Here is a 57,671-nt window from a genome sequence, read left to right on the forward strand (position 1 = left end):
TAGTAAGCTTAGATGGGAGACTTATACCTTTTTGTCTTTATAATATTACAGATGCACAGGGAAACTATATATACAGGGGAATGTGATATGAAGATTACACCTATGGAAAAATGGATGGTAGATAAAATTGGAATTAAGGAAGGCAATAATAAAGAATTAGAACAATATCAATTAAATAAAATAAAGGAGGTTATTGCTTATTCAAAGAAATACAGCAGATTTTATAAGGAACACCTGAAGTGTTTTAATGAATTAGATATAAATTCTTTTAAGGACTTTGAAAGTATACCATTTACGCTGCCGCAGCATATAAAAAATAATCCCCTTGATTTTTTATGTGTCTCCCCAAAAGACATTGATAGAGTAGTAACCTTAAGAACTTCTGGTACAAGCAGTGAAGAAAAAAGAATATATTTTACAGAGAAAGATTTGCAGCTTACAATTGACTTTTTTAAACATGGAATGAGTTCTTTAGTTGATAGAAAAGATAAAGTATTAGTGCTCTTACCAGGAGAATCTTATGGAAGCATTGGTGACTTGCTACAAAAAGCATTAAAAGAAATAGACATAGAATGTTATGTAAAAGGAGTATCGGTTAAACCAAAAGATGCAGCAAAGTTCATACAGGATAAGAATATAAATTGTATCGTAGGAATTCCGATACAGTTACTTCAATTAAGTAGAATAGAGAGCGAAGTATTTAAAAAGAATATAGAAAAGATACTCCTAAGCACTGATTATGTACCAAAAACTTTAATAAAAGAAATTACAGAAAAGTTTAATTGCAAGGTTTTTACCCATTATGGAATGACTGAAATGGGATATGGTGGAGGAGTTGAGTGTGAAGCATTAAATGGGTATCATATGAGGGATATAGACTTATATTTTGAGATAATAGATCCGGTTACAGGGAAAACAGTAGAAAATGGTCAGTATGGAGAAATAGTATTTACAACACTTGCAAGAGAGGGGATGCCTTTAATAAGATATAGAACTGGAGATATAACAGCCTTTAGTTCACAACCCTGTCCTTGTGGAACTTTCTTAAAAACAATGAGCCCAGTTCTTGGAAGGATAGATAATAGAATTAAGGTAGATGAAGATAAGTTTATTTATATGAGAGATTTAGATGAAATTATTCTATCCTTTAAAGCTATAATAGACTATAAAGTTTACATTGAGGAAGGCAACATAATATTTATAGACTTAATTACATTAAATGAGCGTGACTTTCATAAAGTATCAAAGGAAATGATGAGCTATACTAAAGAGATACCAGTAATTAAAGAAGCATTAGTTGAAAATATTATTGAAATTGTATTAATACATTCATTAGAGCCTAGCATAATTAAAAATAGCATGACAAAGAGAAGGATATATGATTACAGAAAGAGGGGTTAATTATGAGAGATATATATGAAGTAATGACTGAATGTTTGGATAATAAAGAAAGCTTCGTGCTAGCTACTATTTTAGAGAAATCCGGTTCCGCTCCCAGAGAAGAAGGAACAAAGATGATTATAAAAAATGACTTTTCAATTGAAGGTACTATAGGTGGAGGTATATTTGAAGCTATGGCTATAAAGTTATCTTCACAGATTTTTGAAAATAAAGAGTTTATAATTAAGAAATTCGCCTTATCTAATAATGGTGCTTCAGCCCTAGGCATGGTCTGTGGTGGAGAACTTAAATTGCTCTTAGAATATATAGATTGTAATGATGATGAGATGGTATTAATGTACAAAAAGGCAGCAGAACTTAAAAGAAAAGCAGTTAATTTTGCATTTATAACAAAAATAGAAGAAAAGCAAAAAAACATAAAAGGAACAGAAAAATGGATTTGTACAGAAACAGGATTTTTCGGAGAAGAAAACGATATAGCTCAATGTATATTTAGAAAAGTAAGAGAAAATTTTAAAAATATAACTTTTCAAAATTTAGTTGCTGAGGGAAAGAAATATTTAGTAGAACCTGTTTTGAATCATGAGGCTGTATATATAATAGGTGCTGGACATGTGTCACAAAAAATTGCAGAAATAACTAAAATGTTAGATTTTAAAACAATTATTATAGATGATAGAGAAGAATTCGCTAATAGAGAAAGATTTAAAACCGCTGATGAAGTAAAAGCAATTCCTTCTTTTGAAAATATATTTAATTATATAAATATTGATAGTAGAAGCTATATTATTATAGTTACAAGAGGGCATGCCTATGATAAAGAAGTACTAGCACGAATGCTTAAAACCGATGCAAGATATATAGGTATGATAGGAAGTAAGACAAAGAGAGATTTTGTTTACAACTGCCTCTTAAATGAAGGATATACTTCAAAGGACATGGAAAGAGTATACTGTCCCATAGGTCTTTCTATATCTGCACAAACTCCTGAAGAAATAGCAGTAAGTATTGCAGCTGAGTTAGTTCTAGTTAGGAGATCACATATTAGTGAATAAAGATAACTTTGCAGCTGTAATTCTCGCGGCAGGATATTCTTCAAGAATGGGAGACTTTAAACCTCTTCTGAAATTTGGCGAATATACTGCATTAGAAAGCATTATTAATACTTTTACAACTTCAGGAATTTGTAATATTATAGTAGTAGTGGGGCATAGAGGAAAAGAGGTAATAGATGTATTAAAAGGCTCGCAAGCTAAATGTATAGAAAATAAAAACTACTCTCAGGGAATGTATTCTTCAGTATTAAAAGGTATAGAGGCCTTAAATGAGAATGTTAGCGCATTTTTTATGCTTCCAGTAGATATCCCTCTTGTGAAAATACACACTATAGAAACGTTAAAAAGCCAATATTTATGCTGTGATAAGGGAATAATTTATCCAACTTTTAATGGTAAAAGGGGACACCCGCCTCTAATAGATTGCAAATACAAAGATATAATATTAAAAAATAATGAATATGGAGGATTGAAAAATATACTTTCCAAGTTTGACGATGATTCTATAAATGTTCCTGTACTTGATAAATTTACAATAATGGATATGGATACTAAAGCAGATTATATAGAACTGCTCAAATATTTTAGTTTGAAGGTTCCAAATAGAGAGGAATGTTATAGTATTTTAAAAATGCATGACGTATCAGATAATGTAATAAAGCACTGCGTTAAAGTGTCAGAGATAGCCACATATATTTTAAATATATTAAATGAAAAAGGATATAATTTTGATGAAGATCTGCTGTCAGCTGCAGCACTATTACATGACATAGATAGAAAATCTACAAACCATGCCAAAAAAGGAGAGGAAACTTTAAAGAAATTAGGATATGAACATATAGGTAACATAATATCTACACATATGGATATAAAAGTAAGTGAAAAAGAAAATATCACAGAGAATGAAATACTGTATTTGGCAGATAAACTTGTGAAAGAAGATAAAGTTATACCTCTTGAGTGTAGGTTTGATCGTTGCTTATTGAAACACAAAAATGATTTTGCGGCTGAGGATAAAATAAAACAGAGATATATAGAGGCTAAAAAAGTTGTTAGCAAAATTGAAGCCGTAATAGGTAAGAGTTTTGATTATGAATAGAAGTATTTACTTAGTAAGGCATGGAAATATAGATGCTGGGCAAGAGAAACGTTATATAGGGGTCACAGATTTGCCTTTAAGTGAAGAGGGAATTATGCAAGCTCAAAGGCTTAAAAAATTTTTTTATAGTATAAATATTGAGAAAGCATATGTAAGCCCTTTAATGAGATGTATACAGACAGCAGATATAATTTTTGAAAATAGAGACATTAAAAGAGTAGTAGTGAAAGAGTTTACTGAAATAAATATGGGGCAATGGGAAGGGAAAACATTTAAACATATAAAAAATTTTTTTCCTAAACAATTTAAAAAAAGAGGAGAGAATATAGATACTTTTGTACCTACAGGAGGGGAGAGTTTTCAACAGCTTAAAGATAGAGTTATTCCTATTTATGAAAGTATTGTTAAAAATAGCTTAGGTAATATAATTATAATTTCACATGCAGGTGTAAATAGAATCATATTGAGCAACCTTCTAGCAATACCTATAAAAAACATATTTCAAATTGATCAGCAGTACGGTTGCGTAGATGAAATTTATTATGATGATGAATACCAAAACTACCAATTGAAAATGTTGAGATAAAGGGGTGTTAGCATGTCTATAGTTGAATATAAATCCGAAGTTGAGTGTAAATCTGATATAGATCTGTCCCATGAAAGGTGTAGACGCTTTAAAATAAACCCTAATCAAGTTTCAAGTAAAAAAATTATATATGACGATACGGAATTACAGAAAAGATTTGCAGTTAATAGAGATTTAATATTGACAGCTACACCGTATATGGAGCAACTAACTAATTTTGTAAAGGATTTAACTTTTTCGTATTGCTTACCGATGGAGAAGGCTGTATATTGAATGCAATAGGGGAAGAAAAGATACTCTCAGAAGCATTTTCTATGAAGATGATACCAGGAGCTTTTATGAATGAAGAGAATATAGGCACAAATGCCATGAGCATGGTTATAGAAATTCAAAGTCCTATACAAGTTTCTGGCAGGGAACATTTTATCAAAGCATATCATAAATGGACTTGTTCCGCAGCGCCTATAAAAGATAATGAAGGAAGGCTTATAGGTGTTCTTAATCTCACTGGGTACATTGATTTTGTACACCCTCATACATTAGGAATGGTTATAGCTGCATCTAATGCTATAGAAGAAATGCTAAAAGTAAAAAATTACAACAAAGCTCAAAATACGAATGATAGACATATAAAGAATGTATTTAACTCCATTCCCATCGCAATAATAACTTCCGATATAAATGGCAAAATAAAAATTTGTAATGAATGTGCGCTGAAAATGTTTGGTAGCAAGGACAAGCAACTGAGAATATCAGAAATAAGAGACCTTATAGAAGATTGGGATAAGGTGAAAAATGACGCATGCCTAGGGAAAAGCATTTCTCAAGAAGTAAATATAATGGCGTTAAGAAACAAATTTAGATGTCACTTAACTGCCAATCCAATATATAATTCTTCAGAAGAAACTATTGAAATAGTATATGCTTTTGAGGAAATAAAGAAAGTAAAGAAAAAAGACAATGGGCAGGCTTATTATACTTTTAATAAAATAATTGGGGAAGATGAAAACTTTATAAAGGTAATCCAATATGCTAAAAAAATTGCAGATAGTAAATCTACCATCCTCATAATGGGTGAGAGTGGTACTGGGAAAGAAGTATTTGCACAATCTATTCATAACTACAGCAGTAGAATAGACGGTCCTTTTATAGCTTTAAACTGTGGTGCTATTCCTAAACAGCTTATAGAATCTGAACTTTTTGGGTATGAAGAAGGATCTTTTACAGGAGCTAAAAAAGGTGGCAATATTGGAAAGTTTGAATTAGCTGATGGCGGGACTATTATGCTGGATGAGATTGGAGAAATGCCTCTTGATATGCAAACAAGACTTTTAAGAGTTGTACAAGAAGGAACAATAACAAGAATAGGAAGTTCTCAATCTATACCAGTCAATGTACGAATAATTGCTGCCACCAATAAGGATTTAAAGAAAGAAGTTGAACTAGGTAGGTTTAGAAAAGACTTGTATTATAGGCTTAATGTACTGCCTATATATCTACCGCCTCTAAGAGAAAGAAAAAAGGATATACCAATTCTTATAGAATATTTTTGAAAAATATTTCTGAAAGACTTAATAAAAAGGATATGATTATACCTAATGAATATTCAAAAAAGATGTTAAGTCATAGTTGGCCGGGAAACATAAGAGAATTAGAAAATTTTATTGAATTAATTATAAATACTGAATGTATACCATCCGGTTATTTTGGGGAAGATGACTGTGAAAATGAAGCTTTTATTGACATTAATAGTGAATGCCTAAAATTAGAGTATGCGGAAAAAGAGCATCTGACAAAGGTGATAAGAAGATTTAAAGGAAACATTACGCGGTCTGCAGAAGCTCTTGGTATTAGAAGAAACACTTTATATAGTAAAATTAAAAAGTATGAAATACAAATATAAAGTGATATTCATATAGAGTGCAACTTTAATTTACGTTGCAAAATTTATTAAATAGAGTTATTATAAATATAAGAATATTGTAAATTTATGTAATTATGCTGTATAATTATAATAAGTTTATAAAATCTAATATAATAATTCTGGTTATTTTAGTTGTAAGAACGTCAGAATAGCCAAAGAATTTTATAACTTAAATCTTATTACTAATGGAGGTTTGGCGATGATAAAGACAGCAATTTTAACTATAAGTGATAAAGGATCACGAGGAGAGAGAGTAGATGGAACAGGAGAAGCTATAAAAAATACCTTAGATTCAAAGGTATATACTATAGAATATTATAAAATAATACCAGATGATATGGATAAAATACAAGAAGAACTTATACAGCTTTGTGATAAGCTTAAGGTAAATCTAATTTTAACAAACGGAGGCACAGGCTTTTCAAAAAGAGATGTAACTCCAGAAGCTACAATGAAAGTAGTAGAAAAAAATGTGCCAGGCATTGCTGAAGCTATGAGGAGTGCATCCTTAAAAATAACTCCAAAGGCTATGCTTTCAAGAGCGGTTTCTGGCATTAGGGGTGAAACGTTAATTGTTAACTTACCAGGCAGTCCTAAAGGAGCTGTAGAAAACCTGCAAGTAGTTCTTCCTGCGCTTCCACATGGAATAGAGATACTCACAGGAAAAGCCTCTGAGTGTGCAAGATAGAATGCTAAAAGCTATTTATGCCTTTTCTGCACAGTACTGCGATATATATAACGTGGTAGCAATGTCGATGATTGTATCATTAATATCTACTGCTTTAGCATCTGTGATATCTTTAACTCTAGCAATTCCTGCGTCTCTAAAGAATTTCAAAGGAAAGAAGCTTATTTTGAGAGTAGCTAATACTCTTATGAGCTTGCCACCAGTACTTATGGGATTAGTTGTATATTTAATGCTTTCTAAGGAAGGTCCTTTGGGCAATCTTCAACTTTTATTTACGCCAACAGCTATGATCATCTCGCAAACATTATTAGTGTTGCCAATCATATTTGGAGTGGCTGTGTCAGGAGTATCTAAAACATCAAAGGAAATAGAGAATACTTGTGTTTCCTTAGGAGCAAATAAAAAAGATGTATATATCACTATAATAAAGGAAAGTAAAATTCAAATGCTTTCTGCAATAACTGTTGGCTTTGGACGAGCTATCTCCGAAGTTGGAGCAGTAATGATGGTAGGTGGAAATATACAGGGCGAGACAAGGGTTATGACAACATATATAGCTCTAGAAACAGGAAAGGGAAACTTTAAAGAATCTTTGATTATAGGTGCGATACTACTTATAATTTCATTTTTAGTGAACTTCATTTTATATAGATTTCAAGAGGATAATTAAATATAGGCAAATTGTACAAGAAGGGATATATAATGCAAATAGATATAAAAAATGCATGTAAAGCTTATGAAGGAAAAGTTGTATTAAATGTAGCTGAATTTACCTTTAAACCGGGAAAAATATATGCTATACTAGGCCTTAATGGCAGTGGTAAAAGTACTTTATTAAATTGTATTGCAGGCATTTGTAATTTAAGTTCTGGTGACATTGTTTATAACGAAAAATTTAAATTAAAGGACATAAGAAAAAGTATTTCCATAGTAAGCCAAAAACCATATTTGTTTAATTCCTCAGTACGTGATAATATAGTTAGTGGATTAAGATTCAGAAAAATGAGTGTTGATAATATAAATAAGAGATTGACAAAATACACAAACTACTTCTCAATAGATAAGCTTTTAAATAAAAATTGTAAAAAGCTATCTGGAGGAGAGGGAGCAAAAGCCGCAATGTTGAGAACAATAGTACTTGAAACAGATGTTATACTATTAGATGAGCCTACTGCAGCTATGGATGTGGAAAGCACCTTAGAAGCAGAAAAGCTTATAAAATCTATAGTAAGCGGCAATAAAACTGTAATAATGATTACGCATGATTTATATCAGGCTGAAAGAGTAGCAGACTATGTGATCTTTATGGATAAAGGAAAAATAATCGAGTACGGGACAAAGGAGAAGGTATTTAAGTATCCTGAGCATCCACTTGTAAGGACAATTTTAAATAGGGGGAATTGACAATGGGCCTAACTCACATAAACGAACAAGGAAGAGCTAAAATGGTAGATGTAAGTGAAAAAGAAGACACTGCAAGAGAGGCGATTGCGGTAGGATCTATATACATGAAAAAGGAAACTCTTGAGAGAATAAAAGAAGGTGGCATAAAAAAGGGTGATGTATTATCTGTTGCACAGGTTGGAGGAATTATGGGAGCGAAAAATACCTCTAATATTATACCAATGTGCCATCCTATAAATATATCTGGATGTAATATAAGCTTCAAGTTAGATTTTGAAAATTTCAAAATTGATATAGAAGCTTCAGCAAAAACAGTAGGAAAAACAGGAATAGAGATGGAGGCTCTTACAGCTGTTTCTATCGCTGCCCTTACAATTTATGATATGTGTAAGGCTATCGATAGAGAAATGACTATATCTAATATAATGCTTATTAAAAAGAGCGGTGGAAAGTCTGGATTATTTCAACGCTAAAATATAACAAAAACTTGAGGAGATTAAAGTCCTAAATGGACTTTAACGGGTAATTTGGCTAGCAAAATTACCCAGTGGTCAGACTAAAAGGAGGAGTAAATATGGCAAAGGTTGTAGCAGTAAATATAAGCGAAAAAAAAGGTGAAATAAAAATTCCTATAGAGAAGGGTTATTTTAAAGTGAATCATGGACTTGAGGGAGATGCACATGCAGGGGACTGGCATAGACAAGTAAGCCTGCTTGCACAGGAAAGTATAGATAAGATGAATTCTTTGGGAATTATGAATTTGGATAGCGGAAAATTTGCAGAAAACATTACTACTGAGGGCTTAGTGCTATATGAGCTTCCTGTTGGGACAAAGCTTAGAATAGGAGAAACACTGATGGAGGTAACTCAGATAGGAAAAGAGTGTCACAAAGGATGCGCTATAAGAAGTCAGGTAGGCGATTGTATTATGCCAAGAGAAGGTATATTTACAAAGGTATTAGAAGGCGGCTTTGTTAAAGCTGGTGATGAAATCGAATTAATTAAATAAGAAATGCAAAGTAAAGCTTCAAATGTAGAAGTCATTGAAATTATCAATTTCAGGACAAATATCTTTGGAGCTTTTATTTATGTATAGAAAATTAATCTTGATAGGTATTGATAGAAATAGTTTTTTATGTTAATAATTAAATAAAAAAATTAGTGGAATTAAAAATAAAGGTAAACAACTATGGTACGATAATATAATATAGTATAATAAAATTGAGTGACTTTAGTGTTGTATTTTACTTTAAGCTAAAAGTAAAATATAATAGACAACTGGATAAGATAAGAGGATCTATATTATCTGGCTGCAGAAAGGAAGTGTTTAAATGCGATATGTTCCTATTTACTGCTTGCGCGACGGAATGAGACTTGGCAGAAATATTTATTCAAGCGATGGTGTAACATTATTATCAAAGGATGTAAGACTAACAGATGAGTATATTAAAAGCCTTGAAAAATTAGGAGTTAATGGCGTTTATATAGAGGATACCGTGTCCCATGATATAGCGATAAAAAGTGTAATTTCAGATGAATTAAGAGTGCAAGCTGTAAAGTCTATAAAAGGAATTTATAACGATCCAACAAATGTTTCTAATAGCATAACTACTGTTGAAAATTTGGCCAAAAGCATTATTTGTGAAATATTAAATAATAAAAATATAATGGTCAATATGGTTGATATTAAGACCTTCGATGATTACATTTACAGTCATAGCGTAAATGTAGCAGTATTGTCCAGTGTAATTGGAATGGCAATGCACTTAGACAGTACAAAAATAGAAAAGCTTACTGCATCTGCACTTTTGCATGATATTGGGAAGGTTTTTATGCCTAAAGATATAGTAAATAAGGTTGAAAAACTTACAAAAGAAGAAGAAAAATTATATAGGAGCCATCCCGAAAAAGGATATAGATATATAAAACAACATTACACTGTGCCTGTAACAACTTATGTAGGAATTTTACAGCATCATGAAAGATATGATGGTTATGGCTATCCGGATGGAAAAAGAGGAGAAGAGATTTCAAAATTTGGAAGAGTACTATGCCTTTGTGATGCATATGATAATTTGGTATCAGAAAGGCCGAATAAAAAGGCATATCTGCCTTCTGATGCGGTAGAATATATAATGGCTAATAATGGACAAATCTTTGATCCAAAACTTGTAAAGATATTTTTAAGAAGAATTGCTCCCTATCCTTTAGGAACTATTTTAAAATTAAGCAATGGAGAGAGGACAATAGTTATTGGAAATAATGAAGAATGCTCCACGCGTCCAACGGTAAGAAATCTAGAAAATAACACAGTATATGATTTAACTTATGATAAAAAATTAAAGAATGTAACGATTATAGGCGTAGAAAATATCTAAAACTAAAAGTTACAATAAATAGATAACCATCTTAAATAGAATGTTAAAAAGGACAGATGTACATCTGTCCTTTATTTATCATGTAATTTAACCTCAAGTAGGTCTAATATAAACATAAATAGTGGAATTCCAATAAGCAATCCCCATACTCCCATGAAATGTTCTGATGCAATAAGTATTATAAAAGTAAAGAATATAGGCAGCTCAATTTTTGATGACATAAGTTTTGGGTTTAAAACATAACTTTCAAGTGCATGAATTACAGCAATCATTATTAAAACATAAATGACTTTAGTAAGGCCGCCTATCTTAAAAGCTATAAGAGTTAAAGGTATGAGAGAAACTATAACCCCTGCTACAGGAATTAGACTCAATACAAATATCATAAAGCCTAAAGTAATTAGCTGTGGGAAATGAAGCACTGAAAGCATAATTACTGAAAGTATGGTATTAAAGGATGCTATAAGTATTTGCGCTTGAACGACTTTACCAAAAGAGTTTAAGAAATTATTGCCAAAGAAACTTAAATACCTATATAACCCTGAAATTTTGCTGTTTTCAAACTTCCTTAAAAAACATATAACCTTTCTTTTTTCAAGCATAAAGAATAGGCTTAACATTATGGCAATAAATACATTAACACTCCATTTTCCTATATTCGCAGCGAATTGGAAGGTTATATCAAATCCTGATTTTAAGTAACTTTTTAGATCTACCTGCTGGAACATTGACATCAAATACTTTTGAACAATGTCAGAATCTGAATCAGGAGTAAGATCAAGGTCTATTGCTTGATTTATTATATATTTGCTTTGTGTAATGAGTAAAGGTATATATTGGGCTATAATTAATACTATAGAAGCAAATAGTAATGAATAAAGTATTACTGTAATAAGTTTCTCCTTTACAGGTGTAATTCGTTTGAGTTGTTTAATTATTAAGTTTTGTAAGCTGTTCATCAGATAGGTAAAAACAAATGTTAGCAAAAATAGATTCAGCATTGATTTACCTGCATAAAACAGCAGTATAATAAATATAAAGGTTAAGAATTTCTTAACGCTATCCTTAGAAAAAAACTCTCTTAAAAAATTCATATAAAATCTCCTCGAAAAATTAGTTTGATCTCTCAAAACAAGTATAATAATAACATAATTTATATAAATTTGCTAATATATAATAAAAAATGTTTTGTAAACTATTTTTTTATTATTATTCATGTATTATAATGTTTTTAACAGTTTAAGGAGTTGTTGGCAAAATGAAAATAAGTAAATTCTTTCAACACAAAAAAAGCACGAATTTATGGCATTAGACTTTTTAAAGTATATAGGTCCGGGTTTTCTTGTAACAGTAGGTTTTATAGACCCAGGCAATTGGGCAGCTAATATTGCTGCAGGTGCTGATTATGGATATAAGCTCTTGTGGATGGTTACATTGGGTACAATAATGCTTATAGTTCTTCAGCATAATGTTGCACATTTAGGAATCACAACCGGATACTGCCTATCTGAGGCAGCTTCAATATACTTAAAGCCTGTTTTTTCTAAGCTTATACTTTTTTCTGCAATAGTAGCTTCCATATCAACAGCTTTGGCAGAAGTTTTAGGAGGAGCAATAGCCCTAAATATGTTGTTTAAGATACCAATTAAAATTGGAACTCTTATGATATGCATTTTAGTCATTATTATGATTTTTACTAATTCCTATAAAAGAATGGAGAAATTGATTATAGGTTTTGTGTCCTTAATTGGCATATCATTTATATTTGAGCTTACTCTTGTTAAAATAAATTGGATGGAAGCTGTAACAAGCTGGTTTGTTCCCACTATACCTCAAGGTTCTATTGTAATTATAATGAGTGTATTAGGTGCTGTAGTTATGCCCCATAACTTGTATTTACATTCAGAAATAATACAAAGTAGGCAGTGGAATTTAGAAAATGAAGAGGTAATAAAGCATCAATTAAAATATGAATTTATAGATACACTATTTTCTATGATTATTGGATGGGCTATAAATAGTGCTATGATACTAGTAGCAGCCTCTACATTTTTTACTAAAAATATTAAGGTAACAGAACTTAGTCAAGCTCAATCTATGCTTACACCTATACTTGGAAGTACAGCTGCCATAATATTTGCCGTGGCTCTGCTTTTTTCTGGTATATCTTCAAGTGTGACAGCAGGAATGGCTGGTGGAAGTATATTTGCTGGATTATATAAAGAGCCTTATGATATACACGACAGACATACTGGAATAGGTGTACTAGTAACGATTGTATGTGGTGCAGCTATTGTATTTTTTATAAAGGATCCTTTTAAGGGACTTATTATATCTCAGATGTTACTAAGTATTCAACTGCCTATTACAATAATGCTGCAAATATACTTAACATCTTCTAAAAAGGTTATGGGAAAATACGCTAACAGTAGATTGTCAAAGATAATTTTGAGTATAATTACCTTTACAGTAATCATTCTAAACATATTATTACTAATTTTATCCTAAACCATATTATAATATAACAGTATATCTTTAAGCAGGCATATAAAATCTTAAGCAGGCATCCAAAATCTATGACTTTGAGATGATCGCTTACATAGAGTGTTGATTTTGTATGCCTGCTTACTCATTCGACGACAGGAGAAGGAGTTTCATATATTTAAATTAAGAATTCTAAGTTAAATAGCATATCTAAATTAAGGTTAAAATTTCTTGGTTTATTAAAGGTTATGTGGAAATGTCATGGAGTTATTTGAATATTATGACACCAATTGGTTATAATACTTATTGTAAAAAATCTTGAATAATTTAACATACAGCATATAAAGATTGAATGCGCTATAAGGGTTATAGTGCCCAATACTTATTTGATGCTTTGATATGTTATATCTACAGCCTAGGTATTTTATAATGTTCTTGTATAAGGAATTCCATATAAGTGTTTTAATATATAGACTGTAGTGAAATATTCAATGTTTTTTTATATTCCTATAGGATAAGCAGGTGTTGATCACACCTGCTTTTTATTTTTCTTATCAAGCTAACATTTAAGCAGGCATCCAAAATCTATGATTTTGAGATGATCGCTTAAGCAGAGAACTCAAATCGCTGATTTGAAGTGAGTCGCTTACTCAGCGAGTACTCATTCGACAGTAGAAGAGAGAAGGAGTTTCATATTTTATCTTACTGAAAATTATTAATTTTAATTAGAACAAATTAGTTAGGACAATTTCATATTTTTATGGTAAACTTATCTACAAGAATAGCTAGGCAATTTTTCTGAAGGGGTTGAGTTGTGTTATGGATATTAGCGATATGAAAAATGAAGTCTATACTTTTATGAATAATCTTTACAATAACTTAAAAGAAGAACTCTATTTATGCGGGAATTTAGAAGAGGTTAATGAAACCTTTGAAGAAGAGTATATAAACATTATCGATTATAAAAAAGTATTAAAGTCTAGCCTTTTGATTAGAAGCCAAAATGAGTTAATGGACAAAGACCATGATGAAGATAAGATGAAAATTGTGGGAAAAATAGAAGATATGATTGGCGATGTACATATTGCTCATATGGAAATTGATGAAAGTAAGCTTTATGATAAAGAGGAAGATAAACCGATTGCTATAGAGAAAAAAAATAGCGAAAAAAAGCCAACTAAAACTATTGTTGTAATAGCTGGTACATTAATTGGTTTTATTTGTGGAATCATACTAAAAAGAGACATAATAAATGGAATAGTCATGGGATTTATCGGAGCTGCATTTGGTTTTGCCGCATATGAGATGTATTTCGCTGAAGATAACAAGAATTATGAAAAGGTAATTAGAAAGAACAGACTAATAAATAAAAGACTGGACAAAAAGTATTTAGATACATTGGTAGAGGAAAGAAAAAGAAATATAGAAAGTAGTTTAATAAACTATATAGATAATTTTAATGATGTTCTAGAGAAGAAAATAAAAAAGAATGTTTAATAAAAAATCGATAAAGTATACTGAAAACTTAATTTTTATAAAAGTACAGTATATTTTATCAATTTTTTTATCCGTAAATAGGATTCCAAGCATCAGATGGAATTTTAATTTCACCTAATGCTTGGAATGCATTATTATTTCATTAAGTTTAAAATAAGTTGATAAAAGATTGGTATAAAAACAGCTGGAAGTAAATTTGCAACTTTTATTTTTGATATACCAAGCGTATTAAAACCTATACCCATAATCAAAAGACTCCCTATTGCTGTCATATCTGTAATAACAGATTGGATTAAGATGGTTTTTAATCCTGAAGCAGCAATAGTTATAATTCCTTGGTAAAGCAATACTGAAACAGAAGAAAGCATTACACCAACCCCTAGTGTAGATGAAAAAATTATAGAGGCTACGCCATCAAGCATTGATTTAGCGAAAAGTATTTTGTTATTGCCCTGAAGACCACTTTCAAGAGAACCTACTATTGCCATTGAACCAACACAAAATAAAAGGCTGGCAGTTACAAAGCCCTCTGAAATTTTTATGCCTTTGCCTTTAAATTTATTTTCAATTTTATCACCTAACTTCTTTAGTAGATTATCTATGTCTATTAGCTCACCGATAAAACCACCTATTACAGATGAAATTATAATGAGCATGACATTAGACCCCTTAATTGCCCCTGATATACCTATGTAGATAACACAAAGTGCGAGGCCCTGCATGATGGTATTGCTAATTTTTTCGGGCACACCACCTTTGACTAAGAGCCCAATCAAGCTTCCAACTATAATAGCTGAAAAGTTTACAATAGTACCTAAAAGCATAAATATCCCCCCAATATTTCTTTAGCAACAATATAGACATCCAACCTAAGTGTTTGACTTATTATCGGTATTCGAAGGGATACCTTAGTTAAGTCAATTATCGAAGTAGGATATCTATATTATGACTTTTTTATCTTATATAATTTTATCAAATAAATTATGTTAGTGGAGAAAAATTTAGTAAATTTCATCAAGAAATATGTTCAGATTTTATTTTGTGAGCATATTTTTTTTATTGTGAACATATTTATAGGTATGGGGTAAGAAATAAAACTTGACTATCGAACATGTGTTCGATATAATAAAAATATAAATTACCCAAACAAATGATCGGGGGTATACAAATGGACGAGTATAATCTTTTTATTAGAATCAATTATAAAGCATCAGAAGATGGTGGAGTAATAAGTAGTAATACAAGGGTAAATAACAGTAAGGTTAACTCCAACAAATACTTAATTGGTGGAGGAGTATTAAATAGAAAAGGCGGTACAGTTGTATTCACAGCTAAGAGTTTAGAAGAAGTAAAACAGGTGACTCAGGATAAACCATTGTTAAAAAATATAGCTATGAATTATAATGTAGCAGTTATTCCAAAAGGAGTTTAATAAAACTAGCAGTCTAGCTGCTAGTTTTTTTATAGGGGAATATATGAATAAATATATATGTATCCAATGTTCATTTTATGACTAAGTTTGCATTATTATTAATATTAATGCAAACTTAGTCTTTTGTTTTTAGTGTTTTAAGAGAGAATATGCCTTAAAATTAATGGGGCATTTTCTAAAGAGGTGTAAGCATAATAATAAAATTATATGAAATTTTATTAGAAATTTTCATTAAAAAATATTGCATAATAATAAAATTAATTGTATAATTATAAATATAGAAAATAATTAAGGGGGCACAAAATTATGAAGAAAATTTCAGCTTTGATCATAACTGCAGTAATGTCTGTATCATTATTTGCAGGATGCGGAACTAATAATAGTTCAAATAGCAATAATTCACAAAAGGTAGACTCGTTACAAAGAGTTAAAAATGCAGGTAAGTTAACTATCGGACTTGATGATTCTTATCCACCAATGGAATTCAGGGATGATAAAAATAACTTGGTAGGTTTTGATATAGATTTAGGAAACGAATTAGCAAAAAAACTAGGCGTAAAATTAGAAGTAACAACTACAGATTTCAATGGAATTTTGTTAGCACTTAAATCAGGAAAATTCGATGTAATACTTTCAGCTTTAAGCATAACAGATAAGAGAAAACAAGAGATAGATTTTGTTGGACCATACATAGACGGTGGTCAAATAATGGTAACTAAAAAGGATAATGATAAAATAAACACTAAGGAAGACTTGAAAGGTAAAGTAGTAGGAGCTCAACTTGGTTCAACTGGTGAGCAAGCAGCTATGAAGGTAGAAGGAACTAAGGAAGTTAAGAGATATGATAAGATTACAGAAGCTTTCCATGATTTATCCATAGGAAGAATAGATTCATTAATAGTTGACGGTCAAGTTGGAGGATACTACATTAAGAAGGATGGTGGAAACTACAAAATACTAAGTGAAAAATTAACAAAAGAACCAGAAGGAATAGGTATAAAGAAAGAGGATAAAGAATTAAAAGAGGCTTTACAAAAAGCTCTAGATGAACTTAAAGCAGATGGTACTTTATCTAAGCTTTCAATGAAGTGGTTTGGATATGATATTTATAAACAATAATTAAAAATAGATTAATATTATTAGAGACCTTGGCAATCTGATTGTTGAGGTCTTTTTGCATGCTTTTGATAGATTTTAGCTGTATATATATGTATTCATAATAAGGATGACTGCAGTATAATGTACGAATATATTTGAACTTTTTAGGTAAATATAAAAGCAAAAAGGAATATTAGAGTTTATGCAGGGGGTGCTGTATAACATGAATTCTCTTACAAATAACCTAGATGATAATATAAACACAATTTTAGCTAATTCTCCAGCAAACTTCAATGTTGTAAAAAGAGAGATAATAATTAAAGATAATATTAGATGTTTTATACTATATATTAGTAACCTTGCGAAACAAGAATTTATAGAAAATAGTATAATATTTCCTCTATTATTTCATGTTCATTGTGCAATAAACAACGTTGAGTGTAAGACAGACTATATAGCGAAAAGATATATAGCATCAAGTGATGTCAAGGTTACGTCAGACCTAAATTTAATATCTATGGAGTTGAAGCGTGGAAAATGTATAATTTTAATAGAAAATGAGAATAGCGTTATAGTCTGTAAAACCATAGGAGCAGCACATAGAGCTGTTACAGAGTCAAATGTTGAAAAAGTAATAAGAGGTGGAAGAGAAGCCTTTATTGAAAGTTTAGAAACTAATATATCATTGGTTCAGCAAGGAATTAAAAATGATAACTTAAAAATGGAGACTTTTATATTTGGGGAAGAAAACAAGATGGATTCAGTTCTTATTTATTTGGATAATGCAATTGATCCTGAGGTGTTAAATAATATTCGAAACAGTATAAATCTTATAAAAGCTAAGCAAATATTAGGGCCAGGAATGTTAAGTCAATTAATGAAAATTTCCGATTGGTCAATTTTTCCTCAAGTTAAAACCAGTGAAAAACCGACTAAGGTAATTTCGGACATTCTTCAAGGTAAGGCAGCCATATTAGCTGAGGGGGCTCCATATGCAATGATACTTCCTGTTTGTTTTGTAGAATTTTTTCAGGATATTGAGGATTATGCAAATAGAGTCTTGCTTGGAACTTTCGACAGACTTATCAGGTTTTTAGCTTTAATAATAGTCCTAGTTTTACCTTCTTTATATCTTATACTCTTAAACTATAATAGTGAGCTTACACCTTTGAATTTAATAAAAATAATTATAAGTACAAGGCAAAATATTCCACTGCCACCCTTTTTAGAGATACTTTTTATGGAGATTTTAGTAGAAATCCTTAGAGAGGGAGGACTTAGACTTCCAAACCCAGTAGGGCAAACACTGTCAATAGTTGGAGGTATTGTATTAGGTCAGGCAGCTACTTTAGCCGGACTGGTAAGCCCAACTACACTAGTGGTTGTGGCTATTACTGTTATATGCACTTTTCTTATTCCTAATTATGATATGGCACTTTCTATTAGATTATTGCGCTTTGGAGTTCTTTTAATGACTAATTTCTTTGCCTTTTTAGGACTTTTGGTTGCAATTCAATTAATAATTGTAACATTAATAAGAATGGATTCTTTTGGTGTTCCATATTTTACACCATATGCTCCGCTAAGATTTAAAGGATTAAGGGATACTTTTACAAGATCTAAAATAGAAAATTTAAATACTAGAGCTTCTGGCTTTGAGATAAGTAAGAATAAAAAAAATAAATAACCTTTAAAATAAAGAATGACAAATTGTAAGAGGAACTGCAATGAATATAAATAATAAAATAACTGAACACCAGTATATAGCCCTTGTACATAGCGCAATGATAGCAGTAGGAATTTTATCTCTTGCCCAGAATGTTGCTAATGATGCTCATCAGCAGGGATGGATATCTGTAATAATTGGTGGTATATATCCTATTGTTGTTGTGTTAATGGCTGCTTATATAGATAAAAAAATGAAACATATTGACTTCAAGGAACTAAACAATAAAATATATGGCAAGTTTTTAACTAATATAATAATTTTTATTTTTTTTGCAATCTTTCTTTTTTTGAACTGGCAATCTTATCTGGTTTCGCTAATGTATTATACTTAACTATTGTTAATTATATACCCCGTTATATAATACTAATATTAGTTATGTTATTAACTATATATTCAGCTATATATGGACTCACTAATGTAGGAAGGCTATGCGAACTGTTTTTTTATCTGATGATAGGATTTATAGCCTTAATGATATTTTTTATTCCAAGAGGAGAGATAAGAAATATAAAACCTATTATTACTTCCTATAAGGATATAATTAAAGCAATACCTGCTACTTTGTATTCATACACAGGTGTGGAAATAAGCTATATTTCCATATCATTTATAACTAATAGAAAAAGTACCCCAAAAGCAGGTATGATTGCGGTTTTTACAATAATATTTATATATACATTAAATATATTTATGACTATTTATTCACTTGGATGGGAACTAACTTCGAAGGTTTCTTATCCTCTTCTTTATTTAGTATCTACCATACATCTACCATTAATTGAAAACTTTATAACATTACTAATGCTTTTATGGAGCAGTATTATATTTAGAATTTTAGTCTGTTATCTTTTTGCATCCTCCTACTGTTTGTCAAAAGTTATAAAAATAAATTATAGAGGATGCTGCATTTTATGTTCAATTTTTACTTTGGGTCTAAGTTATTTTTTTATACCGGAATATAATAGAACAAAAATTCTAGACGTTATTACTCCATATGTAGTGATATTTGGAGTACTTTGGGGAGTTGTAACTGCAGTATTAGTTTATTTTAAAACAAGATAATATACAATATTTTATATAAACTAAAGATGAAATAATTATCTACTAGGAAGTGATAATAATGCAAGTAATAAAAATACTATCGTTTGTTATTATAATTCCTATTATATTTTCGGGGTGTTATAACATGCGAGCTCAGGAAGAATTGGGAATAGCAATAGGATTAGGATACGATATAGAAAATCAGGGAGTTGGATATAAATATAGAGACACATTAGAAACTTTTACTTTTAAAGGTGAAAGAAAAATAGAACACGAAGTTTTTAGTGGTAGAAGTAAATCTATATATAGTACTGCAAATGAACTCCAGATGAAGTCCAATAGGAAATTGATATTGGGAACAGAAATAGTTTATTTAATTGGAGAAGAAAGAGCAAGGTATGGAATTAAAGATATATTAGATGGACAGATAAGGGATCCTATGAGAAGAGTAGTAGCATCTATAGCAGTAAGTGGAGAACCAGCAAAAGATGTATATAAAATGAATCCAACATCGGCATCCACCATGGCAGAACAAATTCGTGGAATTTTAAACTTTATTTGTATGGATAACTTCTTTCCTACCAATAATGAAGTATCAGAAGTTTTAAAAATGTATTATCAGGAAGGGAGAAAGATTGTTATACCTTATATGGAAGCAAAGGAAAAACGATTTCAAGTTTCAGGGCTTGCATTATTTAAGGAAGATAAAATAATTAAAAAGGTTTCTTTGGATGAAGCTAGATTAATAAATATTTTGAGAAATAATGATGGATTAGGATATCTAGCTATTAACAAGCCAGAAAGAAATGAATACTATGAAGCTTATTTTAAAAATAAAAATAAACTTAAGGTGAAGGTTTCAAAAGAGAGTAATCATTTAAAGTATGACATTTTTGTTACCCTTATTGGAGATTTAAAGGTAGATACTATAGATAAAAATCTGATAACTAAAGAAGAGGTTAAAGATATAGAAAAAGTATTTGCAGAAGATTTGCAGAAAAAATTAGAGATCGAATTGGAGAAAATGCAAAAAGAATATCAAACAGATTGGATTGATCTTGGAAAATATGCAGCAGCTAAATATGGAAGACAAGGAAACTATGATAGTGATAAGGCATTCTGTGATGCTATAATAGATACACATGTAAATGTCAAAATATCTACTATAGGACAAAAGAAAAAATAAATGCTATACTATTTTTAAATAAAAATAGTATTTTAAATTAGAACTAAGGAAGAATGGGGGAAGGACCTTTGATACATCTTATTAAAGATGAGCTGCAAGGTATCGCTGAAACAATTAAAGCGATAGTGGGTATTGACGTAACAATTATGGACAGAAATCTCCTTAGAATAGCAGCAACAGGAAGACTTAGGGAGAAAATAGGAGCATACGGTCCTAAGAACTCAGTATTTGAAAGGTGCGTAAGAACAGGAGAACCTTATCTCATTGAGGATCCTACAATTTGCAGTGAATGTACTACTTGTGATATAAGAGGAGTTTGCGATGAAAAAGCAGAAGTCTGTTTTCCTATAATTATAGATGACAGAGTTGAAGGCGTTATTGGAATGATTATTTTTGATGAAAGGCAAAAGAAGACCTTTCTGGAGAAAAAAGATAGCTATACAGATTTTGATAAGAGATTAAGTGAATTTATTTCTTCAAGAATCAGAGAGAAAAGCATCAATAATAAACTAGAGTATAAATCAAAAGAATTACTAACGGTAATTGACTCTGTAAATGAAGGTATTATAATCATAGATGATGAAAATAAAATACTTAGTATAAATAAATATATCAAAGAAAAATTTAGACTAAAAGATTTTGGAATAGTAGGTAAAAACATAAATGAAATACTTCATGACAAAATAATTGATAAGTTTAAGAAGACAAACTATTGCATAGAAGAAGAGCAAGTATCTATTAGTTATAATAATTATAGATATGTGTTTCTCTTATCAATAAAAGCTATTGAAGTTAATGAAAAGATTTCCGGTGCAGTTATAACCTTTAAGGATTTTAATAAATTACAGCAGTCTGTTTTGAAAGCAAGTGAAAAACATTCACTATTTACTTTTGAAAACATTATAGGAGACAGTCCTGCATTTTCTCAAGTTAAAGAACAGGTGAGACTTATTTCAAAGCAAAATGTGCCAGTTTTATTATTAGGGGAAAGTGGTACAGGTAAGGAGCTTTTTGCTAGGGCGATTCATTTTGAAAGTGATAGAAAAAATGAAATCTTTATGCCAATAAACTGCGGTGCAATACCAGATAGCCTTGTGGAAAGTGAGCTTTTTGGATATGAAAAAGGTGCATTTACAGGTGCCAGCAGCAGCGGTAAGATGGGTAAATTTGAAATCGCAAAGGATGGAACTATCTTTTTAGATGAGATAGGTGACTTGCCTCTTCATATGCAGGTTAAGTTACTTAGAGTGCTTGAGGAAAAAGAAATTGTAAGAGTGGGAGGGTTAAATACTATTAAGGTTAACCCAAGAATTGTTGCAGCTACAAATAAGAATTTATACAAAATGGTAGAGACGGGAGAGTTCAGACAGGACTTATTCTACAGATTAAATGTAATTCCTATTACTATACCTTCGTTAAGAGAAAGAGGATATGATGTATTAGAACTCTCAATGTATTTTTTAAATAGGTACAACAGAATATATGAAAAAAACATCGAAGGCTTTACTGACGGCGCTAAAAATGCTTTAATGTCTTATTCTTGGCCAGGTAATGTAAGAGAATTACAGAATTTAATAGAATATGCTATCAACTTTGAAAAAGAAAAATATATTACGCTGGACACCATAATTAAAAGAATGACTAGCGATGAAGATATCCCTTTAATTGAAAAAGGATTAAAAGAGATGGTGGCAGAATACGAAAAGCAGATAATCAGTAAATTAATTGATCGTTATGGTGCTGATACTGATGCAAAAAAAATAATCGCTAAAAAATTAGGAATAAGTCCAGCTACACTATATCGTAAGCTTGAGGAATAAGAGTATACATGCATTTTTCTCAAAAATAATAATTAATTATCATTTTTGAGAAAAGCGTTGAAGTAGGGTGTAAACGGTTATAAAGTGGAATTCCAATGTTTTCATAAATATAATTCTTATTTTTGAGAAAAATAAGAAGGTAATCTACGTAGTTAGGCCGTAAAATCATTGGCATGATATTTGCTTATTAATAATTATAGATAAAATCTAGGAGGTAATAACAGATGAAAAACAATGAATTATTAGTAAGCATATTAAAGGATCAGGTTGTTCCAGCACTTGGATGTACAGAACCAACTGCAGTTGCATATGCAGTTGCAAAGGCTAAAGAATTATTAGAAGAAGAAGTGGAAACATTAGATATATTAGTTGACCGTAATGTATTAAAGAATGGTAAAGAAGTAGGCATACCAGGAACGAATGAGAAGGGAATAGTAGTTGCTGCAGCTTTAGCATTAGTCGTAGGAAAATCAGAATATAAGCTTGAAGTGTTAAAAGAGGTGACAAATGAAAGCTTAGAAGAAGCCCTTAAGCTAATGGGAAAAAATATGATAAATCTAGATTTAAAAAAGGATGTTACAGGTCTTTATATTGAAGTAATTACAAAAGGTAAAAACAATACTTCAAGAGTAATTATTAAAAAGACTCACTTAAATGTAGTGCTGCTTGAGCAAAATGGACAATGTATCTCAGCCCAAGATGATAAAGAGGAAGCTGCAAAACCATCTTTAAGAGATAGAATTAGAGAATTTACTATTGCTGATTTAAAAGAATTTGTTGATACTATAGAGTTTGAGAAAATTAAGTTCATAAACGAAGGAATTGTTATGAACAAAAGAATTGCTGATGACGACTTAAAATACAATCTAGGTATCGGACTTGGAAATATGTTAAAAAGTGAAAAAGAGGATTTAGAGCAGAATGCTAAGGCAATTACTTCAGCTGCTTCAGAAGCAAGAATGGCAGGACACCCATTACCAGTAATGAGCAGTGCAGGTAGCGGAAATCACGGATTAGTTGCTATATTACCTATAGCTATTATTGGAGAAGGAATGAATATAGACAATGAAAAAATAGTTAGAGCGGTAACCTTAAGCCATTTAGTTACTGTATATATAAAAAGCTACACAGGATCATTATCACCAGTTTGTGGATGTGGAGTTGCTGCTGGAGTAGGGGCTAGTGCAGGACTATCATATCTTTTAGGTGGAACTCTTGAGCAAATAGGCGGAGCTATTAAAAACATGATAGCTGGTATAAGCGGAATGATATGTGATGGAGCTAAAATCGGATGTTCCTATAAGTTAGCTATATCAGTAAATGCAGCAGTGGATGCAGCTAAAATGGCAAATAAAAATGTATTTATACCTTCAAGAGATGGTATACTTGATGATTCAGTAGAAAAGACAATACAAAACTTAGGAAGAGTATCAAATGAAGGTATGGCAAATACTGACGATATAATTCTAGATGTAATGTTACAAGGCTGTAAATAAGCAAAATTAAGCTCATAAGCTAAGGAAAAAATCTTTAGCTTATGAGCTTTTTATCTATATTTGTCTATTTAGAATCATATATAATTCAGGATTAGATATAGCATAAAAGCCATATTTTTTATAAAGTCCATGTGCAGTGCTAGTTGCTAGCATTGTTCTTTTAACACCTTTAATTTCATCATGATTTACAATGCATTCCATCATCCATTTTCCAAGTCCTAGGCCTCTATAATTTTCATCAATATATACATCACATAAATATGCAAAGGTTGCATAATCTGTAACAATTCTTGCAAAACCAACCTGAGTATTTTCCTTGAATAGACTAAAGCATAATGAATTTTCTATTGAGCGTAAAATAGTGTCTTTATCTCTAGTATTTGCCCAGTAAGATTTTGATAGAAAGGAACACACGGCTTCTGTATTAACCTTCTTTCTATCTGTGTATATTGTAAATTGATCACATTTATATTCCTTAAACATGAAGGCACCTCCTCAAAATAATAGATTGATTTTGCTAAGTTTTATGGTACAGTTATAGTATATTTGTAATTTTTAGTTTAAACAATAATAAGAATATTAAAGTGTACCAGTACAGAATGAGGTGATATGTTTTGGCTAAATACAAATTAATATTGGACTTTATAAATAATCAGATACTTGATGGAAAAATAAAACCTGGTGAAAAGCTGCCTTCTATAAGGGAATTATGCAAATTTTTTGCTTGCAGCAAGGCAACAGTAATTAGAGCTTATGATGAACTTGAAGAAAATCATATGATATATGCTGTACCACAAAGTGGCTATTATTTAGTGCCCAATAATATGAATGCTGATAGTAATTATAACAATAATATAATAAACTTTTCAGAAGCATCACCAGATAGCAATGCATTACCTTATATAGAGTTTCAGCATTGTTTAAATCAAGCGATAAATATATATAAAGATAGTCTTTTTAATTATTCTAATCCTCAAGGTTTGCAGCCATTATTAAAAGTTTTATCAAAGGAATTTCAAAAATATCAAGTATTCACCGATGAAGATAAAATATTTATAACCAGTGGTTCACAACAGGCGATTAATATATTGAGTACATTGCCATTTCCTAATGGTAAGAAAAATGTACTTGTAGAACAACCTACCTACTATGGTGTATTAAAATCTCTTGAATATAATGGAGTCACGGCAATTGGGATTAGAAGGACCTATAAAGGATTAGACTTTAGTGATCTAGAAAGGATTTTTAAGAATGGAAATATAAAGTTTTTTTACACAATTCCTAGATTTCATAATCCTACAGGAGGATCCTATTCATCAGAAGAAAAGAAGCAAATATTAAAACTAGCTGAAAGATATGATGTTTATATAGTAGAAGATGATTATTTAGGAGATTTAGATATTAATAGCAAAGTAGATCCTATTTACTCTTATGATGACAATTGCAGAGTTATATATTTAAAAAGTTATTCTAAAGTATTTTTGCCTGGACTTAGGATTGCAGCTTTGGTATTGCCTAAAATGTTAACTAACATATTTTCTAAGTACAAATCCTGCGCAGATATAAGTACATCAGTACTTTCACAAGGAGCATTAGAAATATATATTAAAAGTGGAATGTTTGACATGCATATAAGAAAGATAAAAAAACTCTACACAGAAAGAATGAATTGTTTAAAAGATGTAATACTATCTATAGATAAAAATAGTGGAACATGGAACATACCGTCATCAGGCTTCTTTGCAAGTGTTGATATAGATAACAATATAAGTTTAGAAAACTTAGTTAATAACTTACGAATGAGAAATGTTAGGATTAAAAACATCAAGGATAACTATCTATTTAATTTTAATGGTGACAAACTGATAAGAATAGGTATAGCTACAGTTAATGAAGAAAAGATAAAAAAAGGAATACCTATATTAGTGGAGGAGATAATAAAAGAAAAGAATAACCTTTGGAAAGCTTCGAATGATATTTTTAGTTTATAAAAATATCATTCGAAGCTAAACATGATTACATAGAGATAAAAGCTGAAATTTTGAACTAATAAGGTTTTATAAACATTTGAGTCCAGTAGCAAACTCCACTAGGGCTTTTTGCAAGTCCTACACCTATTTCGCTGTATGCAGGGCTTAGTATATTACTTCTGTGTCCTGGTGAATTCATCCATGCTGTCATAACCTGTTCAGGTGTTTGTTGACCCATTGCGATGTTTTCACCTGCAGCAGAGAAGTTTAATCCAAAGGATTGTATCATTGTAAATGGTGAACCATAAGTAGGAGATGTATGTGAAAAATATCCTTTATCTATCATATCCTGTGATTTATATCTGGCAATTCTAGAAAGCTGCCAATTTGCTTTTAAAGGTGAAAGTCCAGCTTTAGCTCTTTCGGCATTTACTAAAGTAATTACTCTGTTTTCGGCGGTTTTAACATCCTGTATGTTTGGAACTGTTATTTTTTGTCCTGGATAGATTAAGTCGGGATTGCTAATTTGAGGATTAGCAGATATAATTTCACTTATTCCAATTTCATATTTTACTGCAATTTTCCACATGGAATCTCCAGGAGCTACTGTATAGGATATAGGTTGAGCATGAACTTTGCTGCCAAATAACATTAAGCATAAAAATGAACTTGCGAGTATTGTTTTTCTCTTCAAATAAATCACCTCGTTAAATATTGTGTGAAGGTTAGGTGAGATTTATGTTATGTATATTGTGTAATTCATACAATAAAATATAGAAAATATATAGATATTTCAATAAGAAATAAATAGATATGAAGTTATTTATGTTGAATGTAAACAAGCATTATTATTTAAATTTAACTAGAAATAAAATTAAAATTTATATATAATATACATATAAGTATAATTATTCTATTATTTCACAAATAAAACAATAATAACTGCAAGAATTTATTGTATTTAATTAGAGGATAAGGAGAAATACGGAGGATATATGGTTAAAATAGCTATTTGTGATGATGAAAAAATAATTTTGGAATGTATGTATAATAAGATAAAAAAAATAGCTCATAAATTATATGAAGATATAGATATAAAAAAGTTTATTAATGGGAATGAATTGTTAGTAGAAATTACAAATGCTGAACATTTTGATATATTATTTTTAGACATAGATATGCCAGAAATAAATGGATTTGAAATAGCTAACTTAGTAAGAAAATATAATAAGGAAATTATTATAATATTCTTAACATCTATGGATGAATTGGTTTATGAATCTTTTAAGTATAACCCATTTAGATTTTTAAGAAAGCAAAAGGTGGACGAAGAACTAGTTGAGGTGTTTACTTCTGCTGTTAATTCCATTGAAAAAGTTAAAGAAAAACAGTATGTCTTTAATACTGATTTTGGAAAAGTTAAATTATATTTAAATGATATTATATATATTGAGTGCATAAATAGAAAAGTATATTTAAAAACTTTTAATGTAAAATACAAATTATTAAATACTCAATTTAATAGTTTAATCAATGAATTTGATGGCAAAAGTTTTATTCTAGTACATAGATCTTGTATGGTTAATCTTAAATATGTATTTAGCATCAACAAATTAGATATAATGCTAGATAATAAAGAAAAATTACCAATAAGTAGATATAGAGTAAATGACATAAAAAGAGCATTTACATTATATGCAGAGTAAAGATTATGGATATTTTAGTAAGTAAATTAATGGAGTTCTCATTTGGATTATGTGAAAGTATTATATTTTTTAATTTCTTTTCTAATATCTTTAATAAAAAAATAGCTAATAAATGCATATATACAGGAATAATTATTTTATATTCTATGGTTATATATTATTCAACTAATATGACATACTTTTCTATTAGTAAACTAATTTTATCTATTAGTGTTTTAATACTTTTGGTTGTAATTTTATATGAAGGAACTTTAAAAAATAAAATAATATTTACAATAATTGCAGTTATAGTAATGATTTTAAGTGATATAGTTGTAGCCAATATATTAATGATAGTTATGAAAATAGACTTACAAAAAATGCTTTTTGAAGAAAATTGGTCTAGAGTATTTTTAGTATGTCTTTGCAAAATGTTAGTGTTTATTATATTAAAAATGATTTGTTATTTTGTTGATAAAGCCAATTTAGATATTCCATTAGAATATTGGTATATGGTTTTAACTATATTTTCTATACTATTCATTATTTTGACATTAATAGGTAAAATTGGAGCTATGTCGCAATATTATTTTGATAAATCTATATATTTTATAGTATGCTCTGTTGGAATTTTAATTATAACTATTTTTATTAATTATATTTTTCTTAAATTAGGTAAGTATTATGAAAAAGAACAAGAATATAAAATAATTGAATTGAAAAGTGAAATAATGGAAAAACACTACTTAGAAAAAGAGGAATTATATAATGAAACTCGTAAGCTTAGACATGATTTTAAAAATCATATTATTTGTACTTTATCTTTAATTAAAAATAATAAAATACAGGAAGGAATAGAATATATAGAAAGTATAAATAATGTTGTAGTTTTAGATTCAATTCTAATAAGAAGTGGAAATGATATAGTTGATGCTATATTAAATCAAAAAAGTATTTTAGCAGAAGAATATAATATTAATATAGATGTAAAAGCCAACATACCAAAGGAAATAAAGATAAAATCTATAGATCTATTATCTGTATTAAGCAATATTATTGATAATGCAATAGAAGCTTCTAGAGAGATTAATAATGAAGATAAAAAAAGAATAGATGTAAGAATAAATCCATATAAAGACTATTTGCTCATTTCAATTTCTAATTCAGCTAAGACAAACCCTATAAGTACAATGAAAAAATTTCAAAGTACTAAAAAAGATAAAAAGAATCATGGATTGGGAGTTAAGATAATAAATAATATAGCAGAAAAATATGATGGCTTTGTAGAATATTTTTATAAAGATAATATATTTACAATAAAAATATTGATGAAATTGATCTAAACAATAGAAGTGTATTAAATTTATTTTAATTATATAAAAGAAGACATTTAAAACGAGGTAAAATTCGTTTTGAATTGTCTTCTTTTATATTTTATGTAAATTAATATCAAAAAATACTATTCGGTAGCAAAATTACGCTATTGAGTAAGGAAAGGAATAAAATTGAAAAAAATATGCTATAATTTTGTCCAAAAGAGGTGAATAAATTTGCTAGAACATTTTGCTGAAGACATAACTTTCATTTTAGTAAAAAATAAAATAATAGAGATAGAAGATAGAGATATTTATATATATGGATTTCAGATTATTATATCAACATTAATTATTACAATGCTCTTATTAATTTTGGGAATTATGTTGAACAAAGTCATTTTAACTTTATTGTTTATTTCAACTTTTATAATTTTAAGATCATGTACAGGAGGATATCATGCTGAAAGCTTCGGCGGATGCTTGATAATAACTATATTAATATATTTAAGTGAACTTTTAATAAATTACTTACTACTCGATAAGTATAAAACAATTTTAGGAATGATTTTTGTAATAGTTTCAACATTAGTTATTTATAGAGTATCACCAGTAGAACATAAAAATAATCCATTATCATTAGATGAAAAGAAAAAATTTAAAAAAATGAGCAGAATAATAATTTCAGTAATAGATGTACTTATAAGTATAGGATTTTACACTAATTACATTTCAATAGATATAACATTTGTAATTAGTTTAACAATATTAGCAATATCAATTCTTACAATAATACCAGCATTAAAGGAAGGGAAAGAAAGTTATGATCAAAGAAAAAATTTTAAGATCAATAGCTAATGCTACAAGAAAGATTGCAAAATTAGCAAATTCTAATGCATCATTTTATTATTCTTATCAACCTAAAGTACCTGAAATTTTAAAGAAAAATTAATAAAAATGTAATTTTAAAAATTATAATTTTATAAAAAATAAAACAAATATAATTTGAAATACAATATTTTTAGGAGGGGTTAGAAAAGTGGATGTTATTCAACAAACTAACAGAACAATTTTATTTGAGGAAATAAATCCGGAAAGGTTAGATTTAATTTCAGTTGTAGGAGATACAAAGGATTTAAATAGTTTAAATGATGACAAAATAAAGGAAATTAACGAACTTCTTTTAGTTAATAGCTTTGATGAATTTTTAGAGAAATTTGCCCCAGTTGTGTATTCCTTCTACAATGCAAATAACCAAAAGGTTATGTATACATTAAAAAAACCAGAAAATATTCCAGATGGACATGTAACAGAAATTCCGATTAATCAATCAAATGATTTCTTAAAGATGCTGTTCACTTTAATTGATACAAAAAGAGCACAAGGAATAGCAAATGTAGATTTTAAATTTGAAAATTTATTAGATATGATATCACCAAAAAAAGTTATGGACGATATAAAACAATCTAGAAAAGAAATTCAATATAATTACAGTAAGTATGAAGCTTTAGATGATGAAGATCCAAGTAAATTGGATTTAGGGGACAAGCTTAATGATATGTTTGAAGAAGCTAGTGGAAATTACAACAATATTATGGCAATGCTTCCATTAGCAATTGAAGATATAAAGACAAGACTTCTTCTTGGAGCAGATAGTGAAAAAAATACTGATGTACCATTGCAAATAGGTGTTTTAAGCATGGGAGAAAATGGAGAACTAAAAGTTTTAGAAGCTCCAAAGCCAGAAGAAACTTCCTTAGTTGCGATAGATGACAATGCAAATTTAGGATTAATAGAAGCTTTTGAAGATGACTATGATGCTCTTAATGAAGTTAAATCTGATTATGTAAAGAGTTTAGTTGTAAGAACATTTTGTCCTTTAACTTCAACTATGGAAAGCTCAATTGATCTAGCTGTAGAAGTAGAAAATTATAATACTTATCTAGAATTTTATAAGAACTCTAAAGATGATTTTATTAAAACAGTTAAACCTTTAATTGAGAAGATTTTAGGAGTAAAGATGTTCTTTGATCAATATCAGACAAAGAATAAAGGGATGAAACCTTCTTTATTAGTTACAAATACAAAGCTTAATAGATTAGTTAGTTCTAATAATTTGCCAAGATTAAAAACTTATTTAAGTTCAGTAAATGATAAAAATGATTTTACCAATGCAATTTGGTTTGGTATTGTGCCATCTATTGAACTTGAAGCACAAGCAAAGAATAAAGTTAAAAGAGAAAGATTTAAAGCAAATAAGAAAGTTGAAAAGACAGATTCAAATACTATGGAAGATTTATCAATGCTTTTAGATGTAGTTCAGAAATATCGTATGCAAATCTTTTTTAGTTTTGAACCAAGAGAAGATACCACATTTAATCATGTGGCAACAGCTGGGATTGATAAATTTATGGATAAATGTGCGCCTTTATTACGTAACACTTATAGTGAATTTGCAATTCCATGTATACCTAATTTTACAGTTATTCCAAAAGAAAAATCAGGAGTAATTTTAGATAAGAGAATGATCTTTTCAGAAAATGGCTCTGCAGAATTATCTAAAGAAAAAGAAGATATTCTTAAACTTTGGATAGAAGGGGTTTATATTGGAAGTTCATATATAGCAGCAGGAATTACAGCTGCATACCAATGTCCAGATTTCTTAAGAGAATATTATGGTGACGTGTTTAGTGAATATCCAGGAGTTAGATTTGATATAGAATCCTCTGACAATGCACTAAGAGTCACAACAACGCTAGCAAAAGAAATATCAGGCTTTACTAATGAAATTAAAAATTCAATAAACAGAAAAAACTTTGGATTTGTTTTTTCATCAGAAAATGCGCAATTACAAGGAAAAGAGATAAAGCAAATAACCGTATACAAAGCGAGAAGTTTGCAAGCCACAGAAAATGATTTTGAATCAATCTATAAAACATTAGTAACAACTTATATAGAAAGAATGCTAAGATTCTATACTAATGATTTTAAAGAGGATAATATTGTTAAATTCTTTAGTAATAATCCAAATAGTGTCAAGAGCAAATGGATGGCACATAAAGAGCATATAAATGCCATTATACAAGATGGGGATGATATTAACTTTATAATAAACGATAAGAATGGAACATGTAATATTGACCTTGTATTTAATGGTAATGTTAAGAACTTAGAAGTGGAAATTACACGCAGCGATGCTAGTTAATTTTAATAGGTATCAATAATATCTATTTTAATTATAAATAAAAATTAAAGGGAGGACAAAAAAATGGGATTTAGAGTAAAAGTTGAAGGTGCAGAAAGTATCAATTTAAATATTGAAAGTGTTTTAACTGTAGAATTTAAAACAGATACTCCAGATGATTCTAATGCGCGTTCAACAGATTTAGGAACATCATTAGCTATTACTGGTAAAATATTAACACCAGTAGGCGGAGAGGCAGCAGATGGGACTATTAAATTAGCACAATGGTCACTTGTACCTGCTGAAAAAGCAGATTGTTATAGAAATGTACAAGTAGATGTTATTTCTGCTTCACAGGTAGTAAGACAACTTACTTTACCTAATGCCTTTGTAGTTAACTACGAAGAGCATTATGGTGATGGAGAAGGTGTAGGTACATTTAAACTATATGTTAAACAAAAGAAAGACAAAACTGCTAAAGTTAAATTTGAAGGTGGATTCGGAGAATAAAAAATAAGATAGGGAGGACATGAAAAAATGGGATTTAAAGTTAAAATTGAAGGTGCAGAAACAATTGATCTTAGTATAGAAAGCGTTCAAAATGTAAAGCTTATAACAGACACTCCAGAAGATACAAATGCTCGTTCAAAAGATGTAGGAAGCACAATGATTATAAGCGGTAAAATATTAACTGCTGTTGATGGAGATCCATTTGATAGTACAAGAAAAATGGGAACTTGGTCATTAGTACCAGCAGAAAAAGCAGATTGTTACAGAAAGCTTACTGTAGAAGTAATTTCTGCTGATCAGGTAATAAGAAAAATAACTTATCCAAATGCTTTTGTAGTAGATTATAAAGAACATTTTGGAGATACTGAAGGTATCGGTACATTTGAACTTATAGTAAGACAAAAGAAGGACAAGTTAAGCTTAGTGACTATAGAAGGTGGATATAGCGCTTAATATTAAAAGACTATAATTGATTTTTCTCTTGAAAATAAATTAGATTTTTTCAAGAGAAAAATCTTTTGCTATCAAAAATAAAAAACTGAGGTGTAATATGAAAGACTATTACAAAGTATTGGAAATACAAGTAACTGCAACTAAAGATGAAATCAAAAAGGCTTTTAGAACTTTAGCTAAAAAGTATCATCCAGATAAAAATAGAGGCGATGAGAATGCTTTAAGAAAATTTCAAGATATAAATGAAGCATATCAGGTTTTAAGCGATGAAGATTCAAGGAAAGAATATGACAAAAAGTTATCTAACTTTAATCAAAATAACAGTAAAAAAACAAGCAATAATAATGATAATAAATCAAAAAATGATAAAAAAACATATAGAGACAAAAGTGATGGTATAGAGAATTTAAATAAATATTTTGAAAGCTTTTTTGGCTTCGATGCAAATACAAATGATATCGATAAAGACAAGCTAAATCAAAAAAGAATCCAATAGATACAAGCAATATGTTTGATAGTTTTTTTAGCATAAAAAAGAAGTAATGGAGTGAGTTACTTTGAATCGAAATAATAACAATATAAATTTTAATAACAAATTAACAGTAACCGTGCAGCTAATTAATATGTTCATAGGTGCCATAACTGCACTAATATGTGTAATTGGCTATATTACAATAGAATCTATATATTTAAAAGGAATAATTATAGTTATTGCTATAACTTTGGGGGTATTGTGTTTTGTAAATTTATACAATAGATTACATAGAACAGAAGTGATAGAGGATGAAAATAAAATAAGCACTATTGAACTAGTTAATGAAGAAAATGAGATTGTAAGAAGATGGGATATAGGTGAAAGAGTTTCATTTCTCATAGGGAAAAATACAGTAGATAATGATGTTTTTATAGACTTGAATTTATCCATATATTCAACATTAATTGAGGATAAACATGCTGTTTTAAACTATGCTGCTGGCAGATGGTACATAGAAGATTTATCGACTACAAGTGAAGTCAGCATCCAAAAAGTAGATGATGGGAAAAAATATAGAATTGTAAAGGATACTCCCTGTGAATTAAAAAAAGGAGATATTCTATTCATTTTTAAAGTTAAACTTTTGCTTAAATAATATAGCAGCAGTTAATATTAGTTAAACTTTAAATTAAAGGAAATGGAGTGAGATATATGGGGCTTATTAGATGTCAAAATGGTCATATGTTTAGCGAAAGACGTTATGGTAATATATGCCCATATTGCAACATAGATACTGCAAAAAAGAAAATAAACAAGAAGTTATTCAAGAAAATATGAATATAGAAACAAATCTTTTATATCAAGAAGTGGAGCCTGTATGTGGATGGCTTGTATGCATTGAAGGTACGAGAGTAGGTAAAGACTATAAAATAAAGAGTGGCAAGAATTTTATAGGAAGAGCTGATGATATGGATATTCAAATAATAGGTGACAATCACATTGCAAGTAGAAATCATGCAATAGTAGTATATGATCCCAAAAGAAGAACAATGTTTTGTTACCGGGAGACTCTTCAGGTATAGCCTATTTAAATGGAGAACCTGCATATATGCCAACGGAACTCTCCGCATATGATGTAATTGAACTTGGGAAAAGTAAATTCTTATTTGTACCTTTTTGTGGAGAGCATTTTGAATGGGAAGATAATGAGTAGGTGTATGATATATGCTAAATATTAATAAATACACAAAAATAGAATTTATATTTTTATTAGGAATTTTACTAATAATTTTATTAATCATAAGAAAAATTTTATTAAATAAAATAAATAAAAAAAATTTAGAAGTTGCGAAAAAAGTAAGCATTGGGTATGAAGAAATTCAAGAAGACTATGTAGATGTAGCATATGCGCCTTATGGAACATTAGCAGTTTTAGCTGACGGACTTGGGAAAAATGAAGCAGGAAGAATTTCAAGTATTGTAGCAGCTAAAACAATAACTAAAATGTTTTTAGAAGAAGGCAGCAAAGAAAAGATAGTATACTTCTTTAAAAAAGCTTTCAATAAAGCTAATCATGAAATAATAAAGAGAGTTGAAAAAGATAAAGGTGGAGCTAGTGTATTAAGTGCAGTAGTAATTGATGATTTATTATATTACGCATTAGTTGGAGATTGTATGCTTGCTATTTTTAGAAATAAAGAACTTATCAAATTAAGCGAAGGACATTCTATTAATGAAGTAGCTAAAAGAGAGTACTATAAAGGAAAACTCCAAAAATCTGAAGCAGTATATGCACTAAAAGAAAAAAAGCTTCTATATTATCTTGGACAAGAATCCTTTAGAGATATTGAGATTTCTGATACCCCAATTAAGCTACATAAAAATGACATAATTGTACTCATGAGTAAAGGAATATATGAAAGCTTAAGATGGATAGAAATTGAAGATATGTTAGAAGAAAATAACATATCTTTAGATGATATATGTGAAGAGACAATAGAAAAAATTAAAAACAATAATAAGTTCAATAATTGTAATGGCAGCATAATACTTATGAAATATTTTGATAACAAAAACAAGAAAGAATTTTAACGAATTAAAACCAAGTTAGGATGAGGAAGATGAGAAAGCTAAATTCAAAATTTAAAACAAATTTTATATCAGAAGAGGGAGCTTTTCTACAAAATAAAGATTATTTTGCATTTATTGAATTAGATGATTATGCATGTTATGTAATGGCAGATGGAATAGATGATGATAAGGAACTAGAAAGTGCCAAAATAGCAGTAACAGCCTTTATAAGAAATTTTACAGCAAAGCCAACTATGAACAAATTTATCATAAAAAAATATTTAAAAAGTGTAAATGAGGAATTAATATTAAGCAGCAAATATGTAAGATTAAAGGCATCAATTACAGTAGTTATAACAAACTATAGTAAATTAATCTATTCTATTATTGGTAATACTAGATTTTATTTATTTAAAGATGGATATTTAAGATTAAAAAGTAAAGATCAATCTTTAACTCAGGAATTAGTAGATAAAGAAATTATTCCATTAGATAAAATATCAAAGCATGCTGAAAGAAATAATCTTTCATCTTATTTAGGTAAAAATGATTTAAGTAATATATATGTATCAAAGAAAATAAAGCTTTCAGATGGCGATGTATTTGCACTTCTTACAAAAGGAATATGGGAAAATTGTGATGATAAAGAAATGGAAGACGCTCTAGAAGGAGCAAAGGAACCAAAAGATGTAACAGATAATATAGAAGATATGATTTTATCAAGGCAGCCGAAGAAATTAGAAAATTATACCTTGGCATTAACCTTTGTAGAAAAAGCTTATATAAATCCAAAACAAAAAGAGAGAATAAAAAAGGTTATATTAACTGCTATACCAATACTTTTGATTATCACAATAGGACTTGTAGCATTTAATGTTAAGAGACATCAAAAGCTTAATAATATTGCAACTATGAGTGAATGTAAAGCAAATGCACAAGATTATATGAAAGATGGAAATATTCAAAGAGCAAATGAAGAATATAAAAAAGCTTTAGATATAGCTAAAAAATATAAGCTTAAAAATGATAGTAAGACTTTAGATGAAGACTATAAGTATACAGAAATAATCATGGAAGCTGATAAAAATCTAGAGAAAAAGAAATATGAAGATGCTTTAGATAAGTATATACTTGCTTTAGAAAAAGCAGGTGATGCTGGCAGTGTAGGTAGAGAATATATATTTAAAAAAATAAATATAGTCAAAAATTGTATTACAGTAGCAGATCTTTTAGTCTTAGGTGATAAACATCTAGAAGGTGGTGACTCAGCGGCAGCAGAAGCTAATTATCTGGAAGCTAAAAAATTAGCTTTAGATTATTATTTAAAAGATGAGAAAAAAGAGGCTATGGATAAGTTACAAAAAATATATGATCAGAAGTCAGCAGGTGCAGAGAAAGAAAAAGCAGATAAGGATAAAGAAGCAGCAGATAAAAAGCAAGCTGAAGATGCTGCAAGTAAGGCTAAGGAAGATGGCAAAAAACAAGAAGAAGAGAATGCAAAAAATGCTGCAGCGGAGAAAAAAGCAGCAGAAGAATTACAAAATAAAGCCATAGATCTTAGAAAAAATGGAGATTTAAAATATGTAGCAGGAGATTACGTAAGCGCAAAAATGTACTATGCATTAGCTAAAGAGGCCTTTGAAAGTATAAATTCACATAGCTTGGCCAATGAATTACAAGAAAAAATAACGCTCATGGATAAAAAGATAAATGATGTGTCAGATAAAAAGAGAGAAGCAGACCAATATTCACAAGAGGCAAATAAAAGATATGTTTCTGGTGATGCTAATTCTGCTAAGGTATTATATCTTTTAGCAAAGGATATATATAACCAATTAGGTATGGCAGATGAAGCCTCAAAGGTAGATGAAAAATTAGCTATAGTAGAAAAATCTATGGGACAAGGAAAGTAAACATAATAAGAGAGTAAAGCAAGGTGATAAGATGGATAGTAAACTTTATGAGAAGTTAAATGAAATTAAAGACTTAGAGGATAGGGTATTGCTAAAAAAAATAATGAGTAGTGTATTTAATTCTTTAGAGCAATACACTGAAGATAGATTTAATGACTTAGAACAAAGAGTATTTAGTGAGATTCAATATGCAAAAGAAAAATACAATATTTATTCAACAATAGTAAAAAGAGAAAAGATGGACTTAACTGACGATTTTTTATATCCAATCTTATCAGAGGATATTGAAGAACAGGTATATGATACAAAAGAGATTATAGAATTGATTGAAAATAAAGAATCTAAAAATATGTTCAAGATTTTTCTTAAATGCGATTATTCGATTTTCAAGGAATTTATTAATAGTAATCTTAAAATAAAAGGAATTATAGAAACAGATAGGAAAGTTCATGAAGCTTATTTCAACGTATTTGAGAATAAAGAATATACAGACAAAGTAAGTAAATTATATAAAAGCTTTATAAATAGCAACATAAGATGGACAACCATTAATAATCCATATATTCATAAAATTGCAGATGTAGTTTTAGCAGGATGTAAAGATAAAATCGGAAATGATGAAAATATAATTAAAATTGAAGTGGATTTTGGAGAGTACAGCAAATACATAGAATATGACATGGTACCTCTTTGGAATATAAAAGAGTTGAAATTAAAATGCAGCGGTTTTCCAACACCATGTGTAGATAAAATTAATTATGAACATAACATTTCAATTTTAAAAGAAGGAGAAAAAAATGGATACTTAGTTGATTCTGAAAATGTAGATATTAACTATATTATGTTAACAAATGAATCAGTAGTAATATCTTCTAAAATAGATGAAGCAGTGTCTTGGAATTTATGGAGTGTTATAAATTATAATAAAATCAAAATTTATCAATATGAATATGAACTTATAACTAATGAAGTTAATGTGAATTTTTCTAATAAACTCTCATTTGAAAAACCATACACAATAAAGACAAAAACAGAACTTGCAAGAGTTATAAACTCCTATAAAGCATCCGAATATTTAAAATTTAATAATGTAAAATTAGAGGAAATTTGCAAAGAAGAAGTTAAAGAGAGCTATGAAGTAAATGATTTTATAATTGATGAACTAAGAGATGAAAATGTAAAGAGAGTTCTTACTTTGTATTTTGAACCAAGAGATAAAGACAATTATTTAAATAAAGACATTTTAAGCTTTTTAGTATCAGAAGTTCAATTAATTTATCCAGAATATAAATGTGAAGGAAGATTAATATGAAATATATTTGGGATATATTATTAAAGGCGGATCAACAAAAAATAAATAGAAAAAGAATAAAATTTGTGCCAGCTAAAATATGCAGTCCTTATATGGAAATTGCTTTTGATGAGCTTAATACTGCATCATTACCAGAAGACAATATTGTGGAAGTAAATGAGTGTTACAGATTTTATGAGATTTTTAAAGATTTATTTAACATTAATGTTGAGGAAAGTAAGGAACTTAGGGAAGTACTTCTAGATATTTTATTACATTATTTGGGAGAGTTAGATCTTAAAAGAGGATTGTGTAAAACAGAAGTTTATAAGAAGTTTTTAATGAAGGATATAGTGAATAAGGTATTTGGAGAAGAATTAGCTAATAAGATACATTACTTTGAAAAAGAAGAGTGTGATACTTTATTAAATGGGCTTATCACTTTATATAGTACAGGAGTATCCCTTCAGTTATTTAACAAGATTTTAAGAGAAGTATTTAAAAATAGCATAGTTTATTCAAATAAGGAAAAGCCAAAAGATATGTATATTTATTTAGATGAAGTATGGAACAAAAAACTTCAAAATAAAGTTGATGTTATAGTAGATACATTTGTACCCATAGATATGAAGCCACTAATCTTTTGGAATCGGCATTTTGGAATTTTAGGACTTAATAATACTATGATAATGGATGAAATAGTTATGGTTGAATAAAAGTAACTAAGAATTTAGGGGGATAATATGAGTTTATATTCATACAAGTTACATAAAGTAAATGAAGAAGAAAAGGAAAAAACTAAATATAAAGAAAAAGATTTAAGGCTCATGACTACATTCCAATTAAGAGAAATATGTAATAAAGAAAAGTTAGTAAAGAGCATAGTCAATCCTCTTGATAAAGAGGAGCTTATAAGACTCATAATGAAATATAGAGGCGAAAAAGACAGCAGGCTTATAAATCATTACATGATTGACGGCCTTGAGAAAATTGAGAGTTTTTTAAAGAGAAGTAAGAAAAATATAATTACTACTAAAAACATAGATTATCCAGGAAAGATAACCCTTTATGAGGATTTAGCTCTTGAGGTTTATGATAATTATGTTTTAAATAGCAATGAAAATTTAGAAGAAAGCAACGTACTTTTGGTAGACAATAACTTTAAAGTATGCAGTATATTTAACATAAAAAAGATAACACAAAATAATAAAGACAAGTATTTTCTAATAAAGAATAAAAATGTAGAAGCAAAAGAATCTGAAAGCAAGCATTATAGTCTTTTATTTTTTTCAGAAAAAGATTCAGAGCTGCTTTATGATATTTATGAAGGAAATACAACTTTTATGGATTCATCTATAAATTTTAATTGTTTTCCTATATTACAATTTGAAGTAAAGCCGTTAAATGAGACAACAATGCCGCTGGCAATTGATTTTGGAACATCAAATACAACAGCGGGTATTTATATAGATAAAGAAATATTCCCAGGGTTAAATGAAGATTTAGCAGAAAATCAGGAATATGCAGATTATGAAGAGGATAAAGTAAAATTCGTTAAAATAATAAATGAAATTAAAGAGAATGTAGAAATGACACCTCTTATACCAAGTATTGTAGGGGTTAAACATATAAATGAAGATAAAATAGAATACGTCTTTGGACATGATGCCATTATGGAATCTAAAAAGAGATATATGGATGATGGAATGAGTCTATTTTATGACATAAAGAGATGGATAAGTGATTTTGAAAAAAGTGAAAAGGTAATCGATATTAATGAAAAAACAACCTTTATAAAAAGAAAAGATATCATAAAAGCTTATTTGGAATATGTTATATCCTTAGCAGAACAAAGGTTTAAATGTAAATTCAAGAATATTTATATATCCTGTCCATCAAAGCAAAAACATAAATTCCATACTTTATTTAAGGATATATTAAGTGATTATACAGTTAAAAGTGAAAACATATTAGAAGAAAGTGTTGCTGTCCTATATAATACAATTTCTGAACTAATTGAAAGAAAAAAATATGTTCAAGGAGAATGGTATAAAGCTCTTATCATAGACTGCGGAGGGGGGACTACGGATCTTTCAGGATGCAGCTTTAGTATATCTAATAGTAGAGTTTCATATAAGTTAGACATAGAGACATCTTATGAAAATGGAGATACTGATTTTGGTGGAAATAATCTTACCTTTAGAATAATGCAGCTTATAAAGATTTTAATGGCAAATTCTTTAGCTAAGAGAGATGAAAATATAAAGAAAGCTATAATAGATGAATTTAAAATCGATATATTCAGATTTATAGACAAGTCTGGAATTAATGAATTGTATGAGACTTTAAATGAAGAATATGAAAAAGTAGAAGAGATAATTCCTACAAAGTTTCAATTATATGAAACTAGAAGCAAAGAAGATTATTGCAAGGTAAGGAATAACTATTATTTCTTATTTGACTTAGCAGAAGAAGTCAAAAAGCTATTTTTTGCAAATCCAGATATCCTAAATGTTATGTTAACACCTAAAGAAGTTAAAAATTCAGAAGATAACACAATAAGCTTTGATAAGTGGAAATTATCCTATGTGAATAAAAGTGGTTTACAAGTTGTAAAAGAAGCACCAGAAATTTCACTTAGCATATATGAGATAACTACCTTAATAAAAGGTGATGTTTATAACATAATAAAGAAGTTTTTAGAAACACTTTATGAAAATGATGAGTTATTTGATTATTCCCTTATTAAATTAACAGGACAATCTTGTAAGGTAGAGATATTTAAAGATGCTTTAAAAGAATTCATACCTGGAAGAATAATTGAAATTAATAAGAGTAAAAAAGAAGCTAAAGAAGAATATGAATTAAAGCTATCTTGCCTTAAGGGAGCATTAAAGTATTTATATGCCAGAAATTTCGGATATGCAGATATAAATATAGAAAGCAAAACACCAACACTTCCATACCTAGTAACAGCCTATACTCATACAGGAGAACAAAAGGTTTTAATTAAAGGTAAGGAAAAAGTTAAGGGCTTTATATCAAGATTTATGGATAGAATTCTTTTAAAGCTATATTTAAAAGATAATAATGATGCTGTTAAATATGAATACAATTATCAATTTAATGAAACAGAATTAGAAAGAACAGATGCAAGGACAATAGGAGAAATGTATCCTAATATAATTCAACATGAAACAGATAACATAGAAAACAACGAAATAAAATTCTTTGTATGGGCTGAAGAAGAGCTTTGGGGATTTTATGTACTTGCTGTTTTAAGAAAAGATGAGGAACTTTATATAGGAAAGGAAAAGTTTTTCTACTTTGAAAATGATAAATGGGAGCAAAATTTCTTTGATGGACTTAAGTAGTCTTAAGTTAGGTTTAGGAGGTGAAGGAATTGTTTGAAAATAATTATCCGCTTTTTAATAGTGGAAGGCTTTTAAAGATAGATATGTTAAAAGAGCTTAGGGATTTTCCGAGGGAATTCTTTGATGCTAGGTTAAAAAGATATTCAAATGGAATAATTTCTGGATGCGATATAGATGTAACTGATAACTACATAATTATCAAAAGGAATAATAAAATATGAAGATATTCTTTATATTTTAAAAGAGGATAAGAAGATTCAGTATGAATGTAATAACAAAATGATGATTTTAAAGGTGAAGTTTTTACCCCAATTAGGTGATCATGATTTTATAAATTATTCTACGGAAATTTATTTAGATGAGAGTTTAGAATTAAAGGGAAATGAACTTGAGTTATGCAGATTTAAGCTAAGACTTGGTGCAAAGCTTAGAGTTAATCATGTGGATTTTAATGATTTATGTACAGAGTACGATACAGTAAATACAATAAATGTACCCTATGCAGCTTATGGAGAAAGAAGTTTAAATCCTGATATTTTAAGACAATTTGGAAGGGAATTATTAAAATGCAATGTTGGTGAAGCTTGGGATATATCTTTTGGAATGACCTGTATCCAAAGCAAGGAGCCTATTGAGAAGGAAATAATAACAAATTATTTAGTATATAAATTGAACATTGAAATAAAAGATTACTCGAATGAAGAGTTATATTATTACCTTTTAGATGTACTAAATAGAGTAAAAGATGGACAAGACGGTAGTGGACGTAAAAGGAATGGAAGATTTAAGAAGATAATTATAGATTAAAAAATATATTAAATTATCTCGTTTTGTTAGTTAAATTATAAAACTATGGGAGGATGGGAAAAGTGGACAAGAGAGTTGATGAAAAAATCTTAGATTTTATAAGTGAAGCGGAAAAAAGAGAGGAAAAACGGAATATATGTAACGGTCCGATAAAAATTGGAGCGAGATATTATGAATTTGAAGAAAAAGAATTCTTTGACGAAAAGCTAAAAGTATATATCCCAAAAGATTTTGAGGATATGCCATTAGAAATAAGAAAATTTAAATATCCATCAGAAAGTCGACCAGAAATAATAAAGAGTAATGAAGAGGGAAGTACAGCAATAACTCTAAATATTATTGATAGTCCATTGGATGAAGAGAGCGTAGAAGAATTAAAAGATGGAATGAAGAATATTATAAGAAAATCTAATCCAGCTAATGTATTTTATGAAGATGGTATTCTAAAGGTTGATTCTAAAAATATAGGATATTTTGAATTTAAAAGTTCTGCAATAGATGACTTTTTATATAATTTAATGTTCTTTCTTGAATTTGAAGAGAAAACTTTAATGGGAACCTTCAGTTGTCTTTATAAAGATTATAAAGATTGGAGAGATGTTGCATATCAAGTTATTAATACTGTGAGAGTGGTAAAAAAAGAGAAGGGAGATGAAGATTAATGAGCGAGGAATATATGTATACTCAAGGAGATATTTTAATAGCACCTTATAAATTTCAGAAAATAACAAGATTAAAGGTAACTAGAGAATTAAATGGGCATGCAAAGCTCTATATAAGTGGAATAATTGATGAAGAAAGTGCTGATAAATATGTTGAAACAGCAAATGCAGAGGCAAGTATTTCAATGTCAGTAAAGGATGATAAAAATTCTATGACTAATGTTTTTCAAGGAGTAGTTACTAATATCCAAGTTAATGCAAATAAAGATGTTAGAACTTTAGAGATAGAAGCTTTAAGCAGAACTTTTTTAATGGATATAAAGAAAAAGAGCAGAACATTTCAAAATGAAAGCTCAAGTTATGGAGATATTTTTAATATTGTAAACAGTGGATATAACAATCTTCAAATGTTAGATAGTATTACAAATGGAACTAAAATAGACAAGCTACTGGTTCAATATAAAGAAACAGATTGGGAATTTATAAAAAGATTAGCTTCACATTTTAATGTTCCAGTAGTATCAGAATGTCAATTAGATGATATGAAGTATTCAATAGGAAATTCAGGCTGCTGCAAAACCTATAAGCTTGATGAATTTAACTATTCAATAAAAAAGAATCTACAAGAATATAAGCTTAAATCAGAAAATGATATTACCAATTTAGATGACATTAATTTAATAAGTTACGAAGTAGTAACAAATAAAATAATGTATTTATATAATTTAGTTAACTTTAAAGGTAGAAGTCTTTATATATACAAGTCAGAAATGGAACTTGTGAATGGTGTAATCTTAAATAAATATATATTAAGAGATGGGAAGGGAATAAAAGTAAGGAAAATTTATAACAACAAGATAGTAGGCATATCTTTAGAAGGAAATATTTTAGATACAAAAAATGATGTAGTTAAAATTAATTTACAGATAGATGGAAATCAAAATAAAAGTGGAGCAAGATGGTTCCCCTATTCAACAGTTTATTCATCACCAGATGGCACAGGCTGGTACTGTATGCCTGAGGTTGGTGATTCGATACGACTATACTTCCCAGATAATGAAGAGAAAAATGCATACGCAATAAGTTCAACCAATCTTAAATCAGGTAATTCTCAAAAACGTAGTGATCCATCAGTGAAAAGCATAGGAACAAAGTATGGTAAAGAAGTAGTGATGAAGCCAGGAGCTGTAGAAATCATAGGGAACGGAAATTTACTTATGAGATTAACAGATGATGGTGGAATAGAAGTTAAGAGCAATAAAAAAATAGTTTTGGATGCTAAACAGGATATTGAGATAACTGGTGGAGGAAAGGTATCGATTCAAGGAGATAGTGGAGTTGCTTTAACTCAAGCAGGGGCTAACATGAATATACAAGATAATGTAACTATGAGTGGTGGAAAGGTCAAGATTGAGTAAGTGATTTTATTTCAACGAAAATTACCAAAAGGGGGAGGTGGAAAGTATACTATGATAATACAAGCAAATAAAGGAGAAATATTAGAAGAATTTCTAGAAAAGTATGTGGTTGATAGATGGATTAATGAATTTCTTGAAATTGATGAAATGTATAAGAGTGATAAAGATGCTATAGAAGAAAATTTAATTTCAACATTTGATGAGGTATGTAGGCAGGCTATAGGTCTTCAGGAAAAGCAATTAAAGGGGGGAATTAAGTATATATATTTCTCTTTACTTAGAACTAGTATTCTTGAAAATAGAGGGGAATACAGAATTGATTTGTATGATAAAAATTGGTTTTTGGATAAGGAAGAATGTTCTATAAATATAGATTTAAACTTTATTTTCGATTCAATTTTCAAGCATAGGGAAGAACTTAAAGAAAAGAAAAAAGAGTACGGAAAAAATATAACTGATATGGATATAGAGAATATAATGCTTAAAGAAATTGATAAATATCATGTTTTAGCAGTGGAATTTTTAAAGGGTATGATAGAAAGATTTACAGAAACATCTTCCTATGCAGAAATGAAAAAAACAGAAGATATCATGATATTAGCAGGAGAATATATGGATGCGACGGAGGCAATATATCCTGAAAAAGAATAGAGAAGGAGAACTTATGGATTATTTTTTATTAAAGCAAGATGAAAGATATATAAATACTCCAAGACTTATTGATGTATTTAAAAAAATTAACATAAAAAATCTTAATCTTTTAAATGCTCACAAAATTGAAGACATTACAATATTTGAAGTTAGTGCTGATGACAACTGTGAGTTTCTGGATATTTTAGATAGTCAATTGTTTTTAATATTAGAAGGTATGAAAAAGATAATTGAAAAATATGATAGGGATATTTTATTTAAAAGCTTAGCACTTATTGATTCACTTCATGATAGACAGGAAAATTATTTTTTACCTATATTTGAAGAGGTTGAATCTCTAAGTGATAATGCAGAACTTAATTTAGATAAAACAGTAGTTAAAAAAATAGTGTTAGATAAAGAAAAAATTCAAGGTAAGAAGATTTTTAAAATAAAAGAGAGTTTAAAGCCATTAATAGTAGTAAGACTTGATGTTGCTGAAAGTTTGTTAAGGCGTGACTTTAAAGGAATAAAACTTGAGAGACTTCAAGTTGAATAAGCTTAAAACTTAGAAATAGGAAGTGAAAAGATATGAGTGGTGGAGACAATTATTATATAGTTAGAGGAGCAAAAATGAGATGTGACAAAGGAACCCATGCAAGAAAAATAAATCTTCCAGTAAGTCATGGCTCATATGTAGCTGAAAAACCTATGATGAATAAAACTGATAGAAAGGAAAAAAACATAAGCTACTTTGGAATATGTAATGGTGGATGCCCATCAAGTGGAGGAAATATTTGTCTAATAGCAGAAAATGGACAAACCATTGAAGGAAAGAAATGCTGTGTACAAATATTAAAAGACTGGATGAATGTAAAAGAAGAAACATTAGTTGAAGGAGAACCAGCTCTTACAACAGATTCAGTGCTTATATGTAAATATGGAGGAAAAATAAAATTTGAAACAAATGGTCAAGAGAAAGAGTAAATAAAAGAAAGGAGAAAGTAAATGGGGGTACTTCATGCACTAAGAGTTAAATCTCCTTGTCAATTACTGCGTATAGAAGACATAAGAATTGATAATAAACCTAATGAACATGGATATTTATATTTAAAATGTTTAATAGATGATTCAATTAATTTTCAATCTGCTATAAATGCGTCTACTAGTGATAAAATATGTATTTATGAAGAAACAGAAGATGAAAATGCAAGTAATGAAAGTCCTGTAAATATTAATGTAGTAAACGAAAGCAAAAGTAAGATACTATTTAATGGAATAATAAGCAGCATAAAGACAACAAATAATAGTGGAATATACTATTTAGAAATAGAAGGAATGACATCAAGCTTTGAGCTAGATATAAAGGAAAAAAGCAGATCCTTTCAAAATGCTAACATGACATATGATGAGCTTATAGGAATAATTTTAAAGGATTATTCAGGATACAGCTATACTCAATGCACAGCAGAGGGACAAACAATAGGAAAGCCATTATTTCAATATAAAGAAACTGATTGGAACTTTTTAAAGAGAATAGCTAGTGAGTTAAACTCAGAATTATTTTGTGATATAATGGAAACAGGCAACATGGTTTATTTTGGGAGACCAATTAAAGCAAGTTATGAATTAGAAGATATGGGGTTTTATAAAGCTTATAAGAATTTAAAGAGATTCCATGAAGCAGGTGGAATTGAAGCAGGACACGATACAGATTACTTTTATTATGAAATAGAGAGAAGAGAAAAGTATGAAGTTGGAGACAACATTCGGTTTAAAAATAAGGAGCTTTATGTAAATCAATATTCAGCTCATGCTTTAAAGGATGAAGTAATTTATAAATATCGTCTGTGCAGGAAAAACGGTATATGGCAAACAAAAATTTATAATTCACTTTTAAGTGGAGGGTCTCTTGAAGGAAAAGTTACCGCTGTAGAAGGTGAGAAAGTAAAGCTTCAGCTTGATATAGACAAAGGACAAAGCAAAGAAGCCGCCTGGTTTCCCTATGCACCGCCTACCGGAAATGCAATGTACTCAATGCCCGTAGTTGGAACAAGTGCAAGACTCTATTTTCCAAATGAAAGCAGTGAAGCACCAATTGTAACAGGCTGTGTAAGAAAAAACGGAAGCAACTGTGCTAAAACAGCAGATACAACTAAAAGATATTTTGGAACAGAACATGGTAGCGAAATAGAAATGACTCCAGGTGCATTAAACATAAAGGGTGGATCAAAAGAACCCCTCAGTATAAGCTTTGATGATAATGTAGGAGTAACCCTTAAAAGTCCTAAAAAACTAAGTTTAAATGCAGATGGTGAAATAATAATAAAAACACCGCAAAGTGTCAATATAAAAGCACAAAGTCAGATACTTGCAGCCAAAACAGGTACGCAAAGTGGTTTTTCAATAGAAAGTGAGTTTCATTTTTTAGGAACTAGTGCAATAAATAATGGAAGAGATAGAGAAACCTATGAGCCATTTAATGATGAACCGAAGGCAGGGCAAAAGGTAGAGAAGAAAGAAGAGAAGAAACAGGAAAAGAAGGAAGAAAAGAAAGGATTTAGTTGGGGAAGATTAGCAGTAGGCGTATTAGCAGCAGTAGCAGTAGTCGCTGTTGTAGCTACTTGCGGAATAGCGGCAGTATTCTTAGGGGCTGCTCTTGGGGCATGTATAGGTGCAGCATGTGCAGTAGCAAGCACTGCGATATCTGACAAGATGAGTGGTACGCAAAGTAGTCTGGGAACGTATGCAAAAAATGCCCTAAAGGGAGCTGCTACAGGTGCAGTATCTGGAGCTATATTTGGTCCTCTTGGAGGTTTTAGCAGTGCAGGCGGATTTATGGCATTTGCTGGAATAAATGGCATGGTCGATAGTCTCTTAAACCAAGCAATTGATGGAAAGTTTAGCTTAGGTCAAACATTGTTTGATGGACTTATTGGGGCTGCTACAGGAGGACTATTACATGGAGCAGGAAAACTTATATCAAAGGTTTCACCTTATGTAACTAAATCTATTGGAAAAGTACTAAGTAAATTATCTAGTGGTGCTAAGGATATATTAAGTAAAGTATCTGGAAAAGCAGATGATATATTAGGTGCATTTAGTAAGACCAGTAGAGAATTATTTGATACGGTAGCAAGTAAAGCTAATAATGTAGTAACTAGCATAAAGAATAGTGCTCAAGATCTGGTGGATAGAGCAGCTAATAAGTTTTATGAGGTAACTACTAGGATTGATAATAAAGTTCAAGATGCCCTTAATTATGTAAAAAAACCAGTTGATATATTTTTAAGTGAAAATGAATCTGCATTGCAGAAGTTAGCTAAAGGTTTAGATGATACTTTTGCACCTAGAAGAGTAGTAATAACACCAGATGGACATAGATATACTATACCTGAGAGTGGTACTAAATTTCAAGATTCTGTATCTAAAATGGTTGGGAAAGCTAAGGATAATTTAGAAAAAAGCTTGTCACCAGCAGAAAGAGCTGCAAAGAGAGAATTTTTAAATATAAAAACAACTGAAAATGGTGGGCCTGATTTTTCAGAATCTAAATATATAATGAAAAATGAAAATGGTGACCCTATAATTGCTACAATAGAGATGTCTGGTTCAAGAAGTAAAGATTTTACTAGAGCATTTGATGATGTTGATATTCCGTCGGACAAGAGAAAGAAAATATTAGCGGATTATACATGGCATCATATTGATGATTATGATGAGGCAACGGGAAAATGTACAATGCAATTAGTACAAAAAGATGCCCATGTAGCAACTTATCCACACAAGGGGTCATGTGCTCAGTATGATAGTATACATGGTGAGACGTATAATAAAAAATATAAGGGTAAAACTCCAAAGGAAAAGGCTGCTGAAAATGGATTTGAAATTAATGAAACTGAAAATGGCGGAGCAGATTTTGCTAATACCAAATATATGTATGTGACTGAATCAGGAAAAGAAGCAACTGTAAAAATAAAGATGAGTGGTAAAAGATCTGAAGATAGAAAAATGATTTTTGATAAGTTGGGGATATCAAAAGAAGAACAAAAAACATTATTAAAAGAGAACAAAGTATTTTATTTAGATGATTTTGATCCCGATACAGGTAAATGTACAATTCAAATTGTGGATAAAGAAGCATATGATGCTGTGAAAAGTTATGCAGGAGCACAGGCACAGTATAAAGCTAATACAGGAATACAATATAAATAAGATATATTTAAAGGAGAAAACAGTTTATGTATAATAATAGAATGTTAGACGTTGAAAGTAAAATAACAGAAAATGATTTGAAGGATATAGAAGACACTTATAATATAGTTTTTCCAGATAGTTTTAGAAAGCATTATTTAATGTATAATGGAGGATGCCCTGAAAAGAATATTTTTATTGATAAAGATGGAGATAAACAAGAATGCGGATATTTTTATGCAATAAGACGTGATGATGGGAGAAAAGGTCTAGAATTAAAAAGTATGTTAAAAGTTAATTTTGATGAGGAATCAATATTTCCAAAGTGGTTAGTTAGATTTGCTGATGATATTATGGGGGTGGAATATTGCTGGAGTCTTAGGGAAGAAGAATATGGTGCTATATATTATTGGAATTGTGATGTGAATTTAGGTGATGATCCAAGTAAATCTGATGATTATGCAGTGTTCTTAGCAAATTCATTAGAAGAATTTATGAATTTACTGGTAGAAGATGAAGAATAATAGATAAGGAGTGGAAATATGTATACTAATAATAAAATTTTAGAAAGTAAAAAACCAATAACTGAGGAAGATATAAAGTATGTTGAAAATAAATATAAATTTTCTATGCCAGAAGATATAAAAAAGCATTATTTAAAGTATAATGGGGGATATCCTGAAAAATCAATGTATACAACTGATAGAGGTGATGAGTTTATTGTTAACTGGTTCATACCTATAAAAAGCGATAAAAAAAGCTCAGAATTAGATGCAGTCTTAGGAGTTTTAAGAGAAGATAAAGTTATACCTGATTGGCTTATTCCATTTGCAGATGAAGCTGGAGGAGATTTTTATTGTTATAGTTTAAGAAAAAATGAATTGGGCGCTATTTATTATTGGTCACATGAATTTGATGATGTTGTGTACATTACAAAATCATTAGAAGAGTTTTTGAATAATATGGTGGAATTTTCATATTAGTAAGATAAATCAATATAGTTTGGAAAGTGTAAAAACAAAATCTATCTACAGTCTTTTAATATGATTGTATGGTAGATTTGGAACAATATACTTATGAAAATAAGCAATTTGAAATGAAAGAAATAAGTGTTCCAACTATTGAGTATCAAGAGAAAATAAAAAAATGCAAAATAATGTAGGATGTAGTTAGTTGGTAAGAATGGTTTAATGCAAAAGTTACTAAAAGATGTTATTCAGCAATTACTTGAAGCTGAAATGGATGAACAACTCATCAGAGAAAAGTATGAATGAACATGTAGCAGTGGTAACAAAAATTATCGGAATGGATATTCTAAAAAAAATATCGAAAATACACTCTAAAATCAGCAAACAGATATTAAAAATAAGTTTCAATGTTAGGTGCTATGGGAAACATGGCAGAGTCATCAAAAACATCTTTTAGTACCTGATTTAAGCTAATAGCAAAACTTCAATGGATGCTAAAATGGTGTCCGTTGGAGTTTTTCTTTCTAAGGTCCAATTTGGACGTAATAGGGCAAAGGAATTGAAAAAGAGCAGCAGAGACTTGTGCAAGAAGGTGCTGAAATATTAAGAAGAAACAATGAGAAATTGGTGATATAAAGAAAATTATGTAGGGGATGATATAATGATAAAAATTGCATGGGAACGTGTAGTTGGAGGCGTTGATGAAAAAACTATAGCTAAAGTTGAAGAAAAACTTTCAATAAGGTTTCCGCAGGAATACAAAGAGTGTGTAATGAAATATAATGGTGGACATCCAGTACCAAATATTTTTTATTTTACTGATGAAGGAGAGGGATGTTTTGATCACCTTTTAAGTTTTACATCCGATCCTAATATAGAAGATGTTTATGATATTATATCTGATTATGTGCCAGAAGGTATTATTCCCTTTGCAACAGATCCGTTTGGTAATGATATATGTTTTGATTACAGGAAAAATAAGCAACGACCAAATATTGTTTTTCGAAATCAAGATGAAATAGGAGATGAAGCTATAGAATTTATTTGTGAGACATTCACAGAATTTCTAGAAAATTTACATGATGAGAATCAGATACAATAATTAAAACTGATAAAACCGTCTATTATGAGGAGGTAGATTATGAATATTGATTTAGAGTATTCTTTTAGAGATATAAGTTTATATGATATTAATAATTTTGAAAAAAAATATGGAATATCTTTTTCACAAGATTATAAAAAATTTTTGCTGGTGAATAATGGTGGTAAAACTGGTAAAAGGAGGAGGTTTAGAACTAATGATAAAAATAAAGAAGGAAGAGTAACATCATCAATATTATTATTTTTTCCCGTTTCTGATGAAATTGAAGAAAATTTAGAAAATAAATATAAATTGTTTAATATTAGTAAAATTATTCCAAATAATTTTTGCCTATAGGAGAAGATCCAAGAAAAAATTTGATATGTATGTCGTTAGATGGAGATGATGAAGGAAGCGTGTATCATTGTGAAATGGATTATAATGATTATTTAAAAGAGCAAATACAATTAGAAGAAAATCATATTAGGTTAATTTCAAAGAGTTTTACAGAATTTATTGAAGGATTGTTTATACCTGAGACATAAACAATCTAGATGTTAGTTTTAAGTATACAGAAAAAGCGCAGCTAAAAGACTAATATAATATTAATATGCTTTTAAAACAACAGAGGATTTAATTAAAAAAATAAATGAAACCAAAAAATAAATTTATAGATACTAAGAAAGAGATAATTTTTTTTGTTGAATATTATCTCTTTATAGATTTAGCTAAACAATGATTATAGTTCTAGCTGTAGAAGGTGAAAAAGTAAAACTTTATCTTGATATAGACAAAGGACAAAACAAAGAAGCCGCCTCCTGATTTCCATATGCACCGTCTACAGGAAATGCAACGTACTCAATGTCTATAGTTGGAACAAGTGCAAGACTTTATTTTCCAAATGAAAGCAGTGAAGCACCAATTGTAACAGGCTGTGTAAGAAAAAACGGAAGTAGCTGTGCTAAAACAGCAGATACAACTAAAAGATATTTTGGAACAGAACATGGTAGCGAAATAGAAATGACTCCAGGTGCATTAAACATAAAGGGTGGATCAAAAGAACCCCTCAGTATAAGCTTTGATGATAATGTAGGAGTAACCCTTAAAAGTCCTAAAAAACTAAGTTTAAATGCAGATGGTGAAATAATAATAAAAACACCACAAAGTATAAATATAAAAGCACAAAGTCAGATATTTGCAGCCAAGACAGGTACACAAAGTGGTTTTTCAATAGAAAATGAGTTTCATTTTTCAGGAACTAATGTAATAAAAAATGGAAGCGATAGAGAAACATATGATCCATTTAATGATGAACCAAAAGCAGGCCAAAAGATAGAGAAAAAACAAGAGAAGAAACAGGAAAAGAAGCAAGAGAAGAAAGGATTTAATTGGGGGAAATTAGCAATTGCCGCAGTAGTCGCAGTAGCAGTGGTAGCATCAGTGGCTACATTTGGTTTAGGTGCAACATTAGCAGTTGCAGCAGTAGGGGCAATAGCTATAAGTGCAGCGGCAAGTGCTGCCCAAAGTGCAGGAAATAATATTAACTCTCAAGTATCAAAAAACGGAGGTGACCCCTCCAAAATTGATTATGGTGAAGTACTAAAGGCAGGATTTTGGGGCGCTGTGACTGGTGCAACTAATATGTTTAAAACAGAAGTATATGCTGGTGCAGACTGGTCTATTCAAACCTTTTTAGGCATGGTAGGGATTTTTAATAAAGCAACAAAATATCTGCCTTGGAATTTTTCAAATATGACTACTCAAATGGACCTTAATAGAGCAGATGAAAACATTAATAATGTATCTAATAAAATACATCAATTTTTTAGGGATAAAGCACCGTATAAAACAGCATTTGATGCTGCAGAATTTGTGTTAGATGTAGCAATGATGGCAGATGGTGTAAATTCAATCGCCAATATAAGTAAGAGGTTACCAGGAAAATTATCAGTAGCTAAATTATCGCTTGAAGGAATTGGTGTTCAAATACCTGTATTATGTATAGATGGGGCAACTTCTATAGCTACCTTAGGTGAAATGTCATCTATAGCAAGAGCTGGTGCTGTGATTTATGAGGCGACTTCTAATTCTAGTGGTGGTAGTGGTAAAGCTAGTAATAGTTCTTCTAATAAAAATGTTGAAACTAATGATACTAATGGGGTTACACAAGCTGATTTTACTGGTAAATTAAGAGGTGAAAATGTTACGTTAAAGGATGTTAAGACAAAGAAAATATCATATATAAAGAGAGATACAGCTGAGTTGAATGTTTTAAGAAATGATTTTAATAAATCCGTTAGAAGTGATTTTTTACAGGATTTATCTAAAAATGTAGAGTATTTAAAAAAAGCAGATTTTTCAGAAAAAGATATTTTGAAAATGCAGAATGGAAGAGTACCAGATGGGTGGCAAGTTCATCATAAGTTACCATTAGATGATAGTGGTACAAATAGTTTTGATAATTTAGTTTTAATAAAAAATGAGCCATATCACAAGGTTATAACAAATTATCAAAATTCTTTTGCTAAACAATTAAAAATTGGTGAAATAAAGAGCGTTAATTGGCCAGTGCCAGAAGGTAACATATATCCTAAAAAACATTAAAGTGGGAGTGAAAGAATATGTGGAAAGATAACCTAAAAAAAATAATAAATGAAAAGAAAATGTATGATGAAGAAGTAAACTTGGGCGCTTCTAAAGAGGAAATTAATAAATTAATTACAAAAGCAAAAGAAAAATTAGGAGTAGAAATACCAAAGGAATACTTAGATATTATATCAAAGGTAAATGGAATTGAGTTTAATGGATTTATTTTATATGGTGTAGATGAGGATTTACTAGAAAATGAAATAAATCAAAATATATATGGATTGATTGATTCCAATCAAATATGGTATGAAAATGAAGAACAAAAGAAGTATTTATTTTTAGGTGAAAGTAATATTAGTTGGTATGTTTATGAATATGAAAATAAGAGTTTCATAGAACTTGATAACCCATCAGGAGGAGAAAGTAATAAATTTAATAATTTTTATGATATGTTTAATAAACTATTATTAGATGCGGTGATGTAGTGTTTAACTGCATAATTAATAAATAATTGAATGCAAGAGAAATAATCGTAACAAAGTATAATTAAATCAATATAAGTAATGAAAATTGAAACTGCAATTGAAAGAAAATATACTTTTAACTGAAATGTCGATACTTCAATAGTGTCGATATTTTCTGTTTCAATAGAAGGTGAAAGGTGATAGGAAATTAAAATTTTTTAGTATCTCACTATATAAAAGTATTGATAAAGGAAATCTTAACTAATCAATACTAATACCTTTAGGAGCATATAATAAGGGAACTTTTACAGGTGCAGTATCTGGAGCTATATTTGGTCCTTTTGGAGGTTTTAGCAGTGTAGGTGAAATCATGGCATTCGGTGGAATAAATGGCATGGTTGATAGTATTTTAAATCAAGCAATTGATGGGGAATTTAGCTTAAAGAAAACGTTGTTTGATGGACTAATTGGAGCTGCTACAGGAGGACTATTACAAGGAGCAGGAAAACTCATATCAAAGGTTTAACCTTATGTAACTAAATCTATTGGAAAAGTACTAAATAAATTATCTAGTGGTGCTAAGGATATATTAAGTAAAGTATCTGGAAAAGCAGATGATATATTAGGTGCATTTAGTAAGACCAGTAGAGAATTATTTGATATGGTAGCAAGTAAAGCTAATAATGTAGTAACTAGCATAAAGAATAGTGCTCAAGATCTGGTGGATAGATCAGCTAATAAGTTTAATGAGGTAACGACTAAGATTGATAATAAAGTTGATGACTTATTACGAGCAGGTGCAGCAAAAGCAGATGATGGATTAAATGCTATTAATCAAGCAAGATATAATGTTAGAAAAGCTCTTGGCTTAGAGAAAGAATATGCTATAGCAGGTGGGGGAAATTTCAGTAGCCCACCAGAAGAAACATCATTCTTTAAGAATCAGATTTCTAAGATGACTGGAAATTCTGGAGATAAATCTAAATTCTATAAAGGTTACAGAGGAAATAACGAATTTGATAAAGTAGATTATGACGCTGTAGTTGCTACGGGAAGGGATAAGTCGGGAAAAGTAGTAGCAAAGTGGGTTATACCAAAAGGATATGAAAGCGTAGATGACTTTTTATCAAAAGTGGATGATACTACAATTGAAAATTATGGGTATAAAAATTTAGATGAGTTTAGGAATGCTGTAGAAAATGTAAATGAATCACCTTCCAATACTATTATCAATCAGTCACTAGCAGGCAATGCTTATACAAATGGTTTAGAATACGATATTTTAGGATTTCCAATATTTAAAGGTGATAATTTAAAGTTTGAACTTAATTTACCAAATAATTCAATTAAAGCTTCAGATCCTGAGCAATTTACCGCTTGTACTAAAGAACTTGAGAGAGCTATAATTGATGGTACTATTCCTGAAAGTATGTTTACTTCAAATCAGTTACAAGATATTATTGATGGAATGCCTCGAATTGAAGGTTTAACTTGGCATCACCATCAAGTTACTGGTAAAATGCAATTGGTTAATGCAAAAATTCATCAAGCAAATCATTTAGAAGGAAACATTATGTGGGGAGGAGGAATACGATAATGAATAAAATAAAGTGGAGAAGGCCAGGTACTCCGTTAGTAAGAGAAGAGATTGCAAAAGTTGAATGCTTAGTGGGATATCAGTTTCCTAACGATTATGTTAGTTGTGCACTTTTATACCATGGTGCAAGTGCAATCCCTTATTGCATAGATGTGAATAATCGAGAAAGGTTTTTTGCAAACTTGTTATCATTTTCTGATGAAAGTGTGGATAATATTATTGAAATTTACAATAACTGTAAAGAAAGATTAAAGAATGGGATAGTTCCATTTGCATGTGATCCATCAGGAAACTTATTCTGCTTTGATTATCGTAATGATAAGAAAAATCCATCAATCATTTTTTTAAATTATGAATTGAGCGTTAATGCTTCAGACTATTCTATGAATGACTTGAAAAGAATTAACTTGGAAGAAGTTCAAGAAAAGGCAATAGAGTTTATTTGTACTAGTTTTACAGAACTATTGAATATGTTGCATTAGTAATTTGAAATTCAAAGAAAAGCAATAGCTTATGTAGCAGATTCATTTGCAGACTTATGAATAAGTTACACTAGCAGAACAGATCAGAGCTGGAGAGGAAAGAATAGATAAATATATTTGGCATCATAATCAAGTGACAGGTAGGATTGAATTAGTAAAGGAACCTATTCATAAAGCATCAAGGCATACAGGTGGAAAAGCACTGTGGGGAGGGGGAAAGGAA

At 29.5% G+C, this 57,671-nt stretch carries 54 protein-coding genes and 5 pseudogenes (2 of these 59 cut by a window edge); 55 read left to right on the forward strand and 4 right to left on the reverse strand.

Features of this window, described 5'->3' with window-relative positions; all coding sequences use genetic code 11:
* The 12 genes and pseudogenes from trsS to RCG18_RS21440 all read left to right on the forward strand — a co-directional run.
* Positions 1-86 carry the 3' portion of a radical SAM (seleno)protein TrsS gene (gene trsS, locus RCG18_RS21385; RefSeq protein WP_308042073.1) on the forward strand. The gene continues 1,270 nt to the left of window position 1, outside the view, so only the last 86 of its 1,356 coding nucleotides appear in the window; its start codon lies off the left edge, out of view; it ends in the stop codon at positions 84-86.
* A 1-nt stretch (position 87) separates the two neighbouring features.
* Positions 88-1,401 (forward strand): DVU_1553 family AMP-dependent CoA ligase, encoded by a 1,314-nt coding sequence (locus RCG18_RS21390; protein ID WP_308038032.1) that lies wholly within the window; start codon positions 88-90, stop codon positions 1,399-1,401.
* 2 nt (positions 1,402-1,403) lie between these two features.
* Positions 1,404-2,456 (forward strand): XdhC family aldehyde oxidoreductase maturation factor, encoded by a 1,053-nt coding sequence (locus tag RCG18_RS21395; RefSeq protein ID WP_308038033.1) that lies wholly within the window; start codon positions 1,404-1,406, stop codon positions 2,454-2,456.
* Positions 2,449-3,555 (forward strand): DVU_1551 family NTP transferase, encoded by a 1,107-nt coding sequence (locus RCG18_RS21400; RefSeq protein ID WP_308038034.1) that lies wholly within the window; start codon positions 2,449-2,451, stop codon positions 3,553-3,555. The genes RCG18_RS21395 and RCG18_RS21400 overlap by 8 nt, the downstream gene beginning before the upstream one ends.
* Positions 3,548-4,141 carry a histidine phosphatase family protein gene (locus tag RCG18_RS21405; protein ID WP_308038035.1) on the forward strand — a complete coding sequence of 198 codons (594 nt, stop codon included), beginning with the start codon at positions 3,548-3,550 and terminating at the stop codon, positions 4,139-4,141. The genes RCG18_RS21400 and RCG18_RS21405 overlap by 8 nt, the downstream gene beginning before the upstream one ends.
* 12 nt (positions 4,142-4,153) lie before the next feature.
* A pseudogene (locus tag RCG18_RS21410) lies at positions 4,154-6,044 on the forward strand (sigma-54-dependent Fis family transcriptional regulator).
* Positions 6,045-6,264: 220 nt separating this feature from the next.
* Entirely contained in the window at positions 6,265-6,753 is a 489-nt protein-coding gene (locus RCG18_RS21415) for a MogA/MoaB family molybdenum cofactor biosynthesis protein (RefSeq protein ID WP_308038036.1), read from the forward strand.
* Position 6,754: 1 nt separating this feature from the next.
* Positions 6,755-7,423: an ABC transporter permease gene (locus RCG18_RS21420; RefSeq protein ID WP_308042074.1), complete on the forward strand. Its 669-nt coding sequence runs from the start codon at positions 6,755-6,757 to the stop codon at positions 7,421-7,423.
* 32 nt (positions 7,424-7,455) lie between these two features.
* Positions 7,456-8,157 carry an ABC transporter ATP-binding protein gene (locus RCG18_RS21425; RefSeq protein ID WP_308038037.1) on the forward strand — a complete coding sequence of 234 codons (702 nt, stop codon included), beginning with the start codon at positions 7,456-7,458 and terminating at the stop codon, positions 8,155-8,157.
* Positions 8,158-8,159: 2 nt separating this feature from the next.
* The gene (moaC, locus tag RCG18_RS21430) at positions 8,160-8,630 is read left to right on the forward strand and encodes a cyclic pyranopterin monophosphate synthase MoaC (RefSeq protein WP_374118950.1); all 471 of its coding nucleotides are present in this window, start codon (positions 8,160-8,162) and stop codon (positions 8,628-8,630) included.
* Positions 8,631-8,731: 101 nt separating this feature from the next.
* Positions 8,732-9,166, forward strand: coding sequence for an MOSC domain-containing protein (locus tag RCG18_RS21435; protein ID WP_178908719.1), 435 nt, complete (start codon positions 8,732-8,734; stop codon positions 9,164-9,166).
* Positions 9,167-9,488: 322 nt separating this feature from the next.
* Positions 9,489-10,535, forward strand: coding sequence for an HD-GYP domain-containing protein (locus tag RCG18_RS21440; RefSeq protein ID WP_308038039.1), 1,047 nt, complete (start codon positions 9,489-9,491; stop codon positions 10,533-10,535).
* A gap of 71 nt (positions 10,536-10,606) precedes the next feature.
* Here RCG18_RS21440 and RCG18_RS21445 read toward each other — a convergent pair whose 3' ends face one another.
* Positions 10,607-11,629, reverse strand: a complete 1,023-nt coding sequence (locus tag RCG18_RS21445; RefSeq protein WP_308038040.1) for an AI-2E family transporter — start codon at positions 11,627-11,629, stop codon at positions 10,607-10,609.
* A 208-nt stretch (positions 11,630-11,837) separates the two neighbouring features.
* Between RCG18_RS21445 and RCG18_RS21450 the strand changes: the two genes are divergently transcribed.
* Together RCG18_RS21450 and RCG18_RS21455 are read left to right on the forward strand one after the other, a co-directional pair.
* Positions 11,838-13,043, forward strand: a complete 1,206-nt coding sequence (locus tag RCG18_RS21450) for an Nramp family divalent metal transporter (RefSeq protein ID WP_308038041.1) — start codon at positions 11,838-11,840, stop codon at positions 13,041-13,043.
* A 795-nt stretch (positions 13,044-13,838) separates the two neighbouring features.
* The gene (locus RCG18_RS21455) at positions 13,839-14,516 is read left to right on the forward strand and encodes a hypothetical protein (RefSeq protein ID WP_308038042.1); all 678 of its coding nucleotides are present in this window, start codon (positions 13,839-13,841) and stop codon (positions 14,514-14,516) included.
* 134 nt (positions 14,517-14,650) lie between these two features.
* Here the strand turns inward: RCG18_RS21455 and RCG18_RS21460 are convergent, their stop codons facing one another.
* Entirely contained in the window at positions 14,651-15,340 is a 690-nt protein-coding gene (locus RCG18_RS21460) for a DUF554 domain-containing protein (protein ID WP_308038043.1), read from the reverse strand.
* Between the two features lie 344 nt (positions 15,341-15,684).
* Between RCG18_RS21460 and RCG18_RS21465 the strand changes: the two genes are divergently transcribed.
* From RCG18_RS21465 to RCG18_RS21495, 7 genes and pseudogenes are all read left to right on the forward strand, one after another.
* Entirely contained in the window at positions 15,685-15,948 is a 264-nt protein-coding gene (locus RCG18_RS21465) for a hypothetical protein (protein ID WP_308038044.1), read from the forward strand.
* 306 nt (positions 15,949-16,254) lie between these two features.
* On the forward strand, positions 16,255-17,067 hold the full coding sequence (locus RCG18_RS21470) for an ABC transporter substrate-binding protein (protein ID WP_308038045.1): 813 nt from the start codon (positions 16,255-16,257) through the stop codon (positions 17,065-17,067).
* A gap of 202 nt (positions 17,068-17,269) precedes the next feature.
* On the forward strand, positions 17,270-18,733 hold the full coding sequence (locus RCG18_RS21475) for a spore germination protein (RefSeq protein WP_308038046.1): 1,464 nt from the start codon (positions 17,270-17,272) through the stop codon (positions 18,731-18,733).
* A gap of 97 nt (positions 18,734-18,830) precedes the next feature.
* A pseudogene (locus tag RCG18_RS21480) lies at positions 18,831-19,837 on the forward strand (GerAB/ArcD/ProY family transporter).
* Between the two features lie 58 nt (positions 19,838-19,895).
* Entirely contained in the window at positions 19,896-21,002 is a 1,107-nt protein-coding gene (locus RCG18_RS21485) for a Ger(x)C family spore germination protein (protein WP_308038047.1), read from the forward strand.
* Positions 21,003-21,070: 68 nt separating this feature from the next.
* The gene (locus tag RCG18_RS21490) at positions 21,071-22,822 is read left to right on the forward strand and encodes a sigma 54-interacting transcriptional regulator (RefSeq protein ID WP_308038048.1); all 1,752 of its coding nucleotides are present in this window, start codon (positions 21,071-21,073) and stop codon (positions 22,820-22,822) included.
* A 224-nt stretch (positions 22,823-23,046) separates the two neighbouring features.
* Positions 23,047-24,318 carry an L-serine ammonia-lyase, iron-sulfur-dependent, subunit alpha gene (locus tag RCG18_RS21495; RefSeq protein WP_308038049.1) on the forward strand — a complete coding sequence of 424 codons (1,272 nt, stop codon included), beginning with the start codon at positions 23,047-23,049 and terminating at the stop codon, positions 24,316-24,318.
* 54 nt (positions 24,319-24,372) lie between these two features.
* Here the strand turns inward: RCG18_RS21495 and RCG18_RS21500 are convergent, their stop codons facing one another.
* Positions 24,373-24,801: a GNAT family N-acetyltransferase gene (locus RCG18_RS21500; RefSeq protein WP_308038050.1), complete on the reverse strand. Its 429-nt coding sequence runs from the start codon at positions 24,799-24,801 to the stop codon at positions 24,373-24,375.
* Positions 24,802-24,932: 131 nt separating this feature from the next.
* Between RCG18_RS21500 and RCG18_RS21505 the strand changes: the two genes are divergently transcribed.
* Positions 24,933-26,309 (forward strand): PLP-dependent aminotransferase family protein, encoded by a 1,377-nt coding sequence (locus RCG18_RS21505; protein ID WP_308038051.1) that lies wholly within the window; start codon positions 24,933-24,935, stop codon positions 26,307-26,309.
* 55 nt (positions 26,310-26,364) lie between these two features.
* On the opposite strand, the gene safA is transcribed toward RCG18_RS21505, so the two are convergent.
* Complete coding sequence (gene safA / locus RCG18_RS21510; protein ID WP_308038052.1) at positions 26,365-26,982, reverse strand: SafA/ExsA family spore coat assembly protein; 618 nt, start codon at positions 26,980-26,982, stop codon at positions 26,365-26,367.
* A 301-nt stretch (positions 26,983-27,283) separates the two neighbouring features.
* On the opposite strand from safA, the gene RCG18_RS21515 reads away from it, so the two are divergent.
* From RCG18_RS21515 to RCG18_RS21675, 33 genes and pseudogenes are all read left to right on the forward strand, one after another.
* Positions 27,284-27,994: a LytTR family DNA-binding domain-containing protein gene (locus RCG18_RS21515; protein ID WP_308038053.1), complete on the forward strand. Its 711-nt coding sequence runs from the start codon at positions 27,284-27,286 to the stop codon at positions 27,992-27,994.
* A 5-nt stretch (positions 27,995-27,999) separates the two neighbouring features.
* Entirely contained in the window at positions 28,000-29,316 is a 1,317-nt protein-coding gene (locus RCG18_RS21520) for a GHKL domain-containing protein (protein WP_308038054.1), read from the forward strand.
* Positions 29,317-29,523: 207 nt separating this feature from the next.
* Positions 29,524-30,144, forward strand: a complete 621-nt coding sequence (locus tag RCG18_RS21525; RefSeq protein WP_308038055.1) for an accessory gene regulator B family protein — start codon at positions 29,524-29,526, stop codon at positions 30,142-30,144.
* Complete coding sequence (locus RCG18_RS21530; protein WP_308038056.1) at positions 30,110-30,238, forward strand: cyclic lactone autoinducer peptide; 129 nt, start codon at positions 30,110-30,112, stop codon at positions 30,236-30,238. Before RCG18_RS21525 ends, RCG18_RS21530 begins: the two co-directional genes overlap by 35 nt.
* A gap of 87 nt (positions 30,239-30,325) precedes the next feature.
* On the forward strand, positions 30,326-32,491 hold the full coding sequence (locus RCG18_RS21535; protein WP_308038057.1) for a transcriptional regulator: 2,166 nt from the start codon (positions 30,326-30,328) through the stop codon (positions 32,489-32,491).
* A 63-nt stretch (positions 32,492-32,554) separates the two neighbouring features.
* Positions 32,555-32,980 (forward strand): membrane-associated protease 1, encoded by a 426-nt coding sequence (locus tag RCG18_RS21540; protein WP_308038058.1) that lies wholly within the window; start codon positions 32,555-32,557, stop codon positions 32,978-32,980.
* A gap of 27 nt (positions 32,981-33,007) precedes the next feature.
* Positions 33,008-33,433, forward strand: a complete 426-nt coding sequence (locus RCG18_RS21545; RefSeq protein WP_308038059.1) for a membrane-associated protease 1 — start codon at positions 33,008-33,010, stop codon at positions 33,431-33,433.
* 97 nt (positions 33,434-33,530) lie between these two features.
* A pseudogene (locus RCG18_RS21550) lies at positions 33,531-33,976 on the forward strand (J domain-containing protein).
* Between the two features lie 80 nt (positions 33,977-34,056).
* Positions 34,057-34,563 carry an FHA domain-containing protein gene (locus RCG18_RS21555; RefSeq protein WP_308042075.1) on the forward strand — a complete coding sequence of 169 codons (507 nt, stop codon included), beginning with the start codon at positions 34,057-34,059 and terminating at the stop codon, positions 34,561-34,563.
* Positions 34,564-34,619: 56 nt separating this feature from the next.
* Positions 34,620-35,121 (forward strand): annotated as a pseudogene (locus tag RCG18_RS21560) (FHA domain-containing protein).
* Between the two features lie 11 nt (positions 35,122-35,132).
* On the forward strand, positions 35,133-35,999 hold the full coding sequence (locus tag RCG18_RS21565) for a protein phosphatase 2C domain-containing protein (protein ID WP_308038061.1): 867 nt from the start codon (positions 35,133-35,135) through the stop codon (positions 35,997-35,999).
* 29 nt (positions 36,000-36,028) lie between these two features.
* Positions 36,029-37,891, forward strand: coding sequence for a serine/threonine protein phosphatase (locus tag RCG18_RS21570; RefSeq protein WP_308038062.1), 1,863 nt, complete (start codon positions 36,029-36,031; stop codon positions 37,889-37,891).
* A 31-nt stretch (positions 37,892-37,922) separates the two neighbouring features.
* Positions 37,923-39,203, forward strand: coding sequence for a normocyte-binding protein (locus tag RCG18_RS21575; protein WP_308038063.1), 1,281 nt, complete (start codon positions 37,923-37,925; stop codon positions 39,201-39,203).
* Positions 39,200-39,898, forward strand: a complete 699-nt coding sequence (locus RCG18_RS21580; protein WP_308038064.1) for a hypothetical protein — start codon at positions 39,200-39,202, stop codon at positions 39,896-39,898. The genes RCG18_RS21575 and RCG18_RS21580 overlap by 4 nt, the downstream gene beginning before the upstream one ends.
* 27 nt (positions 39,899-39,925) lie before the next feature.
* Positions 39,926-42,556 (forward strand): molecular chaperone, encoded by a 2,631-nt coding sequence (locus RCG18_RS21585; protein ID WP_308038065.1) that lies wholly within the window; start codon positions 39,926-39,928, stop codon positions 42,554-42,556.
* Positions 42,557-42,585: 29 nt separating this feature from the next.
* A pseudogene (locus RCG18_RS21590) lies at positions 42,586-43,363 on the forward strand (hypothetical protein).
* Between the two features lie 62 nt (positions 43,364-43,425).
* A complete protein-coding gene (locus RCG18_RS21595; protein ID WP_308038066.1) occupies positions 43,426-44,025 on the forward strand; it encodes a hypothetical protein in 600 nt (199 codons plus the stop codon).
* The gene (locus tag RCG18_RS21600) at positions 44,025-45,443 is read left to right on the forward strand and encodes a contractile injection system protein, VgrG/Pvc8 family (protein ID WP_308038067.1); all 1,419 of its coding nucleotides are present in this window, start codon (positions 44,025-44,027) and stop codon (positions 45,441-45,443) included. The genes RCG18_RS21595 and RCG18_RS21600 overlap by 1 nt, the downstream gene beginning before the upstream one ends.
* Before the next feature lie 51 nt (positions 45,444-45,494).
* On the forward strand, positions 45,495-46,094 hold the full coding sequence (locus RCG18_RS21605; RefSeq protein ID WP_308038068.1) for a hypothetical protein: 600 nt from the start codon (positions 45,495-45,497) through the stop codon (positions 46,092-46,094).
* Positions 46,095-46,107: 13 nt separating this feature from the next.
* Positions 46,108-46,632 carry a hypothetical protein gene (locus RCG18_RS21610; protein WP_308038069.1) on the forward strand — a complete coding sequence of 175 codons (525 nt, stop codon included), beginning with the start codon at positions 46,108-46,110 and terminating at the stop codon, positions 46,630-46,632.
* 32 nt (positions 46,633-46,664) lie between these two features.
* Positions 46,665-47,060, forward strand: a complete 396-nt coding sequence (locus RCG18_RS21615) for a DUF4280 domain-containing protein (RefSeq protein WP_308038070.1) — start codon at positions 46,665-46,667, stop codon at positions 47,058-47,060.
* 21 nt (positions 47,061-47,081) lie between these two features.
* Positions 47,082-50,288 carry an HNH endonuclease gene (locus RCG18_RS21620; RefSeq protein WP_308038071.1) on the forward strand — a complete coding sequence of 1,069 codons (3,207 nt, stop codon included), beginning with the start codon at positions 47,082-47,084 and terminating at the stop codon, positions 50,286-50,288.
* Positions 50,289-50,314: 26 nt separating this feature from the next.
* Positions 50,315-50,791, forward strand: a complete 477-nt coding sequence (locus tag RCG18_RS21625) for an SMI1/KNR4 family protein (protein WP_308038072.1) — start codon at positions 50,315-50,317, stop codon at positions 50,789-50,791.
* A gap of 18 nt (positions 50,792-50,809) precedes the next feature.
* Positions 50,810-51,250, forward strand: a complete 441-nt coding sequence (locus RCG18_RS21630) for an SMI1/KNR4 family protein (RefSeq protein ID WP_308038073.1) — start codon at positions 50,810-50,812, stop codon at positions 51,248-51,250.
* A 646-nt stretch (positions 51,251-51,896) separates the two neighbouring features.
* A complete protein-coding gene (locus RCG18_RS21635) occupies positions 51,897-52,337 on the forward strand; it encodes an SMI1/KNR4 family protein (protein WP_308038074.1) in 441 nt (146 codons plus the stop codon).
* Positions 52,338-52,376: 39 nt separating this feature from the next.
* On the forward strand, positions 52,377-52,673 hold the full coding sequence (locus tag RCG18_RS21640) for an SMI1/KNR4 family protein (protein ID WP_308038075.1): 297 nt from the start codon (positions 52,377-52,379) through the stop codon (positions 52,671-52,673).
* Positions 52,674-52,702: 29 nt separating this feature from the next.
* The gene (locus RCG18_RS21645; protein ID WP_308038076.1) at positions 52,703-52,861 is read left to right on the forward strand and encodes a hypothetical protein; all 159 of its coding nucleotides are present in this window, start codon (positions 52,703-52,705) and stop codon (positions 52,859-52,861) included.
* A gap of 316 nt (positions 52,862-53,177) precedes the next feature.
* Complete coding sequence (locus RCG18_RS21650) at positions 53,178-54,920, forward strand: HNH endonuclease signature motif containing protein (protein WP_308038077.1); 1,743 nt, start codon at positions 53,178-53,180, stop codon at positions 54,918-54,920.
* 17 nt (positions 54,921-54,937) lie between these two features.
* On the forward strand, positions 54,938-55,390 hold the full coding sequence (locus tag RCG18_RS21655; RefSeq protein ID WP_308038078.1) for a YrhA family protein: 453 nt from the start codon (positions 54,938-54,940) through the stop codon (positions 55,388-55,390).
* A gap of 349 nt (positions 55,391-55,739) precedes the next feature.
* Complete coding sequence (locus RCG18_RS21660) at positions 55,740-55,895, forward strand: hypothetical protein (protein ID WP_308038079.1); 156 nt, start codon at positions 55,740-55,742, stop codon at positions 55,893-55,895.
* A gap of 135 nt (positions 55,896-56,030) precedes the next feature.
* Positions 56,031-56,966 (forward strand): HNH endonuclease, encoded by a 936-nt coding sequence (locus RCG18_RS21665; protein ID WP_308038080.1) that lies wholly within the window; start codon positions 56,031-56,033, stop codon positions 56,964-56,966.
* Entirely contained in the window at positions 56,966-57,448 is a 483-nt protein-coding gene (locus RCG18_RS21670; protein ID WP_308038081.1) for an SMI1/KNR4 family protein, read from the forward strand. The genes RCG18_RS21665 and RCG18_RS21670 overlap by 1 nt, the downstream gene beginning before the upstream one ends.
* Before the next feature lie 82 nt (positions 57,449-57,530).
* Positions 57,531-57,671, forward strand: partial view of an HNH endonuclease gene (locus RCG18_RS21675; RefSeq protein WP_308042076.1) — the 5' portion only. It continues 9 nt past the right edge of the window; the window shows 141 of its 150 coding nt (coding positions 1-141); the start codon lies at positions 57,531-57,533; its stop codon lies off the right edge, out of view.

Source organism: Clostridium sp. OS1-26 (genome assembly GCF_030915445.1).
GTDB lineage: Bacteria > Bacillota > Clostridia > Clostridiales > Clostridiaceae > Clostridium_AM.

Coding starts and splice junctions, on each gene's coding strand:
- RCG18_RS21390 (WP_308038032.1), top strand. CDS start 88: ATGAAGATTACACCTATGGAAAAATGGATGGTAGATAAAATTGGAATT.
- RCG18_RS21395 (WP_308038033.1), top strand. CDS start 1,404: ATGAGAGATATATATGAAGTAATGACTGAATGTTTGGATAATAAAGAA.
- RCG18_RS21405 (WP_308038035.1), top strand. CDS start 3,548: ATGAATAGAAGTATTTACTTAGTAAGGCATGGAAATATAGATGCTGGG.
- RCG18_RS21415 (WP_308038036.1), top strand. CDS start 6,265: ATGATAAAGACAGCAATTTTAACTATAAGTGATAAAGGATCACGAGGA.
- RCG18_RS21420 (WP_308042074.1), top strand. CDS start 6,755: ATGCTAAAAGCTATTTATGCCTTTTCTGCACAGTACTGCGATATATAT.
- RCG18_RS21425 (WP_308038037.1), top strand. CDS start 7,456: ATGCAAATAGATATAAAAAATGCATGTAAAGCTTATGAAGGAAAAGTT.
- moaC (WP_374118950.1), top strand. CDS start 8,160: ATGGGCCTAACTCACATAAACGAACAAGGAAGAGCTAAAATGGTAGAT.
- RCG18_RS21435 (WP_178908719.1), top strand. CDS start 8,732: ATGGCAAAGGTTGTAGCAGTAAATATAAGCGAAAAAAAAGGTGAAATA.
- RCG18_RS21440 (WP_308038039.1), top strand. CDS start 9,489: ATGCGATATGTTCCTATTTACTGCTTGCGCGACGGAATGAGACTTGGC.
- RCG18_RS21445 (WP_308038040.1), bottom strand. CDS start 11,629: ATGAATTTTTTAAGAGAGTTTTTTTCTAAGGATAGCGTTAAGAAATTC.
- RCG18_RS21450 (WP_308038041.1), top strand. CDS start 11,838: ATGGCATTAGACTTTTTAAAGTATATAGGTCCGGGTTTTCTTGTAACA.
- RCG18_RS21455 (WP_308038042.1), top strand. CDS start 13,839: ATGGATATTAGCGATATGAAAAATGAAGTCTATACTTTTATGAATAAT.
- RCG18_RS21460 (WP_308038043.1), bottom strand. CDS start 15,340: ATGCTTTTAGGTACTATTGTAAACTTTTCAGCTATTATAGTTGGAAGC.
- RCG18_RS21465 (WP_308038044.1), top strand. CDS start 15,685: ATGGACGAGTATAATCTTTTTATTAGAATCAATTATAAAGCATCAGAA.
- RCG18_RS21470 (WP_308038045.1), top strand. CDS start 16,255: ATGAAGAAAATTTCAGCTTTGATCATAACTGCAGTAATGTCTGTATCA.
- RCG18_RS21475 (WP_308038046.1), top strand. CDS start 17,270: ATGAATTCTCTTACAAATAACCTAGATGATAATATAAACACAATTTTA.
- RCG18_RS21485 (WP_308038047.1), top strand. CDS start 19,896: ATGCAAGTAATAAAAATACTATCGTTTGTTATTATAATTCCTATTATA.
- RCG18_RS21495 (WP_308038049.1), top strand. CDS start 23,047: ATGAAAAACAATGAATTATTAGTAAGCATATTAAAGGATCAGGTTGTT.
- RCG18_RS21500 (WP_308038050.1), bottom strand. CDS start 24,801: ATGTTTAAGGAATATAAATGTGATCAATTTACAATATACACAGATAGA.
- RCG18_RS21515 (WP_308038053.1), top strand. CDS start 27,284: ATGGTTAAAATAGCTATTTGTGATGATGAAAAAATAATTTTGGAATGT.
- RCG18_RS21520 (WP_308038054.1), top strand. CDS start 28,000: ATGGATATTTTAGTAAGTAAATTAATGGAGTTCTCATTTGGATTATGT.
- RCG18_RS21530 (WP_308038056.1), top strand. CDS start 30,110: ATGATCAAAGAAAAAATTTTAAGATCAATAGCTAATGCTACAAGAAAG.
- RCG18_RS21540 (WP_308038058.1), top strand. CDS start 32,555: ATGGGATTTAGAGTAAAAGTTGAAGGTGCAGAAAGTATCAATTTAAAT.
- RCG18_RS21545 (WP_308038059.1), top strand. CDS start 33,008: ATGGGATTTAAAGTTAAAATTGAAGGTGCAGAAACAATTGATCTTAGT.
- RCG18_RS21555 (WP_308042075.1), top strand. CDS start 34,057: ATGTTCATAGGTGCCATAACTGCACTAATATGTGTAATTGGCTATATT.
- RCG18_RS21565 (WP_308038061.1), top strand. CDS start 35,133: ATGCTAAATATTAATAAATACACAAAAATAGAATTTATATTTTTATTA.
- RCG18_RS21570 (WP_308038062.1), top strand. CDS start 36,029: ATGAGAAAGCTAAATTCAAAATTTAAAACAAATTTTATATCAGAAGAG.
- RCG18_RS21575 (WP_308038063.1), top strand. CDS start 37,923: ATGGATAGTAAACTTTATGAGAAGTTAAATGAAATTAAAGACTTAGAG.
- RCG18_RS21580 (WP_308038064.1), top strand. CDS start 39,200: ATGAAATATATTTGGGATATATTATTAAAGGCGGATCAACAAAAAATA.
- RCG18_RS21585 (WP_308038065.1), top strand. CDS start 39,926: ATGAGTTTATATTCATACAAGTTACATAAAGTAAATGAAGAAGAAAAG.
- RCG18_RS21600 (WP_308038067.1), top strand. CDS start 44,025: ATGAGCGAGGAATATATGTATACTCAAGGAGATATTTTAATAGCACCT.
- RCG18_RS21605 (WP_308038068.1), top strand. CDS start 45,495: ATGATAATACAAGCAAATAAAGGAGAAATATTAGAAGAATTTCTAGAA.
- RCG18_RS21610 (WP_308038069.1), top strand. CDS start 46,108: ATGGATTATTTTTTATTAAAGCAAGATGAAAGATATATAAATACTCCA.
- RCG18_RS21615 (WP_308038070.1), top strand. CDS start 46,665: ATGAGTGGTGGAGACAATTATTATATAGTTAGAGGAGCAAAAATGAGA.
- RCG18_RS21620 (WP_308038071.1), top strand. CDS start 47,082: ATGGGGGTACTTCATGCACTAAGAGTTAAATCTCCTTGTCAATTACTG.
- RCG18_RS21625 (WP_308038072.1), top strand. CDS start 50,315: ATGTATAATAATAGAATGTTAGACGTTGAAAGTAAAATAACAGAAAAT.
- RCG18_RS21630 (WP_308038073.1), top strand. CDS start 50,810: ATGTATACTAATAATAAAATTTTAGAAAGTAAAAAACCAATAACTGAG.
- RCG18_RS21635 (WP_308038074.1), top strand. CDS start 51,897: ATGATAAAAATTGCATGGGAACGTGTAGTTGGAGGCGTTGATGAAAAA.
- RCG18_RS21640 (WP_308038075.1), top strand. CDS start 52,377: ATGAATATTGATTTAGAGTATTCTTTTAGAGATATAAGTTTATATGAT.
- RCG18_RS21645 (WP_308038076.1), top strand. CDS start 52,703: ATGTCGTTAGATGGAGATGATGAAGGAAGCGTGTATCATTGTGAAATG.
- RCG18_RS21650 (WP_308038077.1), top strand. CDS start 53,178: ATGTCTATAGTTGGAACAAGTGCAAGACTTTATTTTCCAAATGAAAGC.
- RCG18_RS21655 (WP_308038078.1), top strand. CDS start 54,938: ATGTGGAAAGATAACCTAAAAAAAATAATAAATGAAAAGAAAATGTAT.
- RCG18_RS21660 (WP_308038079.1), top strand. CDS start 55,740: ATGGCATTCGGTGGAATAAATGGCATGGTTGATAGTATTTTAAATCAA.
- RCG18_RS21665 (WP_308038080.1), top strand. CDS start 56,031: ATGGTAGCAAGTAAAGCTAATAATGTAGTAACTAGCATAAAGAATAGT.
- RCG18_RS21670 (WP_308038081.1), top strand. CDS start 56,966: ATGAATAAAATAAAGTGGAGAAGGCCAGGTACTCCGTTAGTAAGAGAA.